The 41,864-nt window shown below is 66.9% G+C and carries 36 protein-coding genes; 13 read left to right on the top strand and 23 right to left on the bottom strand.

Features of this window, described 5'->3' with window-relative positions; all coding sequences use genetic code 11:
* On the top strand, nucleotides 1–1,866 hold a 1,866-nt coding region (locus tag ON22_RS02815), incomplete at its 5' end, for an LCP family protein (RefSeq protein ID WP_051157092.1).
* 192 nt (nucleotides 1,867–2,058) lie between these two features.
* On the opposite strand, the gene ON22_RS36485 is transcribed toward ON22_RS02815, so the two are convergent.
* Nucleotides 2,059–2,295, bottom strand: coding sequence for a hypothetical protein (locus ON22_RS36485; protein WP_156052288.1), 237 nt, complete (start codon nucleotides 2,293–2,295; stop codon nucleotides 2,059–2,061).
* Nucleotides 2,296–2,739: 444 nt separating this feature from the next.
* On the opposite strand from ON22_RS36485, the gene phoU reads away from it, so the two are divergent.
* Nucleotides 2,740–3,402 (top strand): phosphate signaling complex protein PhoU, encoded by a 663-nt coding sequence (gene phoU / locus ON22_RS02810; protein ID WP_033244111.1) that lies wholly within the window; start codon nucleotides 2,740–2,742, stop codon nucleotides 3,400–3,402.
* Nucleotides 3,403–4,550: 1,148 nt separating this feature from the next.
* Here phoU and ON22_RS02805 read toward each other — a convergent pair.
* From ON22_RS02805 to ON22_RS02770, 8 genes are all read right to left on the bottom strand, one after another.
* Nucleotides 4,551–6,218, bottom strand: coding sequence for a hypothetical protein (locus ON22_RS02805; protein ID WP_033244110.1), 1,668 nt, complete (start codon nucleotides 6,216–6,218; stop codon nucleotides 4,551–4,553).
* Nucleotides 6,215–6,526, bottom strand: coding sequence for a hypothetical protein (locus ON22_RS02800; RefSeq protein WP_033244109.1), 312 nt, complete (start codon nucleotides 6,524–6,526; stop codon nucleotides 6,215–6,217). The genes ON22_RS02805 and ON22_RS02800 overlap by 4 nt, the downstream gene beginning before the upstream one ends.
* A gap of 1,066 nt (nucleotides 6,527–7,592) precedes the next feature.
* Nucleotides 7,593–8,369: a phosphate ABC transporter ATP-binding protein PstB gene (gene pstB, locus ON22_RS02795; RefSeq protein ID WP_033244108.1), complete on the bottom strand. Its 777-nt coding sequence runs from the start codon at nucleotides 8,367–8,369 to the stop codon at nucleotides 7,593–7,595.
* Between the two features lie 18 nt (nucleotides 8,370–8,387).
* Nucleotides 8,388–9,293 carry a phosphate ABC transporter permease PstA gene (pstA, locus tag ON22_RS02790; protein ID WP_174375542.1) on the bottom strand — a complete coding sequence of 302 codons (906 nt, stop codon included), beginning with the start codon at nucleotides 9,291–9,293 and terminating at the stop codon, nucleotides 8,388–8,390.
* Nucleotides 9,293–10,264 carry a phosphate ABC transporter permease subunit PstC gene (gene pstC, locus ON22_RS02785; RefSeq protein ID WP_033244107.1) on the bottom strand — a complete coding sequence of 324 codons (972 nt, stop codon included), beginning with the start codon at nucleotides 10,262–10,264 and terminating at the stop codon, nucleotides 9,293–9,295. The genes pstA and pstC overlap by 1 nt, the downstream gene beginning before the upstream one ends.
* Before the next feature lie 88 nt (nucleotides 10,265–10,352).
* Nucleotides 10,353–11,462: a phosphate ABC transporter substrate-binding protein PstS gene (pstS, locus tag ON22_RS02780; protein WP_033244106.1), complete on the bottom strand. Its 1,110-nt coding sequence runs from the start codon at nucleotides 11,460–11,462 to the stop codon at nucleotides 10,353–10,355.
* A gap of 254 nt (nucleotides 11,463–11,716) precedes the next feature.
* The gene (gene mshD / locus ON22_RS02775; RefSeq protein ID WP_051157093.1) at nucleotides 11,717–12,616 is read right to left on the bottom strand and encodes a mycothiol synthase; all 900 of its coding nucleotides are present in this window, start codon (nucleotides 12,614–12,616) and stop codon (nucleotides 11,717–11,719) included.
* A 26-nt stretch (nucleotides 12,617–12,642) separates the two neighbouring features.
* Entirely contained in the window at nucleotides 12,643–13,410 is a 768-nt protein-coding gene (locus ON22_RS02770) for a winged helix-turn-helix transcriptional regulator (protein ID WP_033244105.1), read from the bottom strand.
* Nucleotides 13,411–13,594: 184 nt separating this feature from the next.
* On the opposite strand from ON22_RS02770, the gene ON22_RS02765 reads away from it, so the two are divergent.
* From ON22_RS02765 to ON22_RS02735, 6 genes are all read left to right on the top strand, one after another.
* Complete coding sequence (locus ON22_RS02765) at nucleotides 13,595–14,404, top strand: LmeA family phospholipid-binding protein (RefSeq protein ID WP_033244104.1); 810 nt, start codon at nucleotides 13,595–13,597, stop codon at nucleotides 14,402–14,404.
* Entirely contained in the window at nucleotides 14,401–14,847 is a 447-nt protein-coding gene (locus ON22_RS02760) for a thioredoxin family protein (protein WP_033244103.1), read from the top strand. The genes ON22_RS02765 and ON22_RS02760 overlap by 4 nt, the downstream gene beginning before the upstream one ends.
* A 311-nt stretch (nucleotides 14,848–15,158) precedes the next feature.
* Nucleotides 15,159–15,659 (top strand): DUF4395 domain-containing protein, encoded by a 501-nt coding sequence (locus tag ON22_RS02755; protein ID WP_033244102.1) that lies wholly within the window; start codon nucleotides 15,159–15,161, stop codon nucleotides 15,657–15,659.
* Nucleotides 15,660–15,687: 28 nt separating this feature from the next.
* Entirely contained in the window at nucleotides 15,688–16,521 is an 834-nt protein-coding gene (locus ON22_RS02750) for a sulfurtransferase (RefSeq protein WP_033244101.1), read from the top strand.
* A gap of 5 nt (nucleotides 16,522–16,526) precedes the next feature.
* Nucleotides 16,527–16,832, top strand: a complete 306-nt coding sequence (locus ON22_RS02745) for a DUF1416 domain-containing protein (protein WP_033244100.1) — start codon at nucleotides 16,527–16,529, stop codon at nucleotides 16,830–16,832.
* A 608-nt stretch (nucleotides 16,833–17,440) separates the two neighbouring features.
* Nucleotides 17,441–18,184: a heme-binding beta-barrel domain-containing protein gene (locus ON22_RS02735; protein ID WP_033244098.1), complete on the top strand. Its 744-nt coding sequence runs from the start codon at nucleotides 17,441–17,443 to the stop codon at nucleotides 18,182–18,184.
* Between the two features lie 396 nt (nucleotides 18,185–18,580).
* Here the strand turns inward: ON22_RS02735 and cydC are convergent, their stop codons facing one another.
* The 5 genes from cydC to ON22_RS02710 form a co-directional block, all read right to left on the bottom strand.
* Entirely contained in the window at nucleotides 18,581–20,440 is a 1,860-nt protein-coding gene (gene cydC / locus ON22_RS02730) for a thiol reductant ABC exporter subunit CydC (protein WP_051157091.1), read from the bottom strand.
* A gap of 77 nt (nucleotides 20,441–20,517) precedes the next feature.
* A complete protein-coding gene (cydD, locus tag ON22_RS02725; protein ID WP_033244096.1) occupies nucleotides 20,518–22,311 on the bottom strand; it encodes a thiol reductant ABC exporter subunit CydD in 1,794 nt (597 codons plus the stop codon).
* Nucleotides 22,312–22,317: 6 nt separating this feature from the next.
* Nucleotides 22,318–23,352 carry a cytochrome d ubiquinol oxidase subunit II gene (gene cydB / locus ON22_RS02720; protein ID WP_033244095.1) on the bottom strand — a complete coding sequence of 345 codons (1,035 nt, stop codon included), beginning with the start codon at nucleotides 23,350–23,352 and terminating at the stop codon, nucleotides 22,318–22,320.
* A gap of 9 nt (nucleotides 23,353–23,361) precedes the next feature.
* Nucleotides 23,362–24,819, bottom strand: coding sequence for a cytochrome ubiquinol oxidase subunit I (locus ON22_RS02715; protein ID WP_033244094.1), 1,458 nt, complete (start codon nucleotides 24,817–24,819; stop codon nucleotides 23,362–23,364).
* 136 nt (nucleotides 24,820–24,955) lie between these two features.
* Nucleotides 24,956–25,876, bottom strand: coding sequence for an aminodeoxychorismate lyase (locus tag ON22_RS02710; RefSeq protein ID WP_033244559.1), 921 nt, complete (start codon nucleotides 25,874–25,876; stop codon nucleotides 24,956–24,958).
* Nucleotides 25,877–26,029: 153 nt separating this feature from the next.
* Between ON22_RS02710 and ON22_RS02705 the strand changes: the two genes are divergently transcribed.
* The 5 genes from ON22_RS02705 to ON22_RS02685 all read left to right on the top strand — a co-directional run bounded on the left by ON22_RS02705 (nucleotide 26,030) and on the right by ON22_RS02685 (nucleotide 29,824).
* Entirely contained in the window at nucleotides 26,030–26,449 is a 420-nt protein-coding gene (locus ON22_RS02705) for a sterol carrier family protein (RefSeq protein ID WP_033244093.1), read from the top strand.
* Between the two features lie 46 nt (nucleotides 26,450–26,495).
* The gene (ygfZ, locus tag ON22_RS02700) at nucleotides 26,496–27,611 is read left to right on the top strand and encodes a CAF17-like 4Fe-4S cluster assembly/insertion protein YgfZ (RefSeq protein ID WP_033244092.1); all 1,116 of its coding nucleotides are present in this window, start codon (nucleotides 26,496–26,498) and stop codon (nucleotides 27,609–27,611) included.
* A gap of 40 nt (nucleotides 27,612–27,651) precedes the next feature.
* On the top strand, nucleotides 27,652–28,413 hold the full coding sequence (locus ON22_RS02695) for an MOSC domain-containing protein (RefSeq protein WP_081595281.1): 762 nt from the start codon (nucleotides 27,652–27,654) through the stop codon (nucleotides 28,411–28,413).
* A 73-nt stretch (nucleotides 28,414–28,486) separates the two neighbouring features.
* Nucleotides 28,487–29,452, top strand: coding sequence for an asparaginase (locus ON22_RS02690; protein ID WP_033244091.1), 966 nt, complete (start codon nucleotides 28,487–28,489; stop codon nucleotides 29,450–29,452).
* Nucleotides 29,453–29,614: 162 nt separating this feature from the next.
* Nucleotides 29,615–29,824, top strand: a complete 210-nt coding sequence (locus ON22_RS02685) for a DUF3073 domain-containing protein (protein ID WP_033244090.1) — start codon at nucleotides 29,615–29,617, stop codon at nucleotides 29,822–29,824.
* A 693-nt stretch (nucleotides 29,825–30,517) separates the two neighbouring features.
* On the opposite strand, the gene purM is transcribed toward ON22_RS02685, so the two are convergent.
* From purM to purS, 9 genes are all read right to left on the bottom strand, one after another.
* A complete protein-coding gene (gene purM, locus ON22_RS02680) occupies nucleotides 30,518–31,597 on the bottom strand; it encodes a phosphoribosylformylglycinamidine cyclo-ligase (RefSeq protein ID WP_033244089.1) in 1,080 nt (359 codons plus the stop codon).
* 133 nt (nucleotides 31,598–31,730) lie between these two features.
* Complete coding sequence (purF, locus tag ON22_RS02675) at nucleotides 31,731–33,326, bottom strand: amidophosphoribosyltransferase (protein ID WP_033244088.1); 1,596 nt, start codon at nucleotides 33,324–33,326, stop codon at nucleotides 31,731–31,733.
* A gap of 360 nt (nucleotides 33,327–33,686) precedes the next feature.
* Complete coding sequence (locus tag ON22_RS02670; protein WP_156052287.1) at nucleotides 33,687–34,181, bottom strand: WapI family immunity protein; 495 nt, start codon at nucleotides 34,179–34,181, stop codon at nucleotides 33,687–33,689.
* Entirely contained in the window at nucleotides 34,178–34,855 is a 678-nt protein-coding gene (locus tag ON22_RS02665; RefSeq protein ID WP_063820522.1) for a CPBP family intramembrane glutamic endopeptidase, read from the bottom strand. Before ON22_RS02665 ends, ON22_RS02670 begins: the two co-directional genes overlap by 4 nt.
* The gene (locus ON22_RS02660; protein ID WP_033244086.1) at nucleotides 34,852–36,591 is read right to left on the bottom strand and encodes an alpha/beta hydrolase; all 1,740 of its coding nucleotides are present in this window, start codon (nucleotides 36,589–36,591) and stop codon (nucleotides 34,852–34,854) included. Before ON22_RS02660 ends, ON22_RS02665 begins: the two co-directional genes overlap by 4 nt.
* Nucleotides 36,592–36,667: 76 nt before the next feature.
* Entirely contained in the window at nucleotides 36,668–38,959 is a 2,292-nt protein-coding gene (gene purL / locus ON22_RS02655) for a phosphoribosylformylglycinamidine synthase subunit PurL (RefSeq protein WP_033244085.1), read from the bottom strand.
* Nucleotides 38,960–39,336: 377 nt separating this feature from the next.
* Nucleotides 39,337–40,617 (bottom strand): M18 family aminopeptidase, encoded by a 1,281-nt coding sequence (locus tag ON22_RS02645; protein ID WP_033244083.1) that lies wholly within the window; start codon nucleotides 40,615–40,617, stop codon nucleotides 39,337–39,339.
* A gap of 128 nt (nucleotides 40,618–40,745) precedes the next feature.
* Nucleotides 40,746–41,423, bottom strand: coding sequence for a phosphoribosylformylglycinamidine synthase subunit PurQ (gene purQ / locus ON22_RS02640; protein ID WP_033244082.1), 678 nt, complete (start codon nucleotides 41,421–41,423; stop codon nucleotides 40,746–40,748).
* Entirely contained in the window at nucleotides 41,420–41,656 is a 237-nt protein-coding gene (gene purS / locus ON22_RS02635; RefSeq protein WP_033244081.1) for a phosphoribosylformylglycinamidine synthase subunit PurS, read from the bottom strand. Before purS ends, purQ begins: the two co-directional genes overlap by 4 nt.
* Between the last annotated feature and the right edge of the window lie 208 nt (nucleotides 41,657–41,864).

The raw sequence follows: 41,864 nt of genomic DNA, 5'->3' as shown, positions 1-41,864 counted from the left end.
GCAGCCGTACCTCCGCCGCCGCCCGAACCGGGCCGGGACGCTGCCCGCAACCGGCCGCCGAACGGCCGGGCTCCCGCGCCGGCCGCGGAGCCCGACCCCGCAACCACGCTGTCCCAGCAACCGGGCCCCGAGCGTGGCGCCCCGAAGCCCGATAGGGGCGCAGCCCCGAAACGCTCCCGGCAATCACGCAGCACACTCGGCCGACGCGGTAAAGCCACCGCGGCCGCGGTCGACGAGAACGCCACCGACATATTGCCGCCCCTCGACGAGGAGGGCGGAACACGCACCGGCGGGCGTACCGATACCGGTGGCTGGCCCACCTCGGGAACGGCCGAACCCGAAACGGTCGGTAAGCCGAAGTCACGGTCGGCGCCCCGGTCGCGGCGCGAGAAACGGCTACGCCTGGCAGCCCGCGGCGGCGTCGCGTTCCTTTCCGTACTGGCACTGCTGATCACCGGTGGCGGCTGGAGCTATCTGCGCGCCACCGGCAACAGCTTCACCCAGGTCTCGGCTCTGGCCGAGAACGAAGACGATGTGATCGATGCGCAGGCTCAGCTCGGTGACGAGAACTATCTGGTCGTCGGCACCGATACCCGCGCCGGGGACAACGCCGAGGTCGGTGCCGGCACCGTGGAGGATGCCGAGGGCGCGCGCGCCGACACCACGATGCTGGTGCATATCCCGAAGAACCGGCAGCGTGTGGTGATCGTGTCCTTCCCCCGCGACCTGGACGTCACCCGTCCCGAATGCAAAGGCTGGGACAACGCGAAGCCCGGCTACACCGATGAGGTGTTCCCCTCAGCGATGAACGACAAGCTCAACGCCGTATACGCGCGGGGTGGCCCCCGCTGCCTGCTGGCCACTATCCAGCGATTGACGGGCAGTACGATCAACCATTTCATCGGCATCGACTTCGCCGGCTTCGAACAGATGGTGGACAAAGTCGGCGGCGTCGAGGTGTGTGCGAGCAAACCGCTCGAAGACGGCATGCTCGGCACGATCATCCCGGAGGCGGGGCGCCACAAGATCGATGGGAAGACCGCGCTCAACTATGTCCGGGCCCGGCACGTCTACGGCGAAGAGCGCAGCGACTACGACCGGATCAACCGGCAGCAGAAATTCCTCGCTTCACTGCTGCGCGGCGCGCTGTCGAGCAGGATGCTGTTGGATCCCGGCAGGTTGAACGGATTCGTCCAGGCCTTCTCCCAGGCGACCTTCGTCGACCAGGTCGAACCCAACGATCTGCTGATGCTGGGCAAATCGCTGCAGGATCTGGAATCCGGGGCAGTCACCTTCCTGACCGTGCCCACCGCGGGCACCACGTCCTACGGCAACGAGATCCCCCGTACCTCCGATATCCAAGCGATCTTCCAGGCAATCCGCGACGATCAGCCGCTGCCCGGTGAGAAGACCGCACCCGCGCCACCACCGACCTCGGAAGCCCCGGTCCCGCCCGCACTCACCGCAGTAGACCCCAGCACGTTGTCCCTGCTTGTTTCCAACGGTTCAAGTATCACAGGTCTGGCCAGAACCACGGCTAGTCAATTGGCAAATGTCGGCTTCAATATCTACAATGCCGCCAACTACACGGAGGGCACCTCCACCGAAACCAAAGTTCGATATTCCCCAGGACACGAAGCCGAAGCGGCGACGGTGGCGAGCGCTGTCCCCGGAGCCAGCATGGAACTGGATGAATCGCTGGATAGTATCGTCGAACTGGTGTTGGGCGAGGACTATCAACAGGTTGTAAACGAGCCGACGCTCGTAGGCAACCCGATCACCAATGTCCCTCCGGCCAGTTCCGCACCGGTCGAACTGCCGGCCGACCTGGAACATGTCAACGCCGCAGACGACATGTGCGCATAGAGTTCCTTCGACATCCGGAGACCGGATCCGCATACGAAGCGACCGTGACCATACGTGTGTTGTGGGTACCCGGCGGACCGTCGGGTACCCACAACAACCTTTACCCCGAGTTTGGCGGGGCGGTGAGAGCTACATCAGAGGCAGCCGTCACCGCCTGCCACTATCCCAGCTCTACGGGGGACAGCCGCGTCATCACCTGCGGCGCAAAGTGGTGGGCCCGTTCGGATTGCCGTTGTGCGGGAAACATCCATATACACCGCGCACGTTCTCTTTTACTTCCAATTGTTCGAGGGCCTGCCCGCATTGCGTCCCATTGGGGAAAGTCTTGGGAAGTGCCGGCGCTTCACTTGCCGCAGCCATACCGGACGCACCGGAAAGCGCGGCGCCGATCAGTCCGGCGAAAATTGCCGAACGCATTGCAAGATTCATTTTTCCTCCACTGGATCGAACGATTCGGCAGAGCCTCCGATGCAATGCCGAACCACCGTATTGAGCCGTCAATGCGGCTGAGACGACGACGCGAGAACGCGGTCGAAGTACGTTAGACCGATAGATACGTTGCTACCCCCCTGTAAAGTTGATCCAGCCCCGTGCAGAAGAGTAGCCAGCAGACCCACACCCCCGCAACTGCTTTCGCCCCAGTCGGCTCTTGACCGTCTGGGCCAACCAAGACAGCGATGCGACCACCCGGTCCTCGGCGGAGTGGACCGATGGTGGCTGCTTCCGCGGCTACCGGCGACGTGGCGTGCATCTTGCCTCTGGCCGCTCCAGCGACAACCTGCGTCTGTATACGGACTCCCAGCACAGCCCGCCTACCCGGTTGTTCACGCCTTGTTGGTGACGTAGACAGCGGGGCGAACTAGTCTTCGTTTCATGCGTGTCATCTACAACGAGCGAATGGCCGATCTCGCCCACCTGCTGGGCGAGATGGCCGGGCTTGCCGGTTCGGCCATGGATCGCGCCACGCAGGCTCTGCTCCAGGCCGACCTGCCGCTGGCCGAGCAGGTCATCAGCGAGGGGGATCGGATCGCCGAGATGATCGCCGACGCGGAGGAGAAGTCCTTCGCGCTGCTGGCCACACAGGCCCCGGTCGCCGGCGATCTCCGGCAGGTGGTCAGTGCGATCCAGATCGTCAACGACGTCAACCGGATGGGTACGCTCGCCCTGCATGTGGCCAAGGTGGCCCGCCGCCGGCATCCCAACCATGCCCTGCCCGAGGCAGTGAACGGCTACTTCGCCGAAATGGGCCGGATCGCGGTCAGTATGGGCCAGGGCGCCAAGGAAGTGCTGGAATCCCGCGATCCCGAACGCGCTGCGCAGCTCAACCAGGACGACGAGGCGATGGACGATCTGCATCGCCACCTGTTCACCCTGTTGATGGACAGGGAATGGAAGTACGGGGTGGCGCCCGCTGTCGATGTCACCCTGCTCGGCCGCTACTACGAGCGGTTCGCAGATCACGCGGTGGAGATCGGCCGCCGGGTCATCTTCCTGGTGACGGGTGAACTACCCCCGGACACCGACAGCGAGAGCTGAGCCAGACCTGCCCACGAACTATGGACTGTTGCCCGAGGAGTTCCTCGGGCAACAGCCTACCTTCTGCGGGCCCGCTTGCAGCAACGAGCGGGCGGTGATCCATCTACTATCCGGCGTCAGCGCGCAGTAGTACCTCATCGGCGGAGAGCGCCGTACATGCCGTTTCCTTCATTGTCGGGATGGTCGTCCCCGGCTAGGTAGATGCAGGAGCCGTAGCCGCCCGGCGCAGACACCACGATCTCCGCAACACCCAGAGTTTATGGGTGTCGCGGAGATCGCTGAAACCCCGCGAGATCGGGCGGGGGCAGATCCTCGAAGTTGGGTTACCTGCCGACGAATTACCGGTCGTCGACAGCGTAGATTTCGACCGGAGCCGGTATCGCTACTTGACCACGATCCACTCGTACCGACCCTGGCCATGTGAGTAGCACAGCCACTTCGTCGGACCCTCGTGGCGAGTGCTGCCAACGGTATGCTCATTGCAAGGGTCTGTCGGCGCAGCCGCAGCCTGCGGGGCCAGCAGCGTCGCGGCCAGGATCGTGGCCACACCGAGCAATCCACTGGTGAGCAATCGTACTGCCATCACGAAACCTCTTTCCTCGAATAGATTTCGCAGAGGTCGTGTCATTCCCCCCGCCTCAAACAGGATATCGAATCATGTTGGAAGAAACAATAACTCGTCTCGACTCACGCGAGGCGGGTAGTGCGGCGGCAGCTGCGGGTTCGGTGCGATACGAGAGATTCCGGCCCGTACGACGCGGACGGGGAAGCGTGCGAGAATCGTTCCCGCGGGCTTCCCGTCTTCAGCGCCACCGGTGGCTCAGCCGAAACGGCCGAAGATATAGTCCTCTGTGATCTTTCACCCTTCGCAACAAGACCGACTACAACGTCTACGCAACCAGCCAGTCTGTCGGCACATTTCGTGCTTGAAGCGATGATCGTGCGGAGAGGTTCATAGTGTGTTCCCAATCCGTGTTTTGACCTGTGGGCAGCTGCATCACAGTTCCCGATGCCTGGGAGTAGCACTCCGCAGCGCCGGGGTCTTCCGGAGGAGGTCCGGTCGACCCGCGGAGAGGATGGTGCCGAGCTGTTCACTCTTTGCCGTCTTGTGCTTCAGAGAGACAGACTACTTCCCGGCTCTGGTGTGTTTACCGTGCTGATGGTGGGACTTGGACGGTGGCCTGGGGTGCCGGGGGTGTGGCTTGCAGGCCGCGGAGGCTGGAGACCGAGGCGGCCAGGGCGGGACCGGTCCCGAGGGCGGGGGCGGGTTCGCCCGACCGCGGGCCTTGTCCTTGGTCGTCGCCGGTAGTGCCCGGCCGCGATTCGACCGGTTGTTCTTCTTCGGGTGTCTCTGCGGTTCCCTCGTCAGCTGCGTCCTCGGCTAAGTTGACCGCGAGCTGTTCTTCTTGACTGTCGTTGCCGACTGCGCCGGTTTCTACAGGGGTTTCTGGTTGGGCTGAGGCAGGGGGTGTTGCAGGTTGGTTGTCGGCGGCATCGATGATTTTCGCGGTGGCGTCGCCGGCGGCGTTGATGATTTCGTCGAGGTTTCCGGCCAGAGTGCTGACCGCGGTGATCATGTTGGGGATGTTGCCGGTGATGGTGCCGACCGCGTTCACCATCCCGACGATATCCGCAGGTGTCCATTCACCCGGCGTTCCAGTTTCCGCAGGTAGCAGGCTGGAAGAGTTGCCCGGAGGCGGGCTGGACTCGCCACCGGCCGTCGAGCCAGGGTTCGGCCCGGGTGCGTTTCCCATGGCGGAAGAATCATCGGAATTGGACGGGGTGCCGGCACCGGCTGGGACCCCGGAATTGGATTCGGTGCCGAGGTCGGCGGATTCGCTGATCTCGACGCCGGCCGGTGTGCTGGTCAGCGCCAAACCAGGCGGGGTGCCTTGACTTGCCGGTGCCTGCGGAACACCAGCCACGGGTTGGCCCGGGTCCTGTTGTTCGGTTTCACCGCCGGGATGGGTGGATGCCAGAGGGGCCCCGACCGCAGCGAGAAACACCGGTTGCCCGGGGGTGGAAGTGAGTTCGCTGTCCGCCGCTGGGGTACCGCCCGGTGAGAGAAACGTTGAGGGATCGATCCCCTCGACCGCGGTGACCAATTGCTCGTAGGCGCCGGTCACGGCGGTGTGCGCTTGGGAGCACACAGTCGTGAACCGAGCGACCATGGCGTCGATCTCGGGGACGAAGTCCTTGTCGAGCCAGGTCCGGCACCCCGCAACCGGGTCGGAGCCTTCGACATAGCCGGGCAGTTCGCTGCGTAATCGATCCTGTACCGACTGACTGGTGTCGCCCCGCCCTTGGGCAAGGTCGATGAACCAGTCAATCTGCTGTGGCGACTTACCCGCCGCGGTATCGGGGACGAACTCGTTCTTGATCGTGTCCGCCTTGGTACGGACGGCGCTGTCGATCTGGTTGACCGCCGTGGTCGCGGCCGAATGCACGGTGCGCAAGAGATCGATGTTCGAAGTGATCGTGGCACCGGTTGCGGTGAAGAACTGCCGGGCATCATCGGCGGCGGGCGACCCGTTCCAATACGCGGAAACCTCACCGAATCGGGTGGGTTGGGTTGCGGCCTGGTCGCCGAGGCGGCCGTCGAGTTCCTCCCCCAGCACGGTAGCAAGGTTCCGCAGAGACTCCAGATCCATACCTCGCTGCTGGTCGTATTGAGCGGCCAATGCGAAATAGTCGCCACCCGTAGGGGTGTGGCCAGTCCATTCCCGGTACCGCGGGACGAAGACCTCGAAGAAACGTAGCCCTGCAGCGCCGACATCCAGAATGGCGTCGACGCTGTCGGTGTCGGCGGTTCTCATTCGAACCCTCCCGCCACCGCACCGAGATTGACCGCAGTCGACTGATCGACACCGGCACAGCTGTCCGCGCTGGCTTGCAACGCCGAACCACAATCCTGCACGCAATTGGCCCAGGCGAACAATGACCGGCGCAGGTCATCCAAACCACGCCCCACGCGTTCGCCCACCGACTGGTATCCCCGCCCGGCGCCAGCGGTATCGAACCCGCGCGACGCATCGGCGACACGCAGCGCAGCATCGTTCACAGTGTTCGCCGACCCCCGCAAATCACCAGCGATGCCCTGCACCGCCGCCACGTCCATCAACATCCCAGATCCTCCCTGTCCGGCAACACCCTGTATCGCCACACTTCCCCGACCCGGCGAACCCCTTGAACCCGCGCCCTCGCAGACCCGAATCTCGTTCTCTTACAGGGTTTGACGCCCCAGCCGACGACCGGTTCCCCGACTTCCGAAATAATATAGGGGCATGTGACGGTTTCACTGCCCTGCTGTCATCGAAGAACGATGGCATGGACAGCGAGTTCAGCCCGCCCCAGCGACAGAGGCTAATGACTGTTCGGTAGCTCCCCGTGCGTGGACGACGTCATAGGTCAGGGCGCTGTGTCCCTGGTCGCATGGCCGCAGTGTGATGTTGACCGAGCCTGCCCGGCCCGTCTCGGCCCACAACCTTGAGTGACCGTGCGCCCCGTCCAGGGTGACCGGACACTACGCCAAAGGCAGTATCGGTGATGCATCTCATACCATAAACCGAAGGTGTGCTGAACCTGGTTAGTGCTGTGGCGCGTCCAAACGAGCTCGTCACCGGGTTGCGCAATCTCGCAGTGGGATTCGATGCCGAAACCTACCTGTTTGAGAGTTGGTCGTATCTTCCGCGCGCGGATAGCCCGGCGATCAGGCCAGCCGTTCTGGGCCGGCCGGTTCGACGACGAGTCAGCGAGAGTGGAAACCGGCTGGTGTTTCAGCCTCGTGATCGGCTACACCTTCGACATAAGACCCGTCCCACTCCCGCACTCGAAGTGGGTCGAGGCAATCCGCTTTGGCTGCGCAGTGGAGAGCTGCCACCTCGACGCTGATGGCGATTGGATCGGCGCCCGATCTCGTCGAGGACGATGCCGAGCATGCGGGATGTGACCAGCCCCGATAACGCGCACAACGGCAACGCCAGGTTCAGCAACGCCCCGATCTGGGCTTTCGACCTGCCCCAGTCCTTTCGCGCAGCGGTGGGCGTCAAGCTTTCGAGGCACAATGTAGGTTTTGGCCCGTCCCTGCGTTCAGTCAGCGAAACAATGCACCACAGACGCGAATATCGCGCGGTGAACTGGGGACCAAAGGGCGCCAAAACCCCCGCGCCGACGGAGTCGGGGCCAATTTCTCAGCCGAAACGGCCGGAGATGTAGTCTTCGGTGGCCTTTTCGCCGGGGTTGGAGAAGATCTTCTCGGTGTCGTCGATCTCGACCAGCCGGCCCGGTTTCCCCTGGGCTTCCAGGTTGAAGAATCCGGTCTTATCGCTCACCCGCGCTGCCTGCTGCATGTTGTGGGTGACGATGACGATCGTGTATTCCTTCTTCAGTTCGGTGATCAGGTCTTCGATCGCCAGCGTCGAGATCGGGTCCAGCGCCGAACAGGGTTCGTCCATCAGCAGCACGTCCGGGGAGACCGCGATCGCGCGGGCGATGCACAGACGCTGCTGCTGACCGCCGGACAACCCACCGCCCGGCTTGTCGAGCCGGTCCTTGACCTCGTTCCACAGGTTCGCGCCGCGCAGCGAACGTTCCGCGACCTCGTCCAGTTCGGACTTGTTGCGCATGCCCTGCAGTTTCAGGCCGGCCACCACATTGTCGCGAATGGACATGGTGGGGAACGGGTTCGGGCGCTGGAACACCATACCGATGGTGCGGCGCACGCCCACCGGGTCCACTTGGGAGCCGTAGATGTCCTCACCGTCGAGCATGACGGCGCCCGAGACGCTGGCGTTCGGGGTCACCTCGTGCATCCGGTTCAGCGACCGCAGCACGGTGGATTTACCGCAACCGGAGGGGCCGATGAAAGCGGTCACGCTGCGCGGCAAGACGTTCAGCGAGACATCCGCTACGGCATGGAATTTGCCGTAGTAGATGTTCAGGTCTTTGATATCGATGCGCTTGGCCATCTATTTTCCGTTTCCGCCTTATCGGTTCCGCATCAGGAACTTGTTGACACCCGCGGCCGCCAGGTAGAGCAGTGCGATCAGCAGGATGAGCGTGAGCGCTGCACCCCATACGCGCTGGCGGCCCGCGTCTTCGGCGTTCGCCAGTTCCTGGTAGATCATCAGGGGCAGCGAGGCCATATTGCCGTCGAAGACATTCATATTGATCGACTTGCTGTAGCCGACCAGCACCAGCACCGGCGCGGTCTCGCCCATGACGCGGGCAAGCGCGAGCAGGATGCCGGATATCATGCCCGGCAGGGCGGTCGGGATGACGACCTTGACGATCGTCTTCCATTTCGGGATACCGAGCGCGTAGGAGGCTTCGCGCAGTTCGTCGGGGACGAGTTTGAGCATTTCCTCGGTGTTGCGCACCACCACCGGCAGCATCAGCAACACCAGGGCCAGTGCGACCGCGAAGGAGCTCTGTGGGAAGCCCAGGGTCGCGATCCACAGGGCGAAGACGAACAGCGCGGCGACGATCGAGGGGATACCGGCCAGGATATCGACCATGAAGGTGGTCACCTTGGCGAAACGGCCGGTGCCGTATTCGATCAGGTAGATCGCGGCCATGATGCCCAGCGGTACCGCGATCACGGCCGCCACCGCTGTTTGGACGATGGTGCCGTAGATGGCGTGGTAGACACCGCCACCGGTCTGGTCGGGCAGGACGCCCTTCTGCGAGTTCTGCCACCAGTCCAGCGAAAGGATCGCCTCGAAACCGTTGGCGACCACCATGCCCAGCACCCAGATGAGCGGGATGAGTGCGATGACGAAGCACAGGGTGAACAGCCCGGTGGCGACATTGTTCTTGATTTTCCGCGCGGTGCTCACATCGCGGAAAGTCGGCGCCTTGATCGGCTGATCGAATTTGGTCATGGTGGCCATCAGCCGTTCACCTTTCCGCCGGCCACGAACCGGGCCAGCGCGTTGACCACGAACGTCAGTACGAAGAGCACGAAGCCCGCCGCGATATAGGCGCCGGTCGGTAGCGGCGCGCTGAACTCGGCAGCGGCCGATGCGATCTTGGATGCGAAGGTGAAACCGCCGTCGAACAGCGACCAGCCGCCCGCGTCCGCCGATGTTTTCAGGATGAGTAGCACGGCGATCGTCTCGCCCAGGGCCCGGCCCAGACCGAGCATGGAGCCGGCGATCACACCACTGCGCCCGTAGGGCAGCACGGTCATCCGCACGACTTCCCATTTGGTGGCGCCGAGCGCCTGTGCCGCCTCGATATGCGCGGCCGGGGTCAGCGCGAACACTTCCCGGGCGACCGAGGTAATGATCGGCAGGATCATCACGGCCAGGACGATTCCGGCGGTGAAGATCGTGCCGCCGCCGGCGATGGAGACATTGCCGTCGGCGAACAGGAAGAACCAGCCCAGGTTGTCGTTGAGGAAATGCTGGACCGGTTTCAGGTAGGGCGCCAGCACCAGCAGACCCCACAGGCCGTACACGATCGAGGGCACAGCGGCCAGCAGATCGGTCAGCATCGAGAACGGACGGGCCAGCTGTTTCGGTGCGTAGCGAGTGAGGAACAGTGCGATACCGACCCCGATCGGCACCGCGATGATGAGTGCGAAGGCGGAGCTCAGCACCGTCACCATGAACAGGTCACGGATACCGAAGCGGAGATTGTCCGCGTCACCGGTGCTGAACTCCGTGCTGGTGAAGAAGTTCACCTGGTCAGCCCCGAGCGAAGGCACCGCGCGGATGAGCAGGAACAACGCGATCAGCGCGATCGAGCCCACGATGATCGCGGCGGCGGCTACGGCCAGCGATTTGAAGATCAGTTCGGGCCGTCGGCCGTGCCCGCCGCCCAGCGGGCGCAGCGGCGGTTTGTTCGGTTCGCTCGACATGGATGCGGTGTCTCCGGCCTTACGCAGGCTCGCCCCGGTGGACGAGCCCGCGGAGGCTACCTCTGGGTTGACTGTCATATTCGCACTATCAGGAGATGGCGTTGATCGCCGTGGTCAGCTTGGTTTTGAACTGCTCCGGGATCGGTACATAGCCGTTGTCCTCCAGGCCTTCCTGACCGTTGGTGACGGCCGAGGTCAGGAACCCCTTGACCGCGGCGGCGACCTCACCGTCGGCGTACTTGGAGCAGACGATCTCGTAGGTCGGCAGGATGATCGGGTACGAACCGGCCTCGGTGGGCTTGTAGAACGACGAGGTGTCGAGCACCAGATCGTTGCCCTCACCCTTGATCTTCACGCCGTCGATCGCCCTGCCCGCGGTTTCCGAGGTCAGTTCGACGGGCTCCGGCCCGGCCGAGGTGATGACCCGCACCTGGGACAGGTTCTGCGCCTTGGCAAAGGACCACTCGTTGTAGGAGATCGAGTTCGGAGTCGATTTCACCGCGGCCGAGGTGCCCTCGTTGCCCTTGGCACCTTCACCGACGCCGCCGTTGAAGACCTTGCCCGCTTCCTTGCCCCAGGCGCCTTCGGAGGCCGCATCGAGGTAGAGCTGGAAGTTGTCGGTGGTGCCGGACTCGTCCGACCGGTAGATGACCTTGATCGGCTGGGCGGGCAGCTGCACGTCCGGGTTGAGCGCCTTGATCTCCGGTGCGTCCCAGGTCTTGATGGTGCCGTTGAAGACCTTGGCCATGGTGGGGCCGTCGAGCGCCAGATCGGCGACACCCGCGACGTTGTAGGTGATGGCGATCGGACCGAACACCGTCGGCAGGTTCCACGCCGGTGATGCGCAGCGCTCGGCGGCCTTCGCCACCTCGCCCTTGGATTCGCTCAGCGGCGAGTCGGAGCCGGCGAAATCGGTCTGGCCCCCGAGGAATTCCTTCACGCCCGCGCCCGAGCCGCTCGAGGTGTAGTTGAGGGTCTGGCCGTCGCAGTTGGTTTCGTAGGCGGCGGTGAAACGCTCGACGGCGTTCTTCTGCGCCGACGAACCGCTGGCCTTGAGTGCTTCCGTGCCACCGCACTGGACGTCGGCGTTGGCTTCGACACCGGTCGCGCCGGTGTTGTCGTCGCTGCCACAGGCAGCCAACGGCAGGATCGCGGCGGCGAGAACGCCGACGATGGCGCTGCTGCGCTTGAACTTCACTCCAGTCCTCCGGATACATCCTGCTCGCCCGGTCCCTCACCGGCCCGGACGGGCCTCATGGCGTGACGTTCGCAGGGAACTTGCACACCAGGCGGCCTACGACCGCCCAGAATCAACCTAGGTCCCGTCGGTAGACAACCGGACCAGGGCGAGTGAACGGAAAGTGAACACCGGCGGAGTGATAGCGCCCGATATGTGTGATATTTGCCGCGCTGTTACTCAGCACACTCTCGGACGCCGTCGCACGGTCGTTATCACGTGTTCCGGTCGGGCGCCGCGTAGGCGATATCGATATGCGCCGGGCCGAAACCGAGACGGCTGTAGGTCCGGACGGCGGCGGTGTTGTCCGCCTCGGTGTACAACAACACCTCACCCAAGCCCGCGTCCCGCAGATGGTGCAGGCCGATCAGCGTGAGCAACCGGCCGAGCCCGCGACCCTGCGCGGCGGGATCGATACCCACCACATAGACCTCACCGGACGGCGGGTTCTCTTCGTGATGCACCTTGGTCCAGTGGAAACCGAGCAACCGGCCGGGATCGTCGGCGGCGAAGGCCAGGAACAGACCCGCCGGGTCGAACCAGGATTCGGCGCGCCGTTGCGCCAGTTCGGACGCGGACCATCCGCCCTGCTCGGGGTGCCAAGCGAAGGCAGCGTTGTTGACCCGCAGCAGTTCCGCGTCATCGGCCGGGCCGGCGTAGTGACGCACCACGATATCGGCCGGGATCTCCACCTCCGGTAGCTGTGGAGTTGCCAGTGGCCGGCGCATCTGCCACAGCTCGCGCGCCGCTACCAGACCCAGCCGGGCCGCGACCGCCTCCGCCGCGGGGAGTTTCCCGTGCGCCCACACCCGGGCCCCGCTGCCGCCGGCCGCGAGCACGGCGGCCACCACTTCCCGGCCGATCCCGCGGCCGCGGTACGCGGGTGCCACGGCGACCTCCGCCATGGCGGGATGTTCGTCGTGCGCCGGAGTGAGACCCGCGTAACCGGCCACCACACCGTCACTCAGGGCGAGTAGATGCCGGACCGGCGAATCGCCGCGCAGCGCGAGCAGCCCCTGTTCGGAAACAGGGGCGACACCGTCGGCCGCCGCGGCGGCGGCCAGCACGGCGCTCACCTCGTCACCGTTGCCGAGTGCACCGTCGACCCAGCGCAACTCGATCTCGGGCACCGCTTCCACGCTCACTGGACCGTACCGTTCACCGGGGCCATCGAATCCTCGTCCGCACCCTCGCGATCACCACTACCGGCACGGGATTCGGCCTCACCCTTGTTCTGCGACCGAGCCGGCCGCACAGCCTTGTAACCCACATTGCGGACCGTACCGATCAGCGATTCGTATTCGCTGCCCAGCTTCGCCCGCAACCGCCGCACATGCACATCCACCGTGCGGGTACCGCCGAAGAAGTCGTACCCCCACACCTCCTGCAACAGCTGCGCCCGGGTGAATACCCGCCCGGCATGCTGCGCGAGGTACTTCAACAGCTCGAATTCCTTGTAGGTGAGGTCGAGCGGGCGGCCACGCAAACGCGCGGTGTAGGTGCCCTCGTCGATCACCAGCTCCCCCAGGGTGATCTTGCCGCTGTTCTCCGGGCTCGCCGCCCCACCGGTACGGCCGACCAGCAACCGCAACCGGGCATCGAGCTCGGCGGGACCGGTACCGGGCAGCAGAATATCGTCGAGACCCCAATCGGCGTTCACCGCGACCAGACCGCCCTCGGTGAGCACGGCCACGACGGGAACGGACGATCCCGTACTGCCGAGCAGCCGGCACAAACCGCGCGCGGCGGCCAGATCGGTCCGCGCATCCACCAGCGCGATATCGGCGGTACCCGCCTCGAGCAACGAGGCCACCTCGGTCGGCGCGGGCCGCACATTGTGTGCGAGCAGCGTCAGCGAAGGCAGAACCGAATCAGGGTCCGGATCGGCAGTCAGCAGGAGCAGCTCCACGGCACTCCTCCCATCTCGTAGCTACGCGAAAGCCAGCTTCGTCGCCGTCGCCACGTTGCTTATCCACAAGTGATGGCTGCAAGATTAGCGCGCTGGATCACGGCGGCGCGTCCGGCGCCGCAAGAGCGCCTCCGGAAGACGGACCCCGGGCACGCTCCGCAAGGCGTCCATTAGGGTGCATGACATGCGGAAGCTGATCATCGGACTGCTGTGCCTGGCCGGCCTGGCAGTGGTCGTCGATTTCGGCGCGGCCGCATATTCGGAATACCGGGTGTCACGGTCGCTGCGGGTCGGCGCCGAACTCAGTGCCGACCCGGAAGTCACCTTCCACGGCTTCCCGTTCCTGCGCCAGGCGCTCGGCGGCCACTACGACAATATCGAGATCAACGCCGATAGTGTCCGCGCCGATATCCCCGGCGAGATCGCGCTCGAAGCCACCCTGCTGGGAATGCGGTTGCCGTTCGGCGACCTCGTCGACGGCCGGGTACGCAGCCTCCCGGTGGATCAGGTGGATGTCCGGATGCGGGTCGCTCCGACCGAACTCGGCCGGTTGTTCGGCATCCCCGATCTCGAAGTGCATTCGCGGCCCGCGGACAAATCCGACGGAACCGGCGGCTCGGGCGGGTCGGGAATGACCACCGCCGGCGCCCTGGTGCTGACCGGGACGCTACCGAAGGCCCCCAGCGGCCAGCAGGGCGCGAGTTTCACCGGCGAACGGGTCAGTGTGGCGGCGGATCTGCTGCTCGACGGCGACCAGGTGCGGATAGTGGCCACCGGCCTGTACTCCGACGAACTCTCCCCCGTCCCGTCGGAGCCCGTGGTCGACGAAGCCGATATCCCGGCGGTGCTGGCGATGTTCACCCGTACCATCGATACCAAGGAACTCCCTTTCGGGATCCGGCCCATCGAGGTCACCGCGCTGGGTGGCCATATCGTGGTGGAGGGCCGGGGTGAAGATGTGACGATCGACCTGAACAGATTGCGGCGACCATGATCGAGATCACCATTCTGGTGGTAATGCTGCTGGCAGGGCTGGCAGCGGGGCTCTACCTGCGCCACCGCGAAGGCGCGGTACGGAACGCACCGGCCACCCTCGATCGCGATACCGCCGCCCGCGACGAACTGCTGGTGGCCGCCGGGGTCACCGGGGCGGGGCCGGCCGTACTGCATTTCTCGGCCGATTGGTGCGGGCCGTGTGCCGCGGTACGCCGGGTCGTCGCCGACGCCACCGCGGACCTGGCCGATTCCCCGCAGCCGCCGCGGGATATCGAAGTCGATATCGACGCGGATCCGGCGCTGGCCCGGGCATTGAACGTGCTCTCGCTGCCCACCACCTTCGTGTTCGACGCCGAGGGGCGGGAACGGTTCCGTATCTCCGGGGTGCCCAAGACGAGCGATCTGCGCAGTGCTTTGAGCCCATTGACGGCCGCGCTGTAGTTCGGTGGCGGCTCGGGAGCGACTCGGGGCTGCCGATGGTCGCTGCAAGGGGGCCTGACCAGGGGGATACCCCCTACCCATTGGATCCTCGGCGGGATTGGGTAGACTGCGCGTTGTGCAAAACCACCGCGAGCTGATGCTCACCCGTCGCCGCACAGTTGATCTGTGCCGCCTCGGTGGTTGTTGCTGCCTGTGCCGCTGAGCGGTCGGCTCTTTTCCTGACGCCGACCACGGTTCGTCCGCGCGAGTGATTCATCCCCCGGCGAACCGGCCGAATTCCGCCGAACAGTTCGAGCGCAGGAGTTTCGTTCATGTCCCCTATCACCACCTCGGCAAGCGGCCCGAGAACAGCCTCCGGGCAGGTCGATATCCGTGGTCCCCGCTTCGTCGCCTTTATCACCACGGGCGTCCTGGTCGTGGTGTTGCTGCTGGCCGCCGTTGCCACACCGGCCGCCACGGTGCTGATCGCGATCCAGGCCGTCGTCTTCGCGCTGGGCGCGACCCTCGGACCGCGCCTGCATCCGTACGGCCTGATCTACGCTCGTCTCATCGCGCCACGCTCGGGACCGGTCACCGAAACCGAGCCGGCCGCGCCACTGCGGTTCGCCCAGCTGCTCGGTTTCGTGTTCGCTGCGGTGAGCCTGCTGGGTTTCCTGCTCGGCACCTCCGTGGTCGGCGCGCTCTTCGCCGGGTTCGCCCTGTTCGCGGCATTCCTGAATGCCGCGTTCGGTATCTGCCTCGGCTGCAAGATCTACCCGCTGGTCACCCAGCTGGTCCCCCGTTCCCTGTCCGAATCCCCCGCACCGAACTGAATCGCTGTTCACCACTGAAAGGAAACAAATGGCTCGCTCCGATGTCCTGGTCTCCGTCGACTGGGCCGAAGAGAATCTCAAGACCCCTGGCGTCGTCTTCGTCGAGGTCGACGAGGACACCTCCGCCTACGAGGGCGGGCACATCGAGGGCGCCGTCCGGCTCGATTGGAAGACCGACCTGCAGGATCAGGTTCGTCGTGACTTCGTGAACCAGGAGCAGTTCTCCGCGCTGCTCTCGGAACGCGGAATCGCCAACGACGACGAGGTCGTGCTCTACGGTGGCAACAACAACTGGTTCGCCGCGTACGCGTACTGGTACTTCAAGCTGTACGGGCACAACAACGTCAAACTGCTCGACGGCGGCCGCAAGAAGTGGGAGCTCGACGGGCGTCCGCTCTCCCGTGACGCGGTTTCCCGGCCGGCCACCCAGTACAAGGCCGCCGCACCGGACAACTCGATCCGCGCGTTCCGCGACGAGGTCATCGCCGCCATCGGCACCAAGAACCTGGTCGACGTGCGCTCCCCCGACGAGTTCACCGGCAAGATCCTGGCGCCCGCGCATCTGCCGCAGGAGCAGAGCCAGCGGCCCGGCCATATCCCGAGCGCGATCAACGTGCCGTGGAGCAAGGCCGCGAACGAAGACGGCACCTTCAAATCGGACGAAGATCTCGCCGAGCTCTACAAAGCGGCCGGGCTGGACGGCGACAAGGAAACCATCGCCTACTGCCGTATCGGCGAGCGTTCCTCGCACACCTGGTTCGTGCTGCAGGAGCTGCTCGGACATCAGAACGTCAAGAACTACGACGGCAGCTGGACCGAATACGGTTCGCTGGTCGGCGCACCGATCGAGTTGGGAGAGTAACCACCATGTGCGCAGCACCCACCCAAGGTCAGGCCATTCCGGCCGGCGTCGATGTGGAGAAGGAAACGGTTATCACCGGCCGTGTCCTCGGCACCGACGGCGAGCCCGTAGCGGGCGCCTTCGTGCGCCTGCTCGACGGCAACGGTGATTTCACCGCCGAGGTCGTCGCCTCCGGAACCGGCGATTTCCGCTTCTTCGCGGCGCCCGGCGCCTGGACCCTGCGGGCGTTGTCGTCCGCGGGTAACGGCACCTCCGAGCTGAAGCCCGAAGGCCCCGGCATCCACAACGTGGACGTCACCGTCTCGAAGTAGCAGCTGAACGGAACGGCCCAGGACCGACTCATACGAGCCGGTTCTGGGCCATTTCGCGCTCTGCGGCCGATGCGGGATGCTGTTCGGCGCCCGGTGCGGGTTTCCAGAGGCAGCGGTCCGGCAAGGCGATCACGGGTTCGTCCCGCACCGGCCCCGACTACAAACGAGCCCTCGTAAGCCGCGGCCGACACCGAACCGAACAGGACATGCACCGCCACCATTGCGACCCCTTGCCGCCCCTTGCCGCCCCTGCCCAGACCTTCCGAAGACCGCGGCAGGGCCGGTCCCCCGGCAAAGGAGCAGCCATTCGGTCGATACCGAATCCCGGAAGACCAACAGCGGTGCGAAGTTCAGCGATCCCCGCCACGGCTCGTCGGTTCGCGTCGGTCCCGACGTAACCAGCGGCGCAGCCGAGTCTTACCAAGGGGGGCCAAAACCCCGCGCCGCCGAAGGCGGCGCAAAATAAACACAGGGGCCGAAACCCGCGCCGCCGAAGGCGGCGCATAAACTGGCACAGTGGTCCTCTTCTTCGAGATTCTGCTGATCGCCGTATCGGTCCTCATCGGATGGTTCGGCCTGTACGTCTTCTACCGGCTGTTCACCGAATCATGAGTGGTCTCGCGAGCGAGGGTCCCGATCCGGCCGAGCGAGCGAGCGATACCAGCAACGGCGACCCGGCGGCCGAGCCGTCCGTCCGTGACGGTAACGGGCAGTCGGCCGGTGATCAGTCACCGCTGAGTGGCGACCGGGCGGTGGCCGATGCGGCCGAACGCGCCAAGGAGACCGCCGGACGTAATATCCCGGTTCTTCCCGATCTTCCGCTGCCCGACGATACGGCCAATCTGCGACTCGGCCCGGATCTGAATCCGGCCATGCTGGCGCTGTTGCCGATGGTCGGTGTGTGGCGGGGTGAAGGTGAGGGCAACAACTCCGAGCGTGGCGATTACCGCTTCGGGCAGCAGATCGTGATCTCCCATGACGGTGGGGATTATCTGAGCTGGGATTCGCGGTCCTGGTTCCTCGAATCCGACGGCAGCTACGGTGGCCCGGACCTGCGAGAGAGCGGATTCTGGCGGGTCGGGATCGAGGGGAACGACGAGGTGCTGGAGCTGCTGCTCACGCACAGCACGGGCATTGTCGAGCTCTTCTACGGCACCGCGCTCACCCAGTCGTCCTGGGAGCTTGCCACCGATGTGGTGATCCGCAGCCAGACCGGCGCGGTGGTGGGTGGCGCCAAGCGGCTGTACGGGATCGTCGAGGGCGGCGATCTGGCGTATGTGGAGGAGCGGGTGGTGGCCGATGGGCCGCTGGAGCCCCGGCTCTCGGCACGCCTGCAGCGCTATATCGGCTGATCTCCCCGAGCTCGAGCTCGCCTCGCCGTCCGGGCCGATGGGTCCACGGTCGGCTCGATGGGCGGCAGTATCTCGCCGGCGCGCGTCGTTGGGCGAACCGGCAGCTGGTCCCGTGCGCGAGTCCTTGCGGTATCGGTGCCCACCGTGGTCCGGATATGGAACGACCCCCGAGCCATATCGAACGCGATCCCCCGGCGGATACCGGTGGGATCGGCGACCGATCCCGATCGGACGGATCGGGGACTCGGGGGCCGGGTGGCTGCCTGGAATTCGCTCAGCGCATAGGGGTGAACGGAATCCGTGCACAGCCGGCTACAGCGCTCAGCTGACAGCCACCTCACGCGTCCTTTGAATTTCCATTCGTCGGATCACCTCCTTCCTTGTGTACCCACGAACCTAGCCGCGGGTGGCCGGGGTCGGCAACGGAATTTCGTCGACGGCGTAATACGTCGCGTCGCCATCCGGAAAAGCCGCCCGGACCTGGCCGGATTCGTCCACGGTGAGCACCAGTCCGGCGTGGTGCCCGGCCGGGAGTTGATGTGTGACGACCACCACATCACGGTCCGATGCGACCAGACCGCTGCCGGTATCGAGCAGATCGCGCAGCAGCCGGGCGCCCGCGGCGGCGTCCAGATGTTCGGTGGGCTCGTCGAGGAGCAGTACACGGGCGGGCGAGACCAGTGCGCGGGCGAGCAGGATCCGCCGGCGCTGCCCGCCCGATACGGCGGCGGCCCCGCCGACGAGATCGGTGTGCACGCCGTCCGGCAGGCCGTCCAGCCATTCCCCCAGCCCTACGGTGCGTAATGCCCGTTCTGCCGTTTCGGCATCCAGGTCGCCGCGGGCCACCCGCAGGTTCTCCAAGACGCTCGTGCCGAACAAGTGGGCATCCTCGGCGAAGAAGCGCACCTCTTCGTCGGGGTGGTCGAAAAGTCCGGCCCAAGCCATCAGCAGGGTCGTTTTCCCCGCCCCGCTGGGTCCGACGACCGCGATACGTGCGGCCTGCGGGCGTGGCGGTATCTGCCATTGCCCGTCGCCGACCCAGCCGATCACCACACCGTCGGCGCGGCTGTCGGCGTAGGGGAAGGGATGCGGGTTGCCGCCCGTACCGAATCGTTTACGGGTATCGGCCGGTACTCCGGCCGCGGCAGCAGCGCCGGAAGGCTGCGGTTCGACCGGTTCGGTGCGGTGGTCCGGCGAGACCGCGCGCAGCCGGTGCAACGCCGCCCGCGCCACGGTGAGGGACTGAGCCGCGGCCGGTAGCGCACCGGTCGCTTCGAAGGACGAGAGCGGCAGCAGGACGAGCACAGCCATCGCCATGGGTGTCATGGCTCCCGGGGTACCGCCGTCCGGTCCGTAGAGGGAGATCCCGATCAGGAGGGCAGCGAGCACACTGATCCCGGTCGCCAGCGGGGTCGCTGCGGCAGCCCACGCGGTACGGGCGGCGGCGCGGTCCTCGGCCGCGAGGACTCGATCGTCGGCCGCGGCGGCGGTGGCGAGGGCGGTGTCCAGTTTCCCGGCGACCCGTAGCTCGGCGGCGTGGTCCAGAACCGTGAGCGCGTGCGCGGTGAACTCCGCGCGGTCGGCACGCGCCGCTCGTTCGGCGCCGGACGCGGCCCGCGCCGACAGCCACGGCGCGACGACACCGGCGACGAACAGCGCGGCGGCCAGGACGGCCGCGGCCGCCGGGGAGATGAAGGCCAGTAGCGTTACTGCGGCCACCGACAACACCAGTGCCACCGCAATGGGCACGAAGGTGCGAACCACGACGGCTCCGAGATCATCGATATCGGTGCCCACCCGGACCAGCACATCCCCGCGACGCAGCCGGCCGGGCACACCCGGGGCGATGGGCAGCGGTCGTCCGGAAGTCCCCGCCGGGGCCGGGGTTTCGGTCGTACCGGGAAATCCGGTTTCCGAACGGCGGGTCAACCACAGCGGTGCCCGTGCGAGTGCCCGATACACCGAGGTACGGGCCGCGGTCATCGAGCGCAGCGCTACATCGTGGGTGGCGAGCCGCTCGAGATAGCGGCACAGTCCGCGCGAGATACCGAGCGCCCGGACCGCGACCACGGCGACGGTGAGATCCAGTACCGGCGGCATCTGCCAGGCGCGGGCGATCAACCAGGCGGCGAGCGCGGCCAAGCCGAGACCGCTGCCCAGGGCCAGCACACCCCATGCGACCGCGACTGCCAATCGCCATCGGGGGATTTCCAGCAGTTCCCACATCTGACGGGTGTCACGCAGTAGCAACCGCATCCGGACCCAGCGGCGTAGCGGCCCGCGACCCGCCCTTCCGATGGAATGTGGCCGCCGGGGGTTCGAAGGCCGGGTGCTCATCGGGCCACCCGCCGAGCGGTCGACGGGACCGTGACGATTTCGTCCGCGGCAGACAGCAGTGCGGGACGGTGCGCGACCACTACGACGGTGACCCCGGTACGCGCGAGTGTTGTCAATGCGCCCGCCACCGCGGTCTCGCTATCGGCGTCCAGGTGAGCGGTCGGTTCGTCCAGCAGCACGATCGGACGCCCGGCGGCAAGGACCCGGGTGAGGGCAAGGCGCTGACGTTGCCCCAGGGAGAGCCCGATGCCACCGGATCCGACGACGGTATCCCAGCCGGCGGGTAGCGATTCGAGTACGGTATCGAAACCGGTTGTGGCGCAGGCGGCATCGAGTTCGCTGAGCACCCGGGCCGCGCCTCGCCGTGGCGAGCCGGACACGGTGGCACCGAGCAGTTCGAGGTTCTCCCGCAGCGTGCCCGGCACCAGGACCGGCCGCTGCGGCAGCCACGCCAGCCGCTGCCACCACTGGTCCGCGGGCAGCTGCCGGATATCCACTCCGTCGGCGAACACCGCGCCGCGGGTGGGCTCGATCAGGCCCAGGATCGCCTGCAGCACGGTAGATTTACCGCTGCCGTTCGGTCCGGTGAGCGCGGTGACGGCACCGGGGCGCAATTGCGCCCACAAGCCGTCGGGCGCGGCGCCGTCCCGGGATTCGACAGTCAGGTCCCGTAATTCGATCACTCCCCGCCCGCTACTCGCGGCACGTCCCGGCCCGCCCGCACCTGCCGCCGACGACTTTTCCGAGATGGCCTGTTCCCGGTCGTGCGCCGGATCCGAACGGTTACCGTCCTCCGTACCCGCCGGGTCGAGGATCGCGAAAGCTTTGTCGGCGGCCGCCATTCCGTCCTGAGCCGCATGGAACCGTTCGCCCACGGTCCGGAGCGGCAGGTAGACCTCCGGCGCGAGAACCAGTGCGACCACACCGGCATACAGGCACATATCGCCGTGTACCAGCCGCATTCCGATCGCCACGGCGACCAGAGCGACCGACAGGGTCGCCAATAGTTCGAGCACCATCGAGGAGAGGAACGCGATCCGCAGCGCGCTCATGGTGCGCCGGTGCAACGATTCGCCCAGTTCCCGGACCTGACGGCTCATCGTGCGACCGGGGGTTTCGGTGGCCGTCCCGGTTTCCCGGCCGAGGGCACGCAGGGTGGGCATCCCGGCGAACAGGTCGAGGAGCTGATCGGACAGCCGGGTGGTGGCGTCCAGGGTGGCGCGGGCCCGGCCCTCGGTGAGCAGGCCGATGAGCACCATGAAGATCGGGATCAGCGGCAGGGTGATGACCACGATGGCGGCCGAGGTGAGATCGTGCGCGGCGATCACCACCAGCACCACCGGCGGTACCAGCACGGCCAGCAGCAGAGCGGGCACATATCCGGTGAGGTAGGGCCGCAGACCGCTGAGCCCGCTGCTCACCACCACGGCGAGTTCGGTGCGGCGCGTTTCCAGTTCGCGGGGCGGTAGGCCGGCACCCGCGGCGAGGACCGACTGCTCCAGCTCGGCGACCACCCGGACGCCGGCCCGATGCGCGATCCGCGCCTGCCACCAGGCGGCCAGCACCCGGACCGCGACCGCGATCGCCAGCAGCACCAGTTCGGTGTGCCAGGCGGCCACGGACCGCTGCCCCGGATCGGTGATGACACCGGCCAGCACCCGCCCCAGCAGAACCGCGGCGGCCACGATGGCGACCGTGGTCAGCAGCGACAGACCGACGCTGAGCACCAGATAGTTCCGGGCCGAGCGTGCGTACCGCCACAGGCGTGGGTCCACGGGCGGGCGGGCCATCAGGGGTCACTCCTCGTTTGCGATACGTGGGGAAAGTCCGATTCCGGCTGGGATGTGCTCGACACTAATGCGTTTGCGGAACACCCAGTACGTCCAGGCCTGGTAACCGAGGACGACCGGTGTGACGGCCAATGCCGCCCAGCTCATGACCTTCAACGTGTACGGGGTGGACGAGGCGTTGTCGACCGTGAGGTTGTACGCGGGATCGATGGTGGAGGGCAGGACATCCGGGAACAGCGCACCGAACAGCAGCGCGGTGGCGGCGAGGACGGTAAGCGCCGTACCGGTGAACGCCCAGCCGTCGCGGCCGGCGAACAGGGCCGCGGCTCCCCCGAGCAGCCCGAATACTGCGGCCGCCAGCAGGATCCAGGTCCAGTCCGCCCCGTAGGCGAGCTGGGTCCAGAGACCGAAACCGCCGACCACGGCGGCCGTGGGCACCAGCAGCAGCCGGGCGGTGCGCACTGCGTCGGCGCGTACGTCACCCGCGGTTTTGAGCGCCAGGAACACCGCGCCGTGCAGGGCGAACAGCAGTCCGGTGGTGAGGGCACCCAGCAGGGCGTACGGGCTGAACAGGCCCGCGATCGCGCCGGTGAACTGTTTATCGGCATCGAGCGGTACGCCGCGCACGATATTGGCGAAAACCCAGCCCCACGCCAGCGCGGGCACCCAGGAGCCGATACCGATGCCGAGGTCGCACCGGGCCCGCCAGCGCGGATCGTCGATCTTGCCGCGGTATTCGATCGCGCAGATCCGCAGGATCAACGCCACCAGCAACAGCAGCAGCGCAAAGTAGAAACCGGAGAACATGCTCGCGTACCACTCCGGGAACGCCGCGAACAGTGCGCCGCCGGCGGTGATCAGCCAGACCTCGTTGCCGTCCCAGACCGGCCCGATGGTGTTGAGCACCACGCGCCGCCGGGTATCGGAGCCTTTACCGAGTATCGGCATGAGCATCCCGACCCCGAAATCGAAGCCTTCCAGCACGAAGTACCCGGTGAAGAGCACCCCGATCAGTACGAACCAGAATTCCTGCAGTTCCATCCCCGGCTCCTAGTAGGCGAACGAAAGCTGCTCGGCGGCAGGTTTTTCGGAATCGGATTCACCCTCGGGCGGCCGTTCCGGCCCTTCCCGCACGTAGCGGCGCATCAGGTAGAACCACACGACGGCGAGCAGCCCGTAGACAACGGTGAAGGTGATCAGCGAAATCCACACCGTCGCGGCCGCATGATCGGAGACCCCGTCCTGGACCATGAGCCGCAGATCCTGGTCACCGGTCGGGTTGGGCACCACGACCCAGGGTTGCCTGCCCATCTCGGTGAATACCCACCCGGCCGCATTGGCCAGGAACGGGGTCGGGATGGCGAGCAGGCTCAACCACGAGTACCAGCGCTGATCCGGTACGCGGCCGCGGCGGGTCATCCAGAAGCCCGCGAACACCAGTAGAGCCGATCCGGCGGCGAGGCCGATCATGGCGCGGAACGACCAGTAGGTGACGAACAGGTTGGGCCGGTAGTCGCCGGGCCCGAATTTCTCGTTGTAGGCCTGCTGCAGATCGACGACGCCCTCGAGTTCTACGCCGGTGAACTGGCCTTCGGCCAGCCAGGGCAGCACGAAGGGCACGTCGAGCACATGGGTGACGCTGTCGCAGTTGTTGTGGGTGCCGACGGTGAGGATCGAGAAATCCGGGTCGAGCGCGGTATGGCACAGCGATTCCGCCGACGCCATCTTCATGGGCTGCTGCTCGAACATGAGTTTGCCCTGGACGTCGCCGGTGTAGACCAGGGCGGCCCCGGAAACCACCGCAATCAGCAGGGAAACCCGCGCCGCGGGACGCCACATGGTGCGCGCCTCGGCCAGTTTTCCCGCATCACCGCTGCGCGCGTTGCGCACCATCCACCAGCCGGCGATCCCGGCCACGAAGGTGGCGGCGGTGAGGAACGAGCCCGCTACCACGTGCGGGAACGCGGCCAGGGCCGTGTTGTTGGTGAGCAGTTCGACGATGCTGGTCAGTTCCGCGCGGCCCGTTTCGGGGTTGTATCGGGCGCCGACGGGATGCTGCATGAACGAGTTGGCGGCGATGATGAAGTACGCGGAGGCGTTGACGCCGATCGCCACCATCCAGATAGTGGCCAGATGCACGAGTTTCGGTAGCCGGGACCAGCCGAATATCCACAGGCCGATGAAGGTGGATTCCATGAAGAAGGCCACCAGCCCTTCGAGGGCCAGGGGAGCCCCGAAGACGTCCCCGACGAAACGGGAGTATTCGCTCCAGTTCATTCCGAACTGGAATTCCTGCACGATCCCGGTGGCGACCCCGAGCGCGAAGTTGATCAGGAACAGTTTTCCGAAGAATTTGGTCAGCCGGTACCAGTGGTCTTTACCGGTGATCACCCAGGCGGTCTGCATCCCGGCGACCAGGGGCGCCAGGCCGATCGTCAGGGGAACGAACAAGAAGTGGTAGACGGTCGTGATGCCGAACTGCCATCGCGAGACATCCAGGGCATCCACGCGAGCCTCCTATTACTACGACGTGTCGTAGTAATAGATTACGCGCCGGGACGGCCGGATCAATGTGTCCACCGACACCAAATAACCGACAGTTCCGCAACAACTCACATCAGCCCGGTAACCCGGGCGAGACAACTCACCAGTCCGCGATCGTCCCGGCCCGCTCGATCCCCCGACCCACCATCTCGACGATATCGTTCGCCGAATCCGTCGCCGACAGCCGAACCCCGTCCAGCGAGTTGACCCGCGCCGCCAGCGTCACACTGCTGAGCATCCAGATGCTGTCGCAGTCGAACAGGTCGGCACTGAACAGCGGCTCGTAACGGCAGTCGTAACCCTTGCGTTCCGCTTCCGCGTACAGCGCCCGCTGAGTTATCCCCGGCAGCACGCCGTGCTTGGCCGGCGGAGTGATGAGCTGCTTGTCCCGCACGATCATCACCGTCGAACGCGGCCCCTCGAGCACCCGGTGCTCCGTACTCGTGAAGATGACATCGTCGGCGCCCATCCGGGCCGCGAACCGCAGCGCGGCCATATTGGTCGCGTAGGAAAGGGTTTTCGCGCCGAGCAGCTGCCACGGGGCGGCCTGCGCGAGATCGATCGAGATACCGCGGGTCAGGGTCACCACCGCGACACCCTCGGCTCTGGCCGTTTCCACCCTTTCCGGCACCCCCGTGACCATGACATAGGTCGTCGGAACCGGAACAGCCTCGGACAATTCCCCCGAGCGCACCGCCGATTTGGGACCACCCAGTTCGCCCTCCCGGCCCCGGGTCAGCACCAGCCGCATAACGCCCTCGGTCTCGGCTCCCCATTCCTTTGCCGCGGTCTCCATCGCTTCCCGCCAGCGCGCGAGATCGGGTTCGGGTAGATCGAGCGCCTGCGCGGAGCGACGCAATCTGGCCAGATGGAAATCGAGCGCGCAGACCGTGCCACCGCGGACCAGCGCCGTCTCGAAAATTCCGTCACCGCGCAACGTGCCGAGATCGTCGGCATACAACAACGGCTGGTCCGCGTCGCGGACTTCACCGTCGAGTGTTACAAGTACTCGATCCACCATGCGCATGAGCGTAGGCCAACACCGGGCCGCGTGAGGGTCGCAAATATCGACAGTACTGGCAATACCGGCAATCCGATGTCTCGAGCACGCCACTTCGGCGCGTGGCGATCCGGTGTTTCGGCCCCGGGTTTCGGCGCTCGTTAAAGTCGGATCATGGCTCGACGGACGGAGACCGACCCGGCCGAGGTGCGCTCGGCGGTGATCGCGGTGCGCGCATGGCTGCTCGACGAGAACTCGCCGGCCCCGGCACGGCCGGAACTCGCCGCCGCCGTCCGGGGTACCGCCCGCGCGCTGGCCGCCGCGGCACCCGGGCATTCGGTGGAGGTCCGGATTCCGCCTTTCGTCGCGGTCCAATGCGTGGAAGGTCCGCGGCACACCCGCGGCAACCCGCCCAATGTCGTGGAAACCGATCCGCGCACCTGGCTGTTGCTCGCGACCGGGCTCCTGGATTTCCCGGCCGCCGTCGCCGCGGGCCGGGTCGATGCCTCCGGCGGCCGCGCCCCGGAAATCGCCCGCCTGCTGCCGCTGATACCGGTGCACCCGGATCGGGACCGACCCGAAACCCCTGGTTGACACCCCGACCGTGCGCGCCGGCGGGTTTTGCTCCTAGAGTGGAGCCGTGTCCGTGGTCGCCGCACCCAGCCCTGTCCTCGCTGTACCGGGAGCCGTAGCCGCTGTGCCCGGCTCCCCGGACGCTCCGGTCCCCTGGCATTACGGCGACCCACTCGGCGAACAGCGCGCCGCGAACGAACGGCTCGCGCTCGTGGACCGGTCGCACCGTTTCGTCTTCTCCATCACCGGCGCCGAGCGGCTGACCTGGCTGCATACCGTCACCAGCCAGCACATCGCCGAATTGGCCGACGGGCGCAGCGCGGAGAACCTCGACCTGGACCTCAACGGCCGGGTGCAGCATCATTTCGTCCTCACCGAGCTCGCCGGAACGGTGTGGATCGATACCGAGGCCGAGCGCGGCCCGGCCCTGCTGGACTTCCTCGGCAAGATGGTTTTCTGGGCCGATGCCAAACCGCAGGCGGAGCCGGACTACGCGGTGCTGAGCCTGCTCGGCCCGCTCGCGCACACCGCGACTCCCGCCCTCGGCCTGGACCGGCTACCCGAGACGTATGAGGCGCTACCGCTTCCGGGTGGCGGTTTCCTGCGCCGGATGCCCTGGCCCACCGCGGATTCCTTCGATCTCGTGGTCCCCCGGGATCAGCTGATGACGCACTGGACCGAACTGACCGCAGCCGGTGCGCAACCGGCCGGTTCCTGGGCCTACGAAGCCCTGCGGGTCGCCGCCGCACGTCCCAGGATCGGTGTGGACACCGACGACCGCACCATCCCGCACGAGGTGAACTGGATCGGCGCGCCCGACGAGTACGGCGCCGTGCATCTCCAGAAAGGCTGCTACCGCGGCCAGGAGACCGTGGCCCGCGTCCACAACCTCGGCAAACCACCGCGGCGGCTGGTCCTGCTCCATCTCGACGGCTCCGCCGACGAACGCCCCACCCCCGGCGACCCGATCACCGCGGGCGGCCGGACGGTCGGCGTGCTCGGCACGGTGATCGACCACTACGAACTCGGCCCCATCGCGCTCGCGCTGATCAAACGCAACATTCCGGTCGATACCCAGCTCACCGTGGACGATACCGCCGCGGCCGTAGACCCCGATTCGGTGGTCGCCGACGACAGCCCCCAGCCCGGCCGCCAAGCCATCGAACGGCTCCGCGGGCGCTGACCCGACGCGTATCGAGCACGACGATCCGAGAGGAGCGCGGATGCGGGTTGGGCACACCGGCCGGGTACTGGCCGTCTGCGTCGTCCACGCCGAGCTGACGGTGCCGGGCCGGGTCGGGCGCAGCGCAATCGACAAACGCCCCGTCACCGGGCGGGTCCGGGCGCAACGCCTCGGCCTCGACGGCGACCACGTCTGCAATACGAGAGACCACGGCGGCGTACACCAGGCCGTCTACGGTTACGCCGACGAAGACGCGGCGAACTGGTCTGCCGAACGGGGCCGGGAACTGCCCGTCGGCTGGTTCGGGGAGAACCTGCGGATCGCCGGGCTCCCGCTCAGCGATGCCGTCGTCGGCGCGCGCTGCACCGTCGGCGAGGCGGTGTTCGAGGTCAGTGGACCACGGGTCCCCTGCGCCACCTTCGGCCATTGGGCCGGTGAGCCGCAGTGGGTGCGCCGCTTCACCCACTGGGCGAACACCGGGTGCTACTTCCGGGTGCTCACCGAGGGCAGTGTCGGCGCCGGTGACGAGGTCGAGGTCGTACACGTTCCCGAGCACGGCGTCACCGTCCGTGATGTCTTCACCGGTGCGGACCCACGGCGACTGGAACTGCTGCTCGACGCCGAACCCAGCGTCTCCGATATCGTCCGCGCCCAGATCACCCGCCACGCGAAGCGCCGCGGCGCCGCCGGACCGGCGACCGACTCGGTCGCCGGCGGACCCGCCGCGATCGCGACGGCCACCCCGAGGGGAGCCGCAGCGGCTCCTCCCCTTCCGGCCGGAGAAGCCGGGGCGACCGTATGAACAGACGACGCCCGTCGGTGGCAGTGCGGGTATCCCCGGAACGCGGTGGCCGCTCACTTTCGGAGGGCAACGCATGAGCGTCGATCTGGTGGAAGTGGTGCGCTCCGGTTTCCGCGAATGTGTGCACCGCGGTTCGGTGGTGATCGTCGGACCGGACGGTGAGCCGACGTTCGAGACCGGTTCCGTGCACGTCCCGATCTATCCACGCTCCACCAACAAACCGCTGCAGGCGCTCACCCTGCTGAAACTCGGCTTCGACCCGATCGACGAGGACGAGCTCGCCATCGCCGGTGCCTCGCATACCGGCGAGCCGGAACACATCCGGCTGGTCGAACGTCTCCTGGACCGCTACGGCTTCGCCGAGGACGATCTGGCCTGCCCGCCCGATCTGCCGATGGACGAGAAGGCCCGCGCCGGAGTGATCCACCGCGGTGAAGGTCCCGCGAAACGTTTTATGAACTGCTCCGGCAAACATGCCGCCATGCTGGCGACCTGTGTGCTGAACGGATGGCCGACCGCCGGTTACACCGACCCCGGCCACCCGCTGCAGCAGGCGGTCGCGGCGCAGGTGATCGCGGTGACCGGCGAACCGGAAACCGATCTCGGGATCGACGGGTGCGGCCTGCCCATCGTCCCGGTCGCGCTGGTCAACCTCGCACGCGCCTTCACAACACTGGCGACCTCGGTTCCGGGGACCCCGGAACGCCGCATCGCCGATGTCCTACGCGACCGGCCGTGGGTGATTTCGGGCACCAACGGACCCGATCTGCTGACCATGCGCGCGGTGCCCGGACTGCTCTGCAAGATCGGCGCCGACGGTGTGCACGCGGGCGCGTTGCCGGATGGCAGCGCCTTCGCCTACAAGATCGATGACGGCGCCGACCGGGCGAGAATCCCACTGACCATGGCAATTCTGCAGCGCATGGGGGTGGCGTGGTCGGCGGAACTGGCCGAGCTCGCCGCGCCTCCGGTATTCGGAGGAGGCAACCGCGTGGGTGTGATACGCGCCATACCCGAGGCGATTCCGACTAGCGGCTGAGCAGCGAAACATCGGCAAACCGGTCGGTCGATACACCGGATAGCCGACTCATGGAGGCGCAACCGCCGGACACGCGCTAAAGTGTCTGTCAGGAAGATATTAATTCGAACGGGGCCGCCACCAATCCCCAGGCCGCCCCGCTGTGACGCGAGGGGGTCAGCCATGGGCCGTGGCCGGGCTAAGGCAAAGCAGACCAAGGTCGCTCGCGAGCTGAAGTACAGCTCGCCGACGACTGATTTGGCGAGCCTTCAGCGCGAGCTTTCCGGTAGTGACAACGCCCGCCGTGGCGGAGTCCTGTCGGATGAGCACGACGCGGACGACTCCTTGTCCAAATGGGACGAGGACGACAACTACGACGACTGGCGCCGCTGATCAGGTAAACCGTTCGGGGGGAGGCCGTTGGGCCTCCGCTTTGGCCGTTGACGCCGGTTCGCGCCGTTCCCCGCCGGGTTCCCGGGCGGTGGATGACGTGAACCGGCGAGTCGGTCCGAATGGTCCCTGTCGGCAGCGCCGAATCGGAACAACGTGTGAGCAGGCGACCCGCACCGACGGGTCGCCAGTTCATACTCTTCATCCTCGGTCCGATGGCTCGCAGGCGAAGGATCGCTTCGTCCCGCACATCGATAGCCGCACTGTTCGATTGCAGTGGCCCATCGGGTTCACGTTACGGCCGAGCGGTGCTGCTCACGCCGCTATGGGTCCGTCGTTTCCCGGGCAATCCGGTCTGCCGGCCGCTCCGAGCTACCCAGTCGGCCCTGCCGCTGCCGGACTCCGAAGCGGCGACCTCGGATTACCAGCCGTCGCCGCTGATTCGAAGCAGATCGGGCATTCCCCGACAGCACGCCTATCGGGGAACGCCAGGAAGTACGTACTGCTGCAGCCAGAACCGGTGACCCGAGCCGGGTCGACTACCCGAATCAGGGGCGCCGGGGCATAAGACACCCGATTTCGCGGTAGGAGTCGCCCGGCATCTGCGGGTCGGTTCCCACAACCGCGGCCGGCCGCCGGCGCGAGTGCATGGGACACAGTGGGATCGAATGCTCAGGCCCGGGGCTGAGGCTCGGCTCAGAAACGGGGATGGTCGCCCAGGAGGACGGTACGCGGCGCATCGGCATCCTTGGCCTTCTTCACCGTACCCAGCGTCCAGCATTCGATATGGCGTGCGGTGAGCACGGCCAGCGCCCGATCGACATCCTCGGGGGCCACCACGGCCACCATTCCGACGCCCATGTTGAACGTCTTCTCCATCTCGGCGCGGTCCACCCGGCCCCGTTGCGCGATCATCTTGAACACCGGTGCCGGGCTCCACGATCCACGATCCAGTTCGGCCACCAGCCCGGCCGGTAGCACCCGAGCCAAGTTGGCCGCCAGACCGCCGCCGGTGATATGGGAGAAGGTGCGGACATCGGTCTCGGCGATCAGCGCCAGGCAGTCCTTGGCGTAGATCCGGGTCGGTTCCAGCAGTTCCTCACCGAGGGTGCGGCCGAACTCCTCCACATGCCCGCTCAACGCCATCCGGTCGATCTCCAGCAGCACCTTGCGGGCCAGGCTGTAACCGTTGGAATGCAGACCGGACGATCCCATGGCGATCACCACATCGCCGGGGCGCACCCGGTCCGGGCCGAGTAGCTCATCGGCCTCCACCACACCGACGCCGGTGGCCGACAGATCGTAATCCTGGGCACCCATCATTCCGGGGTGTTCTGCGGTTTCCCCGCCCAGCAATGCGCACCCGGCGCGGACACATCCCTCGGCGATACCGGAGACCAGTTCGGCGACCCGTTCCGGCACTACCTTGCCGACGGCGATGTAATCCTGCAGGAACAGCGGTTCGGCACCGCATACCACCAGATCGTCGACGACCATCGCCACCAGATCCAGGCCTACGGTGTCGTGCTTGTCCATGGCCTGCGCAACCGCGATCTTGGTGCCGACACCGTCGGTGGAGGATGCGAGCAGGGGCTCCCGATAGTTCTTCTTCAGCGCAAACAGCCCGGCGAAACCACCCAGTCCGCCCTGCACCTCGGGGCGGGTGGCCTTACGCGCCAGCGGGGCGAACAACTCGACGGCCCGGTCACCGGCCTCGATATCCACGCCTGCTTCGGCATAGGAGGCACCGGCACCGGTAGCGTTCTGCTCAGTCATTGTCGGGGGAAGCTCCAAACCGAATCCGCGGATAATTGCCTGGTCTGAGTCTATGGCGCGGCTCCGGCGCGCGGGGTGCTACCCCTATGTTTGCTTACGGGCCGAACCCCGCGCCGCCCGCGGCGGCGCCGTGTCACGGCCGGCTGAGGGCGCTGGCGTTGGCGTTTTCGGTGAGCAGGCTCGGCGACCGGCCGCCGAATTCCAGGAGGTTCTTGCCGATGGAGGCTTCGGTGGGCAACGGGATCGGGTAGTGGCCGTCGAAACATGCGGCACACAGCCGGGAGCTGGGCTGTTCGGTGGCGGCGATCATACCGTCGAGCGAGATGTAGCCCAGGGTATCGGCGCCGATGGACCGGCGTACGCCCTCGACCATATCGTGCAGTGCCGCCGGGTCGGCGGCCGTACCGGTGGGGCCGTCCGGGTCGGTACCGGCGTTGTTTGCGACGAGTTCCGCGCGGGAGGCGAAATCGATTCCGTAGAAACACGGCCACTTCACCGGCGGCGAAGCGATCCGGACATGGATTTCGAGGGCGCCTGCTTCGCGCAGCATCCGGATCAGGGCGCGCTGGGTATTGCCGCGGACGATGGAATCGTCGACCACGATCAGCCGCTTGCCCCGGATCACCTCACGCAAGGGGTTGAGTTTCAGCCGGATTCCGAGCTGCCGGATGGTCTGGCTGGGCTGGATGAAGGTGCGGCCGACATAGGCGTTCTTCATCAACCCCTGCCCGTAGGGCACACCGGAGCCCTGGGCGTAGCCGACCGCGGCCGGTGTACCGGACTCCGGGACGGGAATCACCAGGTCGGCGTCGACGGGGTGTTCGCCGGCGAGGCGGCGGCCGATCTCGACCCGCGTCGCGTGGACGGACCGGCCGGCGATGGCGCTGTCCGGACGGGCCAGGTAGACGTATTCGAATACGCAACCCTTGGGTTCGGGGTTGGCGAAACGCAGCGACCGCACACCGTCGGCGTCGATGGCCAGCAGCTCCCCGGGCTCGATCTCGCGGACGAAGGAGGCGCCGACGATATCGAGGGCGGCGGTTTCGCTGGCGACCACCCAGCCGCGGTCCAGCCGGCCGAGTACCAGCGGGCGCACTCCGTGCGGGTCGCGGGCGGCATAGAGGGTGTGCTCGTCCATGAACGTCAGGCAGAACGCGCCGCGCACGGTGGGCAGCAGCTCCATGGCGGCCTGTTCGATACTCGAATCGGCGGCGGCATGGGCCAGCAGGGCTGTCATCACATCGGAATCGGAGGTGGCCGAGACGGCACCGGGGCGGCCGGGGCCGCCGACGAGGCCGAGTTCACGCGCCCGGTCGGCCAATTCGGCGGTGTTGACCAGGTTGCCGTTGTGGCCGAGCGCGAGCCCGGAACCGACGGCGGTGGTCCGGAAGATCGGCTGCGCGTTCTCCCAGGTGGTAGCACCGGTGGTCGAGTACCGGCAGTGGCCGATGGCCACATGGCCGGGCATGGCGGCGAGGGTTTGCTCGTCGAAGACCTGGCTCACCAGTCCGAGGTCTTTGAAAACCAGCACCTGCGAACCGTCGGAGACCGCGATACCCGCTGCCTCCTGACCGCGGTGCTGCAACGCATACAGGCCGTAGTAGGTGAGTTTGGCCACGTCCTCCCCCGGAGCCCAGACTCCGAAGACTCCGCATTCCTCACGAGGCGGGTTCTCCGTCTCATCGGTTGCGGTGGGGTTGCTGAGGGCCGATCGATCGGCGAGGGTCACCGTGCGCTCCCTGGTCGGGCGGGTGTGGGGGGCAACCGACATTCTACGGGTGCACGTCCGGGAAGCGGCACCGGATCAGCACCCCGGCAGCAAGCGCGGCCGGGGCGGCCGAACCGCGATCCCGGCAACTCCGCTTCGCGTACCGGCAACCACGAACCAGCAACCGTCCCCACCCAGTTAACCTGCCTTTCACCTGCACAAACAGTGGGGTACTGCCGGGTGCCCCGCCACGGTTTTCCTGCCGGGGCGAGCCACCCGAGGTGCATATCAGGGCGATCGTCCATAAGCCTCGTGGACGGTCGGGCGCAACGTGGGCGATATCACCCGGCGCAGCACTCCCGGCGCAACCCCGGCCGCGAATCAGCGGACGCGGCCGAGCAGCCGGCCACCGGGCGGCAGATAACTGCCCAATTCGGCACCGAGTTCCTCGGCCGCGGTTGTCAGATCCGCCGCGCCGAGCCGCGCCGCGACCACGCTGGGCTCGCCCGCCGTCACGCGCCTGTTCCAGGGCGGCGAGAATTCGAGGTCCAGGCCGATCCGCAATTCCACCGCATCGGCCACGGATACCGCGGTGAAGCTCAGATTGGGTTCGGTGAACTCGAGCCGTGCGGGTTCCGATAGCGGCTCACCGCCGGGTTCGGCTGCGCCGGCGATACGCCGTAGCCATTCGGCCAGTTCGACGGCATCGTCGAGCGTCAGTGCCTGCCAGCGGAAAGACCAGTTCCCCTCGGGGCAGTTCGCGGTGCCGGCGATTATCAGCCAGCTGTACCTGATTCGCGGATCGATATGGTCCGGAAACTGATATCCGGCAACAGTGAGTTCCACACCGTATCCGTCGCTGTCGATCAACCTCACCGGCGAAGTGTGTCACTTTCACGACGTCCGCGCCCACCGGAAACCGGCGAAACCGGCGCCGCGCGAACGGCGTCGAGCCGGGCGAAGACGGCACCGCCCGCATTCACCGCCCAATGCAGCAAGGCCGGCGCGGTGGCGCTGCCCGTCCACCGTCGCAGCGTGCCGAACACCAGCCCGGCGGCACCGGTGAAAATCACTGTGCCGAGCACACTGTCGCCCGCGGCGCGGGCGGGATGGATATGCCACAGTCCGAAAGCAGCGCTGCCGAAGGCGGTTCCGGCACGTTTTCCGAATTCCTTGTCCAGCAGCGGGTCCAGGGTGGCACGGAAGATCAGTTCCTCGGTGTAGACGGTGCCGAGCGGAATATGCACCGCGACCCACTCCACAGTGCTCACATCCGCAGCGCGGTCCGCCGACCCGGACAGCGAGCGACGCACGGCAGGTACCGCGAACGCCACCGCGTACCCGGCCGCGACCAGCGCGGCGCAGCCGATCCCGACCCCGGCACCCCGGGCGGAGACCCAGTTCGGGCGGCCGCGCAACGCGATTGCGTACCCGGTCGCCGCGAGGGCGCCGGCGGCGGTGCGGCCGCGGCGATCCAGCGCGAGCCGCGGCAGCAGCCAGTTGTTCCACAGCAGCGGCGCGGCCAGTGCGGCGACGACCCGGATTCTCATTTCACCTCACGCTCATAGGCCTCGTATGCCTCGATCTCGAGCCTGACCCGCTCAGCCAGTTCGGGGTTCCACCCCGGCGGGTGGGTGACCGCGGCCCAAGCGTCCATGACGAGGCTCCCGTACCGGTGCCCGTGCCCGTCCCGGACGCCCTGGGCGTTCGTGAGGTCCGCGGAGACCTGCCAGAACGTGACCAGCGGGGCCCAGCGCATCCGCGGGGAGACATCCACGCCGCGCGGTTCGGACAGCCAGTCCGGACGGCTGAAGAGGAGATCCGTCGACCACCAGACGATCGGGTCGGAGGCGTGTTGCAGATAGGCAATGCGCGGGGCCCGCCATTCCGGGCCCGGGCGGCCGAGATCGGCGGCGTCGGTGGCGAACCGGATCACCAGTCCGTCGGCGTACACCGGCCGCGTCTCCGGGGAGCCCGGGTCGCGGCGGCTGACGAATTGCTGCCACAGCCGGTTGGAGTTGGGCGGGCCGACCCAGAGCGCGCCGTCGACCTTCGCGCGCAGATCGGCCAGTCCGTCGAACGCGGCCTCCGACCCTTGTGAACCGAGACTTTCCCCGTACACCAGCAGTTTCGGGCGGTCCTCGGGCGCGCGGGTACGTGTCCTTTCGTACACCGCATCGAACAGGTCGCGGCCCGCGGCGGCGGCCTTGCCGCGGTCGGCCAGGAAGGACAGTGCGCTGGGCAGATACGAATATTGACTGGCCACGATGGCGGTATCGCCGCCGTACATGTACTCGATCGCATTGGCCGCCATGGAATTGACCCAGCCCGTGCCGGTGGTGGTGACCACGACCAGCACCTCGCGATCGAAGGCGCCGGTTCGTTCCAGTTCCGCGACGGCGAGTTCGGCCTGGGTGCGCTCGGTATCGGCGACGGACTCGAGCCCGATATAGGCGCGGATCGGTTCGCGGGCCGGCCGGCCGGTGACCCAGGAGATCCGGTCCGCGCTCGGGCCGTGCGAGACGAACCAGCGGCCCTCGAAACCGAGGGTGTCCCACGCCGCCAGGGAATCCGGGCTGCCGGACCGTTCCGGCAGCCGCGGTGGGATCGCGTACTCGGAGGTGGTGTCGTTACGGACGCTGAACGCGGAATTGGCGACGGCGAAGAACGCACGGGTGGCCACACCGTTGAACAGGGTCACCACCAGCAGGACCAGTACCAGCGCGCCGGCCGAGGGGGCCAGTTCCCGCGGTATCCGCACCCAGCGGTTCAACTGCCGGGCGAAGAACAGGATGAGTTCGCGCACGGTGCGATACCCGGCGACGACGAGGATGCCGATGGCCAGGCTCAATCCCCCGGTCCGCAGATACGCCGGGGTGGTGGTGCCTTCCATCCCCATCAATGCCGCGATTTCGCGCTGCCAGTGCGCCGATTGGACGAGCATGTAGGCAGCACCCAGCGCGGCGCTGAGCAGTACCGCGGTTTTCAGCGCGTACCGAGTCCAGCGGGGCGGGGCGGGAATCCGGGTGAGCCGGGGCCGGATCCACAACCGGAACAGCCATTCGAGCAGACACCCCACGCCATAGCCGATGGCCGCGTTGATCCCACTGATCAGGCCCTGGAACATCCAATCGCGCGGCAGCAGCGACGGCGTCACCGAGAGCGCGAAGAACACCGTCGCGACCACCAGACCCACATAATTCAGGTCGACGATCCGCTCGACGCGCTCGATCACCGCAATACAGCGCGACCGCAATCGGGTCACTGTGTCCGCGGTCTCCAGCACCTATCCAGTATGGCGGGCGCAACCGGTACCGGCGGGTGGCTCGGGTCACCTCCGGCGTGGCACGCCCGCCCCGGAATCAGGCGTGGCCGCCGAAAAGGGCCGGCAGCGTGCCCTCGTAGGCGGCGCGGAGTTCGGCCATCGGTACGGAGAACTGGCCCTGTACATCGATCGAATCCGAGCCCTGGTCCACCACCCCGATCCGCACCCACGGCAGTTCGCGGGCGGTGCACATCCGGGTGAACCGGGTCTCCTCCGACCGCGGTACCGCGACCAGTACCCGGCCCGCCGATTCGGAGAACAGCGTGACGAACGGGTCGGCGTCCTCCGGCAGCAGGATGCGGCAGCCGGTTTCGCCGGCCAGCGCGGCCTCGACCACGGCCTGGGCCAGACCGCCCTCGGACAGATCGTGGGCGGCGCTGATCATGCCGTCGCGGGAACCGGCGGTGAGCACCTCCGCCAGCAACTTCTCCCGGGCGAGATCCACCTGCGGCGGCAATCCGCCCAGGTGATCGTGTGCGACCTGCGCCCAGACCGAACCACCGAATTCGTCCCTGGTATCGCCCAGCAGGATCAGGGTCTCCCCCGGCTCCAGGCCGAGGCCGGTCGGAATACGACGGTGCACATCGTCGATCACACCGAGCACACCCACCACGGGGGTCGGCAGGATGGCATTCTCGCCGGTCTGGTTGTAGAAGCTGACATTGCCGCCGGTCACCGGGATGCCGAGTTCGGCGCAGCCGTCGGCGAGTCCGCGTACGGCCTGCTGGAACTGCCACATCACGCCGGGATCCTCCGGCGACCCGAAGTTCAGGCAGTTGGTGACGGCCTTCGGGGTGGCGCCGGTGGTGGCGACATTGCGGTACGCCTCGGCCAGCGCCAGCCGCGCGCCGGTGTAGGGATCGAGCTTGGTGTAGTGGCCGTTGGCGTCGGTGGCCAGCGCGATACCGCGCCCGGTCCCCTCGTCCACCCGGATCACACCGGCGTCGGCGTATTCGGCGAGGACGGTGTTACCGCGGACGTAGCGGTCGTACTGTTCGGTGATCCAGCGGCGGCTGCACAGCTGCGGGCTGGACACCATCTTCAGCAGGGTGTCGCGCAGTTCCTCGGCGGTTTTCGGCCGGGGCAGGTTGTCCGGGGTATCGGCGTTGAGCGCGTCCTGAGTGCCGGGACGCTGGACAGGGCGCTCGTACACCGGCCCCTCGTGCGCCACGGTGCGCGGCGGTACATCCACCACGGTTTCCCCGTGCCAGGTGACCTCGAGCCGCTCACCGTCGGTGACCTCACCGATCACCGTGGCCAGCACATCCCATTTGGCGCAGACCGCCAGGAACGCGTCGACGTTCTCCGGCGTGACCACCGCGCACATCCGTTCCTGCGATTCGCTGGAAAGGACTTCGGCGGGGGTCATATCGGCGGCCCGCAACGGGACCCGGTCCAATTCGATCCGCATTCCGCCGTCGCCGGCAGCGGCCAGTTCGGAGGTCGCGCAGGAGAGCCCGGCGCCGCCGAGATCCTGGATACCGACGACCAGTCCGGCGTGGTACAGCTCGAGACAGCATTCGATGAGGACCTTCTCGGTGAAGGGGTCACCCACCTGTACGCTCGGCAGCTTCTTGCGGCCGGTGCCGGATTCGTCGCCGGAGAAGGTATCCGAAGCGAGTACCGAGACGCCGCCGATACCGTCGAGGCCGGTCCGCGCACCGAACAGGATGATCTTGTTACCGGCACCGGACGCGAACGCGAGATGCAGATCCTCCACCCGCATTACACCCGCGCACAGCGCGTTCACCAGCGGATTTCCCTGGTAGGAGGCATCGAATACGGTCTCACCGCCGATATTCGGCAGCCCCAGCGAATTGCCGTACCCGCCGACACCGCGCACGACACCGTCGACCACCCGGCGGGTATCCGCGGCATCCGCGGCACCGAACCGCAGCTGATCCATGACCGCGATCGGCCGCGCACCCATCGCCATGATGTCGCGGACGATCCCACCGACACCCGTGGCCGCGCCCTGGTACGGCTCGACATACGACGGATGGTTGTGGCTCTCCACCTTGAAGGTGACCGCCCAGCCGTCACCGATATCGACCACACCCGCGTTCTCACCGATACCCGCAAGCATCGAGGCACGCATGTCGTCGGTGGTGGTCTCCCCGAAATAGCGCAGATGCACCTTGGAGGACTTGTAGGAGCAGTGTTCGCTCCACATCACCGAATACATGGCCAGTTCGGCATCGGTGGGCCGGCGACCCAGAATTTCCCGGATCCGGGCATATTCGTCGTCCTTGAGGCCGAGCTCGGCGTACGGCTGCGGCGTATCCGGGTGTGCGGCGGCGGTGGCGACCGTATCGACCTGCTCAGTCACGGGATTACCAGGATCCTTTCGTAGGTTGGCGCGCCGGCGCGCGCGGGCTCCGGTCCGGGTCGCGTATCCGGGCATTCCACGGCTGCTTTTTCGCGTCGGCGCCGCGGGATATCGGGAACACGGGTGGGGCCGGAACACAGGGCCTCGACGGCGGGGCCCCGACAGGTTTGATCCAGCACGAATCTTACGTTCACCTGCGCCGCGCACATTCCCGACCCCATCGCCGCCGACGCCCCGGCTACCGGGCCGCGGCCGGACGCCGCTCGATCACCGCCGATCCCCCGGGGCTCAGCGGCAATCCATCGGTCTACGGGCCGGGCAACGCCATCACCCGCCGGGTCCGGTGAAGCGGCTACTCCCGCGGACTGTCCGCGGGATCATTCCTCGGGAGCGAGGAAGGCAGCCAGCGCGGCAGCGTAGGCGGTGATATCGGCGGCACCCATCATTTCCCGCGCCGAATGCATAGCCAGCTGCGGTGCGCCGATATCCACGGTCGGCATACCGGTGCGGGCGGCGGTCATCGGGCCGATGGTGGATCCACACGGCAGATCGGCCCGATGCACATACCGCTGCATGGGGACACCCGCCTGCGCGCAGGCCAGCGCGAACGCACCCGCACCGACCGCATCGGTCGCATAGCGCAGATTCTGGTTGACCTTGAGCACCGGTCCGCCGTTGATCGCGATCCCGTGCGCGGGTTCGTGCCGCTCCGGATAGTTCGGGTGGGTGGCGTGGGCCATATCACCGGAGGCGCAGACCGACCCCGCCATCGCGGCCAGGAAATCGGCACGACCACCGCCGCGCGCGAGCACGATCCGTTCCAGCACCGTGGGCAGCAGTTCGGATTGGGCACCGCGATCGGATTGACTGCCCACTTCCTCGTGATCGAATACCGCGAGCACCGGAACCGCGGTGCCCGGGTTGTCCACCGCCGTGCGGAACGCCTGCAGACCGGCGTAGCAGGTGCCCTGGTTGTCCAGCCGCGGCGCGCTGATCAGGTCCTGGCCGGCGCCGATCACCCGGCTCGCCGCCAGGTCGTGGGTCATCAGTTCCCACCCGAGCACCGCCGCCGGATCCACCCCCGCGGCCTCGGCCACATAGTCCAGGAAGGAAGCGGGTTCGCTGCCCACACCCCAGATCGCGTTCACGTGACGCTGCGGGTCGAGCGTGACCCCACGCCGATCCTCGGAAAGATGGATGGCCAGCTGCGGGACACGCAGGATCGGCTCATCGATCCGCACCAGCCGCTCGGCCAGCCCGTTGCCCGCGCGCACACTCAACCGGCCCGAAATCCCCAGCTCCCGATCCAGCCAGGAATTCAGCCAGGCCCCGCCGTACGGCTCCAGCCGCACCAGCTGCCATCCGGCCACCGACAGATCGGGATGCTGTTTGACCCGCAGGTTGGGGCTGTCGGTATGCGCCCCGACGACGCGGAACGGACCGGTCTGCGCGGGATCGGCCCAGGCGACCAGCGACCCACCGCGCACGATGTAGTACCGGCCCCCCGCGCTGGGCCAGGGCTGCGTCTCGTCGAGACGAATGAACCCGTCGGCATCCAACTGCTCGGCAATGGTCCGGCAGACATGGAACGGGGACGGCGAGGCGTCGATGAAAGCACACAAACCGGCGGCCGAAGCCGCGGTAGCAGAACTCGGCATAGCAGTGACTCTATGTGTGCCGACGACTGCCGGGGGCTCCCCGTACGAGGACCCGCGCGGGATGCCGGCTCCCGGCGCGGCCCGACCTCGACAGAAACTCCGAGATCACGTGGGCCGCCCGGCCGGGTTCAGCCGGCGACCAGTACGTCCAGGGCCGACAGGAACAACCCCAACCCATCGTCACTGGGGCCGGTGAGCGCTTCGGTGGCGTGTTCCGGATGCGGCATGAGCCCCACGACCCGCTTGTTCGCCGAGGCGATACCCGCGATCGAACGCTGTGAGCCGTTGGGGTTGTCGCCTTCGTAGCGGAACACCACCCGGCCCTCACCCTCGAGCTCGTCGAGAACCGACTGCGGAGCCTGGTAGCGGCCCTCGCCCGATTTCAGCGGGACCAGGATCTGCGCGCCGGGTTCGTAGCGGGAGGTCCAGGCGGTATCGGTGGCCTCGACCCGCAGCCACTGGTCGCGGCAGATGAAATGCAGGCCCTCGTTGCGGGTGAGCGCACCGGGCAGCAGCCCGGCCTCGCACAGCACCTGGAAGCCGTTGCAGATACCGAGTACCGGCATACCTTTGCCGGCGGCCTCGATCACGGTGCCCATCACGGGTGCGAACCGGGCGATGGCACCGCAGCGCAGATAGTCGCCGTAGGAGAAACCGCCGGGGACCACGACCGCGTCCACGCCTTTGAGGTCGGCGTCGGCGTGCCAGAGGTTCACCGCCTCGGCGCCGGCCAGCCGGACCGCACGGGCGGCGTCCACATCGTCGAGGGTGCCCGGGAAGGTGATGACCCCGATACGGGCGGTCACGAGACGCGCACCACCTTCCAGTCCTCGATCACGGTGTTGGCCAGCAGCGATTCTGCGATCGCCGCGATCTGGTCGTCGCTCATATCGTCGCCGACCTCGAGTTCGAACCGTTTGCCCTGCCGGACATCGGTGACGCCTTCGAATCCCAGGCGCGGTAGCGCGCCGGCTATGGCCTGCCCCTGCGGATCCAGGATCTCGGCCTTCGGCATCACCTCGACCACGACACGTGCCACGGGTTGCTCCTCACGAAAAAGGGTGAGCTGCGCCCGGCGCTGCAACGGGCCGGAACGCTGATGGGGTTACCTGAGCAGCCTAATTGCCGCGGCTACCGGTGCTCGCGGCGGGTGAGGTGAAGCAGCCGCGCGGTACTAGCCTGGAGGCATGCATGTAGCCCATTTCGGTCACTCCTGCGTACTCGTCGAACTGCACGGTAAGAAGGTT

This window comes from Nocardia carnea NBRC 14403 (assembly GCF_000308515.1).
GTDB classification, from domain to species: domain Bacteria; phylum Actinomycetota; class Actinomycetes; order Mycobacteriales; family Mycobacteriaceae; genus Nocardia; species Nocardia carnea.
The sequence above is the reverse complement of the archived record's forward strand: the minus strand, read 5'-3'. Positions and strand labels throughout refer to the sequence as shown.

What these genes read in the sequence shown, in the direction of transcription:
- ON22_RS36485 (WP_156052288.1), bottom strand. Translation starts at nt 2,295, where the DNA reads ATGAATCTTGCAATGCGTTCGGCAATTTTCGCCGGACTGATCGGCGCC.
- phoU (WP_033244111.1), top strand. Translation starts at nt 2,740, where the DNA reads ATGCGTGTCATCTACAACGAGCGAATGGCCGATCTCGCCCACCTGCTG.
- ON22_RS02805 (WP_033244110.1), bottom strand. Translation starts at nt 6,218, where the DNA reads ATGAGAACCGCCGACACCGACAGCGTCGACGCCATTCTGGATGTCGGC.
- ON22_RS02800 (WP_033244109.1), bottom strand. Translation starts at nt 6,526, where the DNA reads ATGTTGATGGACGTGGCGGCGGTGCAGGGCATCGCTGGTGATTTGCGG.
- pstB (WP_033244108.1), bottom strand. Translation starts at nt 8,369, where the DNA reads ATGGCCAAGCGCATCGATATCAAAGACCTGAACATCTACTACGGCAAA.
- pstA (WP_174375542.1), bottom strand. Translation starts at nt 9,293, where the DNA reads ATGGCCACCATGACCAAATTCGATCAGCCGATCAAGGCGCCGACTTTC.
- pstC (WP_033244107.1), bottom strand. Translation starts at nt 10,264, where the DNA reads ATGTCGAGCGAACCGAACAAACCGCCGCTGCGCCCGCTGGGCGGCGGG.
- ON22_RS02765 (WP_033244104.1), top strand. Translation starts at nt 13,595, where the DNA reads ATGCGGAAGCTGATCATCGGACTGCTGTGCCTGGCCGGCCTGGCAGTG.
- ON22_RS02760 (WP_033244103.1), top strand. Translation starts at nt 14,401, where the DNA reads ATGATCGAGATCACCATTCTGGTGGTAATGCTGCTGGCAGGGCTGGCA.
- ON22_RS02755 (WP_033244102.1), top strand. Translation starts at nt 15,159, where the DNA reads ATGTCCCCTATCACCACCTCGGCAAGCGGCCCGAGAACAGCCTCCGGG.
- ON22_RS02750 (WP_033244101.1), top strand. Translation starts at nt 15,688, where the DNA reads ATGGCTCGCTCCGATGTCCTGGTCTCCGTCGACTGGGCCGAAGAGAAT.
- ON22_RS02745 (WP_033244100.1), top strand. Translation starts at nt 16,527, where the DNA reads ATGTGCGCAGCACCCACCCAAGGTCAGGCCATTCCGGCCGGCGTCGAT.
- ON22_RS02735 (WP_033244098.1), top strand. Translation starts at nt 17,441, where the DNA reads ATGAGTGGTCTCGCGAGCGAGGGTCCCGATCCGGCCGAGCGAGCGAGC.
- cydC (WP_051157091.1), bottom strand. Translation starts at nt 20,440, where the DNA reads ATGCGGTTGCTACTGCGTGACACCCGTCAGATGTGGGAACTGCTGGAA.
- cydD (WP_033244096.1), bottom strand. Translation starts at nt 22,311, where the DNA reads ATGGCCCGCCCGCCCGTGGACCCACGCCTGTGGCGGTACGCACGCTCG.
- cydB (WP_033244095.1), bottom strand. Translation starts at nt 23,352, where the DNA reads ATGGAACTGCAGGAATTCTGGTTCGTACTGATCGGGGTGCTCTTCACC.
- ON22_RS02710 (WP_033244559.1), bottom strand. Translation starts at nt 25,876, where the DNA reads ATGGTGGATCGAGTACTTGTAACACTCGACGGTGAAGTCCGCGACGCG.
- ON22_RS02705 (WP_033244093.1), top strand. Translation starts at nt 26,030, where the DNA reads ATGGCTCGACGGACGGAGACCGACCCGGCCGAGGTGCGCTCGGCGGTG.
- ON22_RS02695 (WP_081595281.1), top strand. Translation starts at nt 27,652, where the DNA reads ATGCGGGTTGGGCACACCGGCCGGGTACTGGCCGTCTGCGTCGTCCAC.
- ON22_RS02690 (WP_033244091.1), top strand. Translation starts at nt 28,487, where the DNA reads ATGAGCGTCGATCTGGTGGAAGTGGTGCGCTCCGGTTTCCGCGAATGT.
- ON22_RS02685 (WP_033244090.1), top strand. Translation starts at nt 29,615, where the DNA reads ATGGGCCGTGGCCGGGCTAAGGCAAAGCAGACCAAGGTCGCTCGCGAG.
- purM (WP_033244089.1), bottom strand. Translation starts at nt 31,597, where the DNA reads ATGACTGAGCAGAACGCTACCGGTGCCGGTGCCTCCTATGCCGAAGCA.
- ON22_RS02665 (WP_063820522.1), bottom strand. Translation starts at nt 34,855, where the DNA reads ATGAGAATCCGGGTCGTCGCCGCACTGGCCGCGCCGCTGCTGTGGAAC.
- ON22_RS02645 (WP_033244083.1), bottom strand. Translation starts at nt 40,617, where the DNA reads ATGCCGAGTTCTGCTACCGCGGCTTCGGCCGCCGGTTTGTGTGCTTTC.